Source organism: Pelomonas nitida (assembly GCF_043555975.1).
Taxonomy (GTDB): domain Bacteria; phylum Pseudomonadota; class Gammaproteobacteria; order Burkholderiales; family Burkholderiaceae_C; genus Pelomonas; species Pelomonas nitida.
In genome coordinates this window covers 1-54697 of record NZ_JBIGIA010000013.1, presented here as the reverse complement: position 1 = coordinate 54697, position 54697 = coordinate 1, and the positions used below count along the sequence as shown (strand labels likewise).

Here is a 54697-nt window from a genome sequence, read left to right as displayed (position 1 = left end):
CGGCCAGCTGGAAGAACTTGGACTCCTCTTCCTTCAGGTGGTGGCGCACCTTGAAGCTCAGCGTCTTGGCCGTCGCGATCCAGCCGTCCTGCTCCTTGTTGCGCACCGACAGGTCTTCCAGCAGCTCGTCCACCTGGTGGTGCTCGTGCAGCGCATGGCGCGACGCGTCGAGGCCGCCATCGGCCATCAGCAGCGGCACATAGAGGTGCCGCTCCTCGGCCGCCGCATGGGCCATCAGCTCGACCTTGAGCTGCAGGAACAGCAGCTGGCGGCTCGCCATGTCACCGCGCGACGCCGTGAGCTTGCGGCACAGGTCGCGTTGCAGGTCGTGGCTCTCGCGGATGGCTTCGAAGATCATGCGGCGTCTCCTGGGGCAATGGGGCAACGCCGCCATTGTGGAAAGCCGCTACTGCCGCGTTTGTCGGACGGAACCTCGTCGAGCGCCCGGCCGGCGCGCAGTCAAGCCGCCGTGTAGCGCGCCTTCACGTTGAGCAGCGCACGGCGGTAGGCCGGGTCCACGTCCTCGGCGCGGGCGGCCGTCAGCGCCAGGTCTTCCAGCAGCCCGTTGTGCAGGCCGTAGACCCAGCCGTGCACGACGATCTCCTGCCCGCGCGCCCAGGCGTCCTGCACAACCGTGGTGTGGCAGGCGTTGCGCGCCTGCTCCAGCACGTTGAGCTCGCACAGCGCGTCCACACGCCGCGCCTCGGGCACGGTGGCCAGCCACTCCGCGTGCATGTGGCGCACGTCCTGCACGTGGCGAATCCAGTTCTCCACCAGGCCCACGCGCATGTCGTAAAGCGCCGCACGCACGCCACCGCAGTTGCTGTGGCCCACGACGATGATGTGGCGCACCTTGAGGTGGTCCACCGCGAACTGCATGACCGACAGACAGTTCAGGTCCGAGTGCACGACCACGTTGGCGACGTTGCGGTGCACGAACAGCTCGCCGGGCAGCAGGTCCACCAGCTCGTTGGCCGGCACACGGCTGTCGGCGCAGCCGATCCACAGGTACTGGGGCGTCTGTTGCTTCAGCAGCCGCGAGAAGAAGCCCGGCTCGCGCGCCTCGGTGTCGGCGGCCCAACGCTTGTTCTTGGCGAGCAGGTCTTGCAGGTCTTGGTTGGTCTCGGTCGTCATGACGCGATTTTCGCAGGCCCGTGTTTCACATCGTCTGGCGCCGACTCACATCCGCGTTGCGGCGATAAGCCTTCACCGCAACAGCGCAACCACGCGGCTCGTTGCCGGCGCGCTCGACCATCACAGGGTCTCGGCGAACAGCTCGCGGCCGATCAGCATGCGGCGGATCTCCGACGTGCCCGCGCCGATTTCGTAGAGCTTCGCGTCACGCCACAGCCGCCCCAGCGGGTAGTCGTTGATGTAGCCGTTGCCGCCGAAGATCTGCACGCCTTCGCCGGCCATCCAGGTCGCCTTCTCGGCGGTCCACAGGATCACTGACGCGCAGTCCTTGCGCACCTGGCGCACATGCTGAGGACCCAGCAGGTCGAGGTTCTTGGCCACCGTGTAGGCAAAGCTGCGCGCCGCCTGCAGCACGGTATACATGTCGGCCACCTTGCCCTGGATGAGCTGGAACTCACCGATGCTCTGGCCGAACTGCTTGCGGTCGTGGATGTAGGGGATCACGTTGTCCATGACCGCCTGCATGATGCCCAGCGGCCCGCCCGTCAGCACGGCACGCTCGTAGTCCAGCCCCGACATCAGCACCTTGGCGCCGTTGTTCACGCCGCCCAGCACGTTCTCGGCCGGCACCTCGACGTTGTGGAACACCAGCTCGCCCGTGTGCGAGCCGCGCATGCCCAGCTTGTCGAGCTTCTGCGCGATGCTGAAACCGGGCATGCCTTTTTCGATGAGGAAGGCCGTGACGCCGCGTGCGCCCAGCTCGGGATCGGTCTTGGCGTAGACCACCAGCGTGTCGGCGTCGGGGCCGTTGGTGATCCACATCTTGCTGCCGTTGAGCAGGTAGTAGTCGCCCCCTGCGCCCGACTTCAGCTCGGCGCGCAGCTTCATGCTCAACACGTCGGAGCCGGCGCCCGGTTCGCTCATCGCGAGAGCCCCGACATGCTCGCCGCTGATCAGCTTCGGCAGGTACTTCTGCCGCTGCGCCTCGTTGCCGTTGCGCCGGATCTGGTTCACGCACAGGTTGCTGTGGGCACCGTAGGAGAGGCCCACCGAGGCGCTGGCCCGGCTGATCTCCTCCATCGCCACCATGTGCGCGAGGTAGCCCATGTTGGCGCCGCCGTATTCCTCCGGCACGGTGATGCCGAGCACGCCGAGTTCGCCCATCTTGCGCCACAGGTCCATGGGGAACTGGTCGCTGCGGTCGATCTCGGCCGCGCGCGGGGCGATCTGCTCGTCGGCGAACGCCCGCACCGCGTCACGCAGTGCGTCGATGTCCTCGCCGAGCTGGAAGTTGAGGCCGGGCAGATTCATGCGGAAGTCTCCTGTGCGGCCCGTCCGGCGCCCGGTCGTGCCAGGGCCGTCGAGCGCTTGATTGACGTGAACGTCAACTGTAGCAAGTCACGCAGTCGCCTCGTCAGGCTGCGGCAGCAACCGGCGCACCAGCGGATGGGCGATCTTCTTGTCGGTGCCCACGGCGTAGAACGCCTCCTCCACGCCCGCGCAGTCGCCCAACCGAACCAGGCCGTCGCGCTGCACGAGCTTGTCGCTCATCAGCGTCGCCGCGGGGAAGACGCCCATGCCCGCAGCACCGAAGGTGGCCAGCAGCGCGCTGTCCTCGAACTCGCCGGCCACGCGCGCCCGCACCGCGTGGCGGTCCAGCCATTGGTCCAGCCGGGCGCGCACGGCCGCATGCGCCGTGGGCAGCAGCAGCGGTACGTCGGCGAGGGACGCCGGGAAGTCGCGCATCGCCGCTTCGGCCCAGCGCGGCGCGCCGAACCACGCCATCGGTGAACTGCCCAGCGCGTGGCTGTAGACGCGCAGGTTGGGGTTGGACGGCGCGGGTCGGTCGGCCAACACGACGTCCAACCGGTGCAGCGCCAGGTCGCCAAGCAGGTCGTCGAACTCGTCCTCATGGCACAGCAGGCGCAGGTGCGGCGTGTCGATGATGGGTTGCAGCAAGCGCTGCACGACGAGCTTGGGCAAGCCGTCGGAGATGCCCACCGCGAGGCGCATGGCCGGTGCCGTCGCCGCGTCGCGAACGCGCTCGGGCAGCGTCTCGCCCAGCGAGAACACCTGCTCCGCCACCTCCAGCGCCGCCTGGCCGGCATCGGTCAGCGTCAGCCCGCGCCCGGCCGGCTTCAGCAGCGCGGCGCCCAGCGACTGTTCCAGCTCGCGCACCTGGGTCGACACCGTCTGCACCGACAAGCCCAGGCGCTCGGCGGCGCGCGTGAGCCCGCCCTCCTTGGCCACCGCCCAGAAGTAGTACAGGTGGCGGTAGCTGAAGCTCATGCTCATGGGCAACTCCTCAAGTTATGCAGAAGAAATTGTTCTCGATTTTCTGCTTTTATTTGAATCTTCAGCTATCTACCCTGCAGGCGTTCCATTCCCAAGGAGGTCTGCCATGCAAACCCGCCCCACCGTCATCGCCATGCCTTATGGCGCCTCGCTCGACCGCAGCGCCGCGCAGCGCGTGCTGCGCAACACCTATGCGTTGCTGTCGCTGACGCTGCTGTTCAGCGCCGCCGTCGCCGGTGCTGCCGTCGCCTTCAACCTGCCCGGCCCCGGGCTGATCCTCACGCTGGTCGTCTACTTCGGCCTGCTGTTCGGCATCCACAAGCTGAAGAACCGCGGCGCGGCCGTGGGCCTGGTCTTCGCGCTGACCGGCTTCATGGGCTGGACGCTGGGCCCGCTGCTGACCCGCACGCTGGCGCTGCCCGCCGGCGGGCAGACCGTCATGCTGGCGCTCGGCGCGACCGGCGCCGTGTTCCTGGCGCTGTCGGCCTACGCGACGACGACCAAGCGCGACCTGTCGTGGATGGGCGGCTTCCTGTTCGCCGGCATGATCATCGCGATGCTGGCCGGCCTGGCGGCGATCTTCTTCCAGATCCCGGCGCTGGCGCTGACCGTCTCTGCTGTCGTGGCGCTGCTGTCGGCCGGCCTGATCCTGTTCGAGACCAAGCAGATCGTCGACGGCGGCGAGACCAACTACGTGCTCGCCACGGTCAGCCTGTTCGTGTCCATCTTTAACCTGTTCACGAGCCTGCTGCAGCTGTTCGGCTTCGCCAGCTCGGATGACTGAGTGCCCCTCGTCCGGTCTCGCCCCGCTGAACGCGGGCGAACCCAGCCGGTCCCCCGTGGGGACGGTGATGCTCGCGGCGTCGAGCCGCGAGCACATCACCAAGTGGGCCGGCTTGGGAGCGGCCCGGCGCTCGGCCCGACGTGCGCCGCACGAGCACACATGACCGCGGCGCTGCTGGGGCTCAGCGCTTCAACAGCCAGCGATAGAGCCCGACGCCAAGCCCGGCGAAGGCCGCGAAGCCCAGCACCTGGCCCGTCGTCGCGAAGCTCTCGCCCACCAGCGCCAGCGGCGCGCCGTTGCCGGAGAACACGACGACGGCGGCGAGGATGACGCCCAGCAGGCTCTCGCCGACGATGAGGCCGGAGGCCATCAGCACGCCCAGCTGCTTGGTGGACTCGGCGTTGCGGCGGCGCTCGGCGGCGCGCTCGAACAGCCAGCCCGCCACGGCGCCGACGACGATGGTCAGCGTGCTGTTCAGCGGCAGGTAGATGCCCAGGCCCACGGCCAGCGGCGCGAGGTGCGCCTTGCCCGCCGTCGAACGCTTCAGCAGCTCGTCGATGACGACGCAGGCCGCGCCGATGCCGGCACCGATGCCGATCAGATCCCAGGCCAGGTCGCCCTGGATCACGCCTTTGGCCAATGCCGAGATCAGCGCGGCCTGCGGGGCGGCGAGCGCCTTCTTAGCGTCGGCGCCGGGCGCGCCGGCAAAGCCGTAGGCCTGGTTCAGCAGGTCCAGCACCGGCGGAATGACCGCCGCACCGGCGACGACGCCGATGATGAGCGCCACCTGCTGGCGCCACGGCGTGGCGTCGACGAGCTGGCCAGTCTTCAGGTCCTGCAGGTTGTCGTTGGAGATCGTCGCCACGGCGAGCACCACGGCCGTGACGAACAGCGCGTAAGCCACCAGTGCCTGGCCACTGACGCCCGGCAGCAGCGGCTTCACCACCAGCGCCAGCAGCAGCGCCACGCCGATGACGACGAGGATGCCCACGCCCGACAGCGGGCTGTTGGACGAGCCGATCAGCCCGGCCATGTAGCCGCACACGGCGGCGACGAAGAAGCTCATCAGCGCGACATAGGCGACACCGCCGACCACCAGCAGCCCGAGCTGCTCGCCCAGGCCCGCCGAACCGGCGAACTGAGCCAGCATGAAGCCGATGGGCAGCATGCAGGCCAGCGTGACGAGGCCCACCGTGCCGATGGGAATGTCTCGCTCGGTGCGAGGCAGCGTGTCGGCCTGGCCGGCCTTGCGCACGCGGGCGGATTGCGCCGCCGAGCGCAGGCCCGTGACGACGGGCTTGGCGAGCTTGAGCAGTGTCCAGATCGCCGCGACGGCGATGCAGCCCGCGCCGATGAAGCGCACCTTCTTGCTCCACGCGAACAAGGCCACGGCCTCCGCCGCCCCGTCCACACCTTGCGTCAGCATCGGCACGCCGCCCAGCCAGCCGATGCAGGCACCGACGAGGATGGCGATGCCCACCCACAAGCCCACGAGGTGGCCCACGGCCAGCAGCGCGAAGCTGAAGTTGAGGTCATACCCCGTGGCTGGCCCGGCGCCGTTCCTGTCGCTGCCCGGCAGCCGGAAGTACTGCGCCAGGTTGGCCGCGAACAACTGTGTCGCGACAACGACGCTGAAGGCCGCCGACACGACCGCGCCCATGACGATCGCAATCAGCCCCTGGCGGCTGCCCTCGCCGCTGTCACTGGCGTGCCCCACCTTCAACACCTCGGCGCAGGCCACGCCTTCCGGGTAGGGCAGCGGCGAATTCGTCACCAGCGCGCGGCGCAGCGGGATGGAATACATGACGCCCAGCACACCGCCCAGGGCGCACAGCGAGGCCGACAGCCAGTACGGGAAGCCCGTCCACCAGCCGATCATGACCAGGCCGGGCAACACGAAGATGATGGACGACAGCGTGCCGGCGGACGACGCGATGGTCTGCACGATGTTGGTCTCGCCAATCGAATTTCCCTTGGCCTTGCGCAGCAGCGCCATCGCGATGACAGCGGCCGGGATGGATGTCGCAAACGTCAGGCCGGCCTTCAAGCCGAAGTAGACATTGGCCGCCGTGAAGACCAGCGTGATGAGGATGCCCAGCACGATGCCGCGCCAGGTGAGTTCGGTGCCCAGCGTGGGCGTGGCAGGGGAAGAGGTGTTCATGCGTCGCAAGCGGCCAGAGGTGGCGAGGCGCGCATCATCGCGGCAGACGCGCGGCCGCCTCAATTGACGTTAACGTCAACCAGATGCCTAGAATCCGACAACGATCAAGGAGACAAGCCATGACCGATCTCGCCGCCGACGTCATCGCGCCCACAAGGCGCGCTGGCGACGGGCCTGCCGCCCGAGAAGCCGCCAGCGCGGCGGAGCCGCCCGGCGCCGCCGCATCGCTGGCCGACTACCGCCCGACCCACAAGGTCCGCTTCGTCACCGCCGCCAGCCTGTTCGACGGGCATGACGCCGCCATCAACATCATGCGGCGCATCTTGCAGGGCATGGGGGCCGAGGTCATCCACCTCGGGCACAACCGCTCGGTGGACGAGGTCGTCACCGCAGCGCTGCAGGAAGACGTCCAGGGCATCGCCATCAGCTCCTACCAGGGCGGGCATGTCGAGTACTTCAAGTACATGGTGCAGCTGCTATCGGCGCGTGGCGGCGAGCGCATCCAGGTGTTCGGCGGCGGCGGCGGCGTCATCGTGCCGGCCGAGATCCGCGAACTGGCCGGGCATGGCGTGCGCATCTTCAGCCCCGAGGACGGCCAGCGCATGGGCCTGGCAGGGATGATCGGCGAGATGGTCATGAAGACCGACCAGGACTTCAGCGTCTACGCACCGAAGTCCCTGGACGCCATCACCGGCCATTCAGACGCGGCATGGCGCTCGCTCGCGCAGTTGCTCACGGCACTGGAGAACCGCCAGGTTCCGGCCGAAGGCCAGAGCGGCAAGAAGGGCGATAGCCCTGCGTGGGCACCACGCGCCGACGCGGCCCTCGTTGACGCGCTGCGCAAGCGAGCCCTGACGATGAAGACGCCCGTGCTCGGCATCACCGGCACCGGTGGCGCCGGCAAATCCAGCCTGACGGACGAGCTGATCCGCCGGCTGCGGCTGGACCAGGGCGACAGCCTGCGCATCGCGCTGATCTCCATCGACCCCTCGCGCCGCAAGAGTGGCGGCGCGCTGCTGGGCGACCGCATCCGCATGAACGCCATCGGCCCGTGGTCGCAGGGCCCGCGCGTCTTCATGCGCAGCCTTGCCACGCGCGACTTCGGCTCCGAGATTTCGCCGGCGCTGCCCGACGTCATCGCCGCCGCCAAGGTGGCCGGTTTCGACCTCGTCATCGTCGAGACCTCCGGCATCGGCCAGGGCGACGCGGCCATCGCGCCGCTGGTGGACGTGCCCATGTACGTCATGACGCCGGAGTTCGGCGCCGCGAGCCAGCTCGAGAAGATCGACATGCTGGACTTCGCCGAGTTCGTCGCCATCAACAAGTTCGACCGCAAGGGCGCGCTGGACGCGCTGCGTGACGTGGCCAAGCAGGTGCAGCGCAACCGCGAGGCCTTCGGCCAGTCGCCCGACACCATGCCCGTGTTCGGCACCATGGCCAGCCGCTTCAACGATGACGGCGTCACCGCGCTCTACCAGGCGCTCAAGCCTCGGCTGAGCGAGCTCGGCCTGCGCCTCGGGGAGGGCCGGCTGCCGCAGGTTCACACGCGCCACAGCACGCACCAGACGCCCATCGTGCCCGCCGCGCGCATGCGCTACCTCGCCGACATCGGCGAGACCGTGCGCCGCTACAAGGCCCGCGCGCGCCAGCAGGCCGCACTGGCGCGGGAGATCCAGCAACTGGAAGCCAGCCGCGCCATGCTGGAGGCCGCCGCCCCCGAGCGGCAGCGGGCCCGCGAGGCACTCGGCGCGCTGGCCGACGAGCGCCGCGCGCGGCTCGACGCCGACGCCCGCCAGCTGCTCGCAGGCTGGCCCGACATGGTCAAGGCCTACGCCGGCGACGAGTACGTCGTGAAGATCCGCGACCACGAAATCCGCACGGCCCTCGTCACGCACAGCCTGTCCGGCACCCGGGTCCGCAAGGTCGCCCTGCCCGGCTACGAATGCCACGGCGAGCTGTTGAAGTGGCTGATGCTGGAGAACGTGCCCGGCAGCTTCCCCTACGTGGCGGGCGTGTTTCCGTTCAAGCGCGAGGGCGAGGACCCGACGCGCATGTTCGCGGGCGAAGGCGACGCCTTCCGCACCAACCGCCGCTTCAAGCTCGTCAGCGAAGGCATGCCCGCCAAGCGCCTGTCCACCGCTTTCGACTCGGTCACGCTGTACGGCGCCGACCCCGCGCCGCGGCCCGACATCTACGGCAAGGTGGGCAATAGCGGCGTCAGCATCGCGACGCTGGACGACATGAAGGTGCTGTACGACGGCTTCGACCTGTGCTCGCCCACCACGTCGGTGTCCATGACCATCAACGGCCCGGCGCCCACCATCCTGGCCATGTTCATGAACACGGCCATCGACCAGAAACTCGCCAAGTTCCGCACCGACAACGGCCGCGACCCGACGGCTGATGAGGCCGCCAAGGTCAGGGCCTGGGTGCTGGCCAACGTGCGCGGCACCGTGCAGGCCGACATCCTGAAGGAAGACCAGGGCCAGAACACCTGCATCTTCTCGACCGAGTTCAGCCTCAAGGTCATGGGCGACATCGCCGAGTTCTTCGTGCAGCACAGCGTGCGCAACTTCTACTCGGTGAGCATCTCGGGCTATCACATCGCCGAGGCCGGCGCCAACCCGATCAGCCAACTGGCGCTCACGCTGTCCAACGGCTTCACGTTCGTGGAAGCGTATCTGGCGCGCGGCATGCACATCGACGACTTCGCGCCCAACCTGAGCTTCTTCTTCAGCAACGGCATGGACCCAGAGTACACCGTGCTGGGCCGCGTGGCGCGCCGCATCTGGGCGGTGGCCATGCGCGACCGCTACGGCGCCAACGACCGCTCGCAAAAGCTCAAATACCACGTGCAGACCTCGGGCCGCAGCCTGCATGCACAGGAAATCGCCTTCAACGACATCCGCACCACGCTGCAGGCGCTGATCGCCATCTACGACAACTGCAACTCGCTGCACACCAACGCGTTCGACGAGGCCATCACCACGCCGACGGAAGACAGCGTGCGCCGCGCCATGGCCATCCAGCTCATCATCAACCGCGAGTGGGGGCTGGCGAGGAACGAGAACCCCAACCAGGGTGCTTTCATCATCGACGAGCTGACCGAGCTGGTCGAAGAGGCGGTGCTGGCCGAGTTCGAGCGCATCAGCGAACGCGGCGGCGTGCTGGGCGCCATGGAGACCGGCTACCAGCGCGGCCGCATCCAGGAGGAATCGCTGCACTACGAGACGCTCAAGCACACGGGCGAGCACCCCATCATCGGCGTCAACACCTTCCGCAACCCCAAGGGCGACCCCGTGCCCGAGCACATCGAGCTGGCGCGCTCGACGGATGAAGAGAAGCAGTCGCAGCTCTCGCGTCTGGCCGACTTCCATGCGCGCAACGCGGACCAGGCGCCCGCCATGCTGGCCCGCCTTCAGCAGGCCGTCATCGAGAACCGCAACGTGTTCAACGTGCTGATGGACGCCGTGCGCGTGTGCTCGCTCGGCCAGATCACGAACGCGCTGTTCGAGGTGGGTGGGCAGTACCGGCGCAACATGTGAGCGGCGTCAGCGGCCGCTACTTCCATCCATACCGGCGTTTCCTCTCCTCATGCTTTGATCTGGCATCACCGAATCTCCGGCCCGTGCCATCACCATAGAGGCCCCACCAAATACTGGCTACGCCGAATGCGAGGCAAAAGATGACGCCGACCAGCACGAATGCATTGCGCTGCTCAAAGGCGGCGATGCCACCGAACACGCCGGCCATCAAGAAGAAGGCGGCCCCAACGAAGCAAACCACTCGACGGACCAGAATCCACAGACCGGCCAATACACGCTCGATGGTTGTCGGCGACTTGCCACGACGCGACGCAAAGTAGCAGGCGAACAGCAGGAGGGGAGAGATCCAGGCAGAGGCGACAAAGGCCTCGTGAGCACTGCCTGTCTCTGCCAGCACCATCAGGAAGCTGATCAGAACCAGAGCGAACAAGAAGAATGGCCACATGAGGTGCCTGTTGCTAGACATGGGGTTGTGCGAATGACCAGTCGCTCACGAAGCCCGTCAAAGATGGCGGTGCAATGCAACCGGCGCTGGATCAAGTCGCGGTCATTCTGAACGACGGCCGCTCGGGTTTGTCCGACACCCGCCGGTCGCGTCAGGCAGGCCGATGCACCAGACCGGCCCGAGGGCAGTTGTTGGACAAACGTCGGCGCGCTCAACCGCAGCGTCAGCAGCGTCTTCAAAGCGGCAGGTCACAGGCGGAAATCGGGCAGAAAGTCTAGACTCAGCTCATGCCCACGCTCGATACCCGCATCGATGCCTACCTCGCCAACGCACCGGCGTTCGCACAGCCCATCCTGGCGCGCCTTCGCGAGGACGTGCACGCCGCCTGCCCCGGCGTGGTGGAGACCATCAAGTGGAACCGGCCGCACTTCCTGCTCGACGGCAAGCTGCTGTGCGGCATGTCGGCCTTCAAGGCCCACTGCGCCTTCGGCTTCTGGCAGCGCGAAGGTGGCAACGAGAGCCAGGCCGGCGCGATGGGCGACTTCGGCCGCATCGAGACGCTGGCCGACCTGCCCAGCCGCGCGGAACTTCGCCGGCAGATCCAGGCGGCCAGCGCGCTGCTGCTGGCCGGCGCACCCCGCGCCCAGAAGCCGGGCCGGCAACCTCGCGCCAAGCTAGACATGCCGGACGACTTCGCCGCCGCGCTCGCGCAGGTGAGCGCCGCGCAGCAGCACTACCACGCGTTCCCGCCCGGCAAGCAGCGCGACTACCTGGAATGGGTGCTGGAAGCCAAGCGCGAGGACACCCGCGCCAAGCGCATCGCCCAGGCCGTCGAATGGCTGGCCGAGGGCAAATCGCGCCACTGGAAGTACGAAAGTTGCTGAGCGTCGGCCTGCCCCAACCGGACGCCCCCTGCGCGCGCATGACGGTCGGGGATGTCTTGGCGACGATTGGCTTGACCCGTTGCATCGCGCCGGGAGTTCGCCCCGGCGGGCGACCTACTTTCTGGACCGCTGTTCAGACCGCCAGAAAGTAGGCAAAGAGCTCCCCCCGACCGCACCGCCCGCAGCAAAGCTGCGGGTTCCCTGCGCTGCTCAGAGCTTGAGGGCCCGCGCAAAACTCGCGCCGCTACGCTCTGCTCAAACAGTTGCGCGGAGTCAGAAGTCGAAGCGAGCTGCGCTCGCGCCCTCAAGCTCTTGCGCTGCTCGGCGGTGCTAAAGGGGGCAAGACGAATACCTCGCGGCAGCCGGCTTCCGGGTTTGGCTGTTGGCTGTTCCGGGGTTCCCCTTTGGAGGAGCCGAGAAGCACAGGAGCCCAGGGCGCGAGCGCAGCGAGCCTCAAGCTCTGACTTCGCGCCGCCTGTTTGAACGCAGCGTAGCGAAGTGAGTTCGGCGCGGCCCTGGGCTTCGAGCATCGCAGGGGACCCCTTCGCGCAGCGAAGGGGCTACGGAACAGGGGCGCTTTCTTTGCCTACTTTCTTGCGCGCGCAAGAAAGTAGGTCGGCCGCCGGGACGAAATCCCGGCTGGGACTCACGCGGATAGCAACTGCCAGCAACGCCCTCCATCGCCAGCGCGTAGGCACATGGCGTCAGCGAAATGAACCCCAACGCTACGGTGCCTGGACGCTGGGGTTCTCGACGTGGGCATGCGATGCCAGCTTCCGACCCATTGCGGTCCTCCGTCTCCGCGAATTAAGCGCCCCGAAACGGTCATTCCCATGAGCGCGTGCATCGACCTTCGACTCGTCGGCCCCGGGGCAGGCCGCGCTTAATATGCTCGCCCAGCCATGGGAGCAGCAATGGGTCGGAAGATTGCTTTAGTGACGGTATTCTGTTTGCTCGCAAACTCCAGCTCGGCCGAAAGCCCTAAGCAGCTTGGCGCCGATGCCGCCAACTCTGGGCGTTATTCTGAGGCGTATTGGCTGTGGCTTCCGTTGGCCGAGGGTGGCGACCGTGAAGTTCAGGAGGGAGTCGCCCTCTTACTCGCCGGCAATGGCGACCTGGGCATCAAGTTCTCAGCATCTGAGCGTCACGCGCAAACTCTGAAATGGCTCGTGAAATCGGCGCGGAATGGGCAGCCGACCGCCATGCGATGGCTTGCAGACTCGTTCAAATGGGGATGGTACGGTTTGATAGCCAATCCGGCCGCGGCGCGGTGTTGGCGCAGCGCTGCCGAGAGCGACGAAGCGACGCGTTTGTCAGAGTGCGAAAAGTTGGCTGACATTGATAGCGCCCTGACCAAACAGTAAATGGCTCCAGGGCTCCACTAGAGTGCCCTACACCAGACACTCACGATAGCAGCTCCTGGCAGCACCCAGCCAGCTGTACCTCATTCGAGGTCATCTGATCCCTTTCGCCGTTGCCGTCGCAAGGCGGCGATTGGCAGTACTCCAAAAGGGACGTTCACGATCACAAGAGACACAAGGAACGCGGTCAAGGCGTTGAGCAGCATGCGCAGATGGCCGAGTTGCTCGTATTCGCTGTCAAAGCCCCAACTGGCAAACCCGACGAATGCGCCGAGAACGCAGCCGACAACCAGTGGGCCAGCCAGGGTCTCCCGTTCAGAAGAGGTCAACTTGAACATGAAGCCAGCCTAACTGAAAGCTGCCCTTTGCGACCGACCGCTCATGACCGACAGCCACCGCTCACCACACAGCCCCCTGACGATCCACCTCCGCTGATCGACCCGCGCCACGACAGGGCAAGATAGGAGCCGTGAAGCTCCAACGCCGCCACGCCCTTCTGCTGCTGCCTGCCCTGCACGTGATCCCCGCTCTTGCCACCTCACCACACCGTTACCTCCACGTCGGCACCTACGCGCCTGCCGGCCAGGGGATCTACAGCTTCACCATCGGTGCCGACGGGTCGCTGCGGCCGCTCGGTGTCACGGCCAATGGCGGCAGCCCGAGCTGGCTGCTGGCCGACACCGCCGCGCAGCGCCTGTATGCCGCCGAGGAAGGCGCCCATCAGGTCAGCGTCTACGCCCACGCCGAAGGCCGGCTGACGCTGCTGCAGCGCGAGGCCAGCGGCGGCCGCAGCCCGGCGCACCTGAGCCTGGGCGCCGGCCGCCTGTGGGTGGCTCATTACGCCGATGCCCGCTTCGCGGCGCTCACGGTGCAGGCAGACGGCCGGCTGGCCTCGGCCGACAGCTGGCCCAGCTGCGCGGGTGAGGCCTGCGCCCCCGGCCCGCGCCACGCGGCGATGGCGCCACCGGGCAGCCTGGCCGACAGCGGGCACGACGCACCGCACGCCCACATGCTGCGCACCAGCCCGGACGAGCGCTGGCTGCTCGGCACCGACCTGGGCCGCGACCGCCTGCTCGTCTGGCCGCTGGCCGGCTTCACGCCGGGCCCCGCCGCGCACGAGCTGGCGCTGAGCCCCGGCTCCGGCCCGCGCCATTTCGTCTTCCACCCGGCCGATGCCAGCCTCGTTTACGTGCTGCAGGAGGAATCGTCGACGCTGTCCACCGTTTTGCTGACGGCCGACGGGCCGCAGCTGCTCAACGAGGCGAGCGTGCTGCCGGCGGGTTTCGTGGGCACGAGCTATGCGTCGGACCTGCTGCTGGCGCCGGGCGGGCGGCACCTGTATGCGCTGAACCGGCTGCACGACAGCCTGGCCGTGCTGTCGCTGGCCCAGCCCCGCCGCCCGCGATTGCTTGACCACCACTGGGTGCGCGGCAGCTACCCGCGCAGCGCGGGCCTGGCCGGCACACACCTGTATTTGTGCAACCAGCGCAGCGACCAGCTCACGCACTTCAACCTCAACCGGCCCGAGGCGCCGCGCTACACCGGCCGTCAGACGGCGGTGCCCTCGCCGGCGGGGGCCTGTGCGCTTTAGACTGGCCCGATGAAGCCAGCCGCCCCCCTCGCTCTCTTGGCCCCCTGGGCCCTGCTCGCCGCCACGGCGCTCGCCCGCGCAGAACCCATCGGGTCCGTGGACACCGCCTTCAAGCTCATCGGGCCCGACCACAAGATCGTCGTCGACGTCTACGACGACCCCAAGGTGCCGGGCGTGGCCTGCTATGTGTCGCGGGCCAAGACGGGTGGCATCTCGGGCGCCGTCGGGCTCGCGGAAGACAAGGCCGAGGCGTCCATCGCCTGCCGGCAGGTCGGCCCGATCGCGATCGCGCAGCCGCTGCCCCGGCAGGAGGAAGTCTTCAACGAGCGCATCTCGCTGGTGTTCAAGAAGCTGCGCATCGTGCGCATGGTGGACGTGCAGCGCAACACGCTGGTCTACCTGACCTACTCGGACCGCCTGATCGACGGCTCGCCCAAGAACAGCGTCACCGCCGTGCCGGTCGGCCGCGAGACGCCCATCCCGGTCAAGAAATGAAGCCCCTCGTCCCAGGACGACCTTGGCCGGCCTCCGCTGGGGGCGGCGATGTCTGCCGGCTCGACCGACCGCCACGTCGCCAGCACGGGCCGGCTCCGGCACGGCCCGCCAACCTGGGGCCACACGCATGACCTTCACCGACGCCCTGCTCGCGCTGATGCCCATGCAGGCATTGGCGGCGGCGCTGGTGCTCATCACGCTGGTGGGCTGGCGCGGCGCCAATGCCGGCGGCCGCTGGGCCCAGGTGGGCATGCTGGCGCTGGGCCTGGGGCTGGCGCTGATCAGCCCGACCGTGGCGGAGCGCTTCGAGCTGCCTGCGGGCGTGCACAGCCTGGGCACGGCGCTGGTGGGCCTGGCGCTGTCGGCGATCTGGTGGGCGCTGGGGCTGTGGCTGACGCCGCGCGCGGGGCGCTGGATCATGGCCGGCGTGCCGGTGGCGCTGGGCGTGGGGCATGCGCTGCTGTGGCCCGACCGCGCACAGGCGCAGATGCTGGCCGACCTGGTACTGGCGGCGCAGCTCGGCTGGCTGGGCGTGGCGCTGACGTCGCCCGGCCGCAGCAGCGTGCTGCAGGGGCTAAACAGCCGGCGCTGGCGCCTGCTGGGCCTGGCCGCCGTGATGCCGCTGCTGGTGGCCATGCTCTATCACGCGGCCGCGGCGCTGCTCGATCCGGGCGGGCCCATGCCGCGCGCCGACCTGCTGCTGGCGCTGGCCGGCCAGCTCGCCCTGCTGCTCGCACTGCCCATGCTGCTGCTGGCCTGGCGCGGCCAGACCGAGGCCGAGCTGGCGCGGCTCGCGCAGACCGACGGCCTCACCGGCCTCATCGACCGCAGCGCCTTCACCGCGCGGTCGGTGGAATTCATCGGCATGGCCCGCCGCTTCGACGAGCCGCTGGCCCTCATCGTGCTGGCGCTGGACGACTTCGACACGCTGCAATCGGAGCACGGCATGGACCAGGCCGAGCGCGCACTGGCGCTGTTCGCGAGCTGCGTGCAGGGCCAGATGCGCCTGGGCGACGTGGCCGGCCGGCTGGCGGGCGAACAGGTGGGGGTGCTGATGGCGCGCTGCCTGCCGGCCGGGCCGCTGGCGCTGGACGAGCGGCTGCGCAAGACGCTGGCCGAGCGGGCCCCGGCGGAACTGGGCATCCAGCTGTCGTTCAGCGCGGGCTGGGCGCGGCTGCGCCCCGGCGACCGCGGCCTGCCCGACCTGGAGCGCCGCGCCGGCACCGCGCTCTACGAGGCGCAGCGCGCGGGCAAGGGCCGGCTGATGGCCGAGCCCGGCGTGGCCGACTGACGGCGCCACGCTGTCAGCGCTCTCCGACAGGCCGGAGCGCTCCCGACCGATGCAGATTGCGCGTGACGCCAGCGATGCTCTCCTCGACATCCACTGGAGGCACCATGGCCGATCACAACCTCTCCCCGCTGCCGACGACGGACGGCTCCTCGCAACGATCGCTGCTGTCGGCGCTGACCAGTTGGTGGTCGGCCGCCACCCCGGCCGCGCCGGACCCGATGCTCGGCTACGAATCGGCCCAGCCCTGGATGCTGGCCGACGCGGGGGCGGATCACGCCGGCCACCTGCGCGGTTGACGCGCCAATGACAACGGGCCCCGCGGGGCCCGTTCCTTTTTTGGCCATCGTTTGGCCATCTGCCCCGACACGGGGCAAGGGTCACTGAATGAGGCCGTTCTTCAGCGCGTAATAGGTCAGGTCGCTGTTGGTCTGCAGCTTGAGCTTCTCGAGCACGCGGGTGCGGTAGGTGCTGACGGTCTTCACGCTCAGGAACAGCGCTTCGGCGATGTGGCCGACGGTCTCGCCCTGCGCCAGGCGCAGGAAGACCTGGAACTCGCGCTCCGACAGCGCCTCGTGCAGCGGCTTGTCGGGCGCGGTGGCGCCGCCGGTGCCGCCCACGACGCTGTCGGCCAGCTGCTCGGCCACGGCCGGGCTGATGTAGCGGCGCCCGCGCGACACCAGCCGGATGGCGTTGGCGATCTCCTCGGGGTCGCACTCCTTGTTCAGGTAGCCGCTGGCGCCCTGGCGCAGCAGCGTGGTGGCGTAGTGGGCCTCGGGGAAGCCGCTGAGGATGAGCACGGGCAGTTCGGGGAAGCGCGCCTTGATGGCGGCGAGCGCATCGACGCCGCTCTGGTCGGGCATGGAGATGTCGAGCAGCAGCACATCGACCTCGCCCTTGCGGGCCATGTCCAGCGCCTCGTGGCCACTGCTGCCTTCGCCGGTGACGCGCAGGTCGACGTGGTCGGACAGGAACTGGCGCAGCCCGGTGCGCACGATGGCGTGGTCGTCAACGATGCCGATGCGGATCATGGGAAGTACCTGCGGTTGGAAAGTAGGGCTTCAGCGTAGCAGCGGCGCCAGCGCGCGCGCCTAGGCCGGCGTCCTACAAAGATGACAGCCGTGTCCGACAGGCGCCCCCGCTGCGGGACTATCCCGCCGAGGTCCGGCGGGCGGGATAGTTTGGACACGGCCGAAGGGCCGCCACCGAATCAACTCATGGAGCCCCACATGCTGAACAAATCTGTCCTGACCCTGGCCCTGTCTGCCGCCCTCGTTGCCACGCTGGGCGTCACCAGCGGCTGCGCCGTCACCCGCAAGCAAGAGACCGTCGGCGCCTATGTCGACGACGCCGCGCTGACGACGCGCGTCAAGGCCAAGTTCGCCGCCGACCCGACGGTCAGCGCCATGTCCATCAGCGTCGAGACGCTGAAGGGCACGGTCCAGCTGTCGGGCTTCGCGAAGAGCACCGACGAGAAGCAGATGGCCGAGAAGCTGGCCCGCGAGACCTCCGGCGTCGTGGCCGTGCGCAACGACATCGCCGTCCGTCCGTGATGAGCGAGCGCGTCGCGTCTAGGACTTGTCCTACAACGCGACGCGTTGCTCATGCTGCCGACGTGATACCGAAGCGGTTCATACTTGACCCCAACACGTCTCCCCGTCACACCGCTTCCTCCCGGGCCATGCCAGCACTTAAAGCCTTCATCGTCGAAGACAGCCCGGTGATCCTCGAAAACCTGGTCGCCACCCTCGAGGAGCTGGCGCAGGTGGAGGTGGTGGGGTCGGTCGCCGACGAAGCCGGCGCCGTGCGCTGGATGAGCCGCGGCCCCGACGCCGGCGCCGACCTGTTCATCGTCGACGTCTTTCTTCGCTCCGGCACCGGCCTGGGCGTGCTGCAGGCCGCGCAGAAGCTCGGCGTGCGCGCGCGCCGTGTCGTGCTGACCAACTACGCCACCGACGAGATGCGTCGCCGCTGCGAAAGCCTGGGCGCCGAGCGGGTGTTCGACAAGAGTCGCGAACTCGACGACCTCATCTCCTACTGCGCCGAGCTTGCCGATGGCGACTCCACTGGCTCTACCTCCCCCGTCCTCTGAGCGTCGCACGGTGCTGCGTCATCTCGATCCCTGGCTCGTCGGCGCCTCGCGCAACCGGGGCATCGCCGTGCTGGGCGCGGCGCTGGCCGCTGCGGCCGTCATGGGCGTCAGCGAAGCATCGTTCTGGGGCGCCGAGCAGGCACTGACGCAGTCGCAGGCACGCTACCTCGCCCGCGACGACGGCCTGCGCCTGCGCGAACTGCTGACCACCGCCGAGACCGCCCAGCGCGGTTTTCTGCTGACGGGCCGCGAGGACTATCTCGCGCCCGTGCTGCTCGCGGAGCGCGAACTGCCCCATGTGCTGCAACGCCTGCAGAGCCAGTACGCGAACTCGACCTGGACCACGCTCGTCGCCGACGCCAGCCGGCGCGCCAATGAAAAGCTGTCGGAGCTGCAACTCGTCGTCAAGCTCTACCGCGAGGGCAACACGCCGGCGTGGCAAGGGCTGGTGGAGTCCGACATCGGCCGCGAAAAGATGCAGGCGGTGCGCGACGCCGTCAGCGAACTCGACCGCCATGAGCTCGCCGAGATCGCCCGCGAGCGCGACGCCGTCCACCGCTCGCTGACCTACGGGCGGCTGGGCGTGCACGGCCTCACGCTGCTGAGCCTGTTCGGCCTGGCCATCTTCCTGCGCCGCAACGAGGCGCTGCACAACGCGCGCCGCCAGCATGCCGACGAACTCGCGCAGGAGCGCGACCGGCTCGACCGCGAAGTGGCCCGCCGCACGGCCGAGCTGACCGAGCTGGCCCGCCACCTGCAGACCGTGCGCGAGGACGAGCGCGCCCACCTGGCGCGCGAGCTGCACGACGAGCTCGGCGCGCTGCTGACGGCCGCCAAGCTGGACGTCGCCCGCATCCGGCGCATGACCAAGACGGCGCCCGACATCGACGAACGCCTCAAGCACATGAGCGCGCTGCTGGACCAGGGCATCGCGCTGAAGCGCCGCATCATCGAAGACCTGCGCCCCTCGGCGCTGTCCAACCTCGGCCTCATCCCGGCGCTGGAAATCCTGACGCAGGAGTTCGCGCAGCGCTCCGGCCTGCAGCTGAGCCTGGAGCTGACCGACAGCCCCACCGACGAAGGCGACCGGCTCGCGCTGTATCGCCTGGTGCAGGAGGCGCTGACCAACGTCATGCGCCACGCCAAGGCCAAGCAGGTACGGGTGACGCTGGGCGAAGCGGAGGGCTGGCTGCAGCTGCACATCCGCGACGACGGCCAGGGCTTCGACCCCGACGCCGTCGGCTCCGGCCACCACGGCTTGCTGGGCATGCGCTACCGCATCGAGAGCCTGGGCGGCACGCTGCAGCTGCTGTCGGCGCCTGGCCGCGGCACGCTGGTGCTGGCCCGCCTGCCGCTGCGGCCCGAACCCGAGACGGTGCCCAGCGAGCTGCCGGCGGCGGACAGCGAACCGCCTGCCGCCGCGTCGCTGTCCTGACGTCCTACGCGCTGCCGCCCCCGGCACCGACACCGCGCGCGGCGGCCCCTCGCGACACTGATGCCAACGCAACGCGCCATGCCCGGCGCAAGACCGACATCAGTCGCCAGGAGCATCCCATGCCGTTCCGCAAATTCCTGCACGCCGAAGGCTGGCACGCCCAACGGCCCCACCCCTTCCCCGTGCACGGCCACCGTGGCCCGCAGATCGCCGCGGCGTTGATGGCCGTGGGCGCGCTGAGCGCCTGCCTCGGGCTTGCCGCGCTGCATGACGGCCACGCCTTCGACGCCCCCGCCGGCACCGCGCAACGCCGCCCGACCGAGGCGCTCAAGAGCTGGCAGGATCAGTTCGCCAACGGCCTGCAGGTGTCGCTGCGCGCCGTGGCCGATGGGCGCGACACACCGCCCCGCCCCACGCACACGCTGATGGCCGGCGGCGTGGCGGCCATCAGCGCCGAGGCCGCCTCGCCAGCGCGCCACTGATCGGCACTGATCGCCACTGACGCCAAGCGCGGGCCGCACCGGCCCGCCCCGCCTCACGCGGGCTGGCCGTCCTCGGCGGTCAGCAGGCAGTCCACCGGCTCGGGCCGGTGCAGCAAAAAGCCCTGCACCTCACCCACACCCAGGCGCACCAGCTCCTGCAGCACCTCGGGCGTCTCCACGCATTCCGCCACCGTCGCCAGGCCCAGCGTCTGCGCCACGTCGACAAAGCTGCGCACCGCCACCTGGTCCAGCGGATCGGTCATCAGCGAACGCACGAACTGGCCGTCGATCTTCAGCACGTCCACCGGCAGCGCCTTGAGGTAGCCGTAGGAAGACGCGCCGGCGCCGAAGTCGTCCAGCGCGATGCGCGCACCCAGCGCCCGCATCTGCGTGACGAAGCGGGCCGCATCGGCGAGCCGCGTGATGACGGCCGTCTCCGTGATCTCCAGGCACAGCGCCCGCGCACGTTGGGTGCCCAGCTCCAGCAGCAGCGCCCGCGCTTCCTGGTGGAAGGCGGCGTCCTGCAGCGTCAGCGCCGACAGGTTGACCGACAGCGACGCGATCTCGGGCAGGCCCTCGCGCTGCAACATGGTCACCGCCTGGCGCAACACCCAGCGGTCGATGCGCGGCGCGATGTGAAAGCGCTCGGCGGCCGGCATGAAGGCCGTGGGCGGCACGCGGTTGCCGTCGCGCTCACGCAGGCGCAGCAGCAGCTCGCCCCGCAGCCGGCCGTCGTCTGCGGCGCCCTGTGCCGGCAGCACGCGCTGCAGGTCCAGCTCGAAGCGGCCTTCGTCCAGCGCCTGCTGCAGCCGCGTGGCCCAGCGGTGCTCGCTCTGGTGCGCGCGCAGCGCGGCATCGTCCGGCGCCCACACCTGCACGCGGTTGCGGCCCAGCTCCTTGGCGATCATGCAGCAGGCATCGGCCTCGCGCAGCACGCTGGCGGTGTCGGGCCAGCGGCCGTCCAGCGGCGTGACGCCGACGCTGGCGCCGATGCGGAAGGTCTGGTCGCCCTCGGTGTAGCGGTATTGGTCCAGCGAGTCGCACAGCTTCTGCGCCACGTGCTGCGCCTCTTCCAGCGAGCAGTTCTCCAGGATGGCGGCGAACTCGTCGCCCCCCAGGCGCGCCACGGTGTCGCGCCCGCGCACGCCGGCCTCCAGCCGCCGCGCCACCTCGCGCAGCACCTCGTCGCCGGCTGCGTGGCCGCAATGGTCGTTGACGAGCTTGAAGCGGTCGAGGTCGATCGCCAGCAAGGCATGGTGGCTGCCCTCGCGCTTGGCACGCTCCAGCGTGCGCGCCAGGCGCTGGCCCAGCTCCGAGCGGTTGGCCAGGCCGGTCAGCACATCATGGCTGGCGCGCCAGCGGATCTCGTCGAACTGGCGGCGCTGCTGCGTGACATCACGGAACACCAGCACCGCGCCGACCACCTCGCCATCACGCCCGCGGATGGGCGCGACGCTGTCGTCCACGGCACGCGTCTCGCCGTCGCGCGACACCAGCACGGCGCCGGACGGCAGCTGCGTGGGCTGGCCGCTGGCCAGGCATTGCAGCACCGGGTCGGGTAGCGGCTCGGCCTCGTCCTCGCGCCGCGCCTGGAAAACCTGGCAGGCCGGCTGGCCGTGCGCGGCCTCGGCCGTCCAGCCCGTGAGGCGCTGCGCCACGGGGTTGAGCCACGTGACGCAGCCCTGCGCATCCGTCGTGAGCACCGCATCGGCGATGGACTGCAGCGTGACCTCCAGCAACTCGTGCTGCTCTTCGAGCTTCTGCTGCAGCCGGCGTTCCTCGCTGACATCCCAGCACACGCCCGACAGGCGCAGCGGCCGGCCGCTGCCGTCGCGCAGCAAGCGGCCCGAACCTCGCAACACGTGGACACTGCCGTCGGGCCAGCGCACGCGCCATTCGCCCTCCAGCTGCGGCCGGCGGCTGAGCGCAATACCCAGCGCCTGCAGCGCCGCCCGGCGGTCCTGCGGATGCAGGCGCCGCCGCCAGCCGACCGGCGTGATGCGCTGGCCATGCGGTGCCTCGCCATGCAGCCGCCACATCGCGTCGTCCCAGGTCAGCGCACCGTGGCGCGAGGCCTGCAAATCCAGCTCCCACACGCCGATGCCGCCGCCATGGGTGGCGAGGTCCAGCCGCTCCAGCGCACGTTCCAGCTCGGCGCGCACGCCGGCGGGCTCGGTGACGTCCTGCATGACCACGCCGATGCGGCGCACCTCGCCGTCGTCATCGGGCCCGCCGACGACGCGCAGCACGCGCTCGCCCTGCGTCGTCTCGCAGCGCAGCTCCACGTCCCAGCCGCGCCCCTCGGAATCGGCGCGGTGCAGCGCCGCGTCCAGCATGGCGGCACCGTCGGGCCCGAAGCGGTCGAGCAGCGCGCCCAGCGTGGGCACGCGATCGGCGGGCAGGTCCAGCAGCTCGCAGGCGGAGTCGGACAACACCAGCGAGCCGGTGCCGGCCTGCCACTCCCACGCGCCCACACCCGCGAGGCGGCTGCAACGCTCCAGAAAACGCGCATTCAGGGCCAGGGCCTGCTCGACGGCGGCCGCAGGCTGGGGGTCGCTCATCGCAGGCTCCAGGCTGGGAAGGCGGCAGCTTGAGGTGCGCCCTCGGCCCGTCTTGTAGGACGACACCCCATCTGCGGTTTGTTACAGCGCCGATGACAACCCAGCGGCCGCCATCGCGTTCAATACCGGCAAGCACCAAGCACCAAGGAGTTCCTCATGAACCAGCAACGCCACCGACTCGCCCGCTGGGCGGCCCCCGCCGCACTGGCCCTGGCCGGCCTGGCCGCGCTGCCGGCCCAGGCCGCCGACATCGGCGTGTCCATCGGCTTCAGCCAACCCGGCGTCTACGGCCGCATCGACATTGGCCAATACCCGCAGCCCGTGGTGGTGGCGCCGCAGCCGGTCATCATCGGCCAGCCGGTCTACCGCGAACCCGTCTACCTGTGGGTGCCGCCCGAGCATCGCCGCGACTGGCGCCACAACTGCAACCGCTACCGGGCCTGCGGTGCGCCGGTGTACTTCGTCGAGGACGGCTGGTATCGCAAGAACGTCGTCGTGCGCCGTGAGCCCGACCGCGGCCCGCCGGGATACCGCGACGACCGCCACGATCACCACTGGGACGACCGCGGCCGCGACGACCGTCACGACCACCGCGGCCCGGATCGGGATCGAGGCCGCGACCGGGATCGGGATCGCGACCACGGCCCCGGCCGCCGCGACTGACGGTTGACACCCGCCGGCGCGGCGACGGCTTCAGCGGTCAGGCCGCTGCACGCACGCGCTCGGCGACGAAGTCCTGGTAGCGGCGCAGCGGCCGGCCGAGCAACTGCTCGAGCTTTTGTACGGCCCCGTCGGCGCCGATCTGGCCCAGCTGCTGGATGCGGGCCATCATCAGGCGCAGGTCGTAGGCCAGCCAGCCCGGCGCGTTCTGCGCGAGCTGGGCCTCGAAGGCCTGCACGTCGTCACCGGCATAGGCGATGGGGCGGCCCAGCACCTCGCTCCACACCGCCGCAGCCGCCGGGCCGTTGAGCACCTCCGGGCCGACGATCTCCAGCGTCAGCCGCGGCAGCGGGCTCGGTGCGCGGTCGCGGCGCAGCAGCTCGGCGACCGCGATGTCGGCAATGTCGCGCGCATCCACCATCGCGCAGCCAGGCGCGCCGATGGGCATGGGGAACACGCCGTAGCCCTCGATGACGGGCTGGATGGCGATGTCGTTCTGCATGAAGTAGGCCGGGCGCAGCACCGTGACCGGCAGCGCCAGCGACTCGATCATGCGCTCCACCGTGTGCTTGCCGGCGAAGTGCGGCACGTCGGTGTAGCGGTCGGCGTGGATGACCGACAGGTAGACGATGCGCTCGATGCCGGCCTCGCGGGCCAGGTTCAGCGCCTGCAGCGACTGCGTCAGCTCGTCGGCCGCCAGCGCATTCAGCAGGAACAGCGTGCGCACGCCGTGCAGCGCCTGGCGCATGGAGGCGACGTCGCTCAGGTCGCCGACGACCCCCTTGACGCCTGCGGGCAGGGACTGCGTGCCGGTCCGGCGGACCAGCGCGGTGACGTCTGCGCCCTGGCGGGCCAGACCTTGGACGACGAGGGAACCGATGGTGCCGGTGGCGCCGATGACGAGGATGCTCATGTGAAGACTCCGTGTGTGGAAGTGTTTGGGAAGGAACGGAACGAACGATATGCCGTTGCAATCCATAAACACAGCCGCCAAAATCAAGACAAACTGTCTCAACCACAAGACACATGGATCTGAACGCACTGGCGGACTTCAACCTGGTGGCCACGCACGGCGGCTTTGGCCGGGCCAGCCGCGCGAGCCGGCGCTCCAAGGCGACGCTGTCGCGCCGCGTGGCCGAGCTGGAGGAGCAACTGGGGGTGCGGCTCATCGAGCGCGGCAGCAAGGGGCTGGAGCTGACGGAGGCCGGGCAGCGGCTGCAGGAGCGCACCGAAGGGCCGCTGCAGGAGGTGGGCGACGCCCTCACCGCCGCGCGCGAAGGCAGCGACCAGGTGGCGGGGCGCTTGCGGGTGGCCGCCCCGGTGCTGTTCGCGCAGCTGGCCATGGGCAGGCTGGCGGCCGACTTCCGGCGCCTCTACCCGGCAGTGACGCTGGACGTCGTGGCCGAAGACCGGCTGGCGGACCTGGTGGACGAGCAGTTCGACGTGGCGCTGCGCCCGAACCCGCGGCCCGACTCGGCGCTGGTGGGCCGCTGCTTCGCGACGGACCGGCTGGTGGTGGTGGCGGCGCCCACGGTGGCCCGGCCCGAGCCGGGTGACGGCCCGGTGCGCGTGGACGCGGTGGTCAACGGCTGGCGCGACGGCGAAACCTGGCAGCTCGCCGACGGCGGGCCGACGATCGAGCCCGTGCCGGTGCTGCGGCTGTCGTCGATGCTGATGCTGCGCGACGCGGCGCTGGCCGGTGCCGGTATCGCCCGCGTGCCGCGCTCCATCGTCGGCGCGCAGCTGGCGCGCGGCGAGCTCGTGCAGTGGGGCGCGATCGACGGCCCGGCCGTTGAGCTGTGGGTGCTGCACACCTCGCGCCGCCTGGCCAGCCCCAAGGTCAAGGCCTTCGTCGACTTCATGGCGTCGCGCTACCCGGACGGCACGCTGACGCTGCCAGGGTAGCCCGGATATCTCGCGAGGTACGCGGGAATTGCGTGGATGCCAGGCGCCGGGGGATGCGCCGAGACGGCCGCAGCCAATGCCCGTAGGCATTGGCGAGGCCTTGAGGTGCAGGCCACAAGCCTGGCGCTGCGCAAGCCCGCGTAGGCCCGTGAAGCCAAAGTGGATATCACCTTGAACGGCGAGATCGCCGTGTTCATCGGTGTTGCAGGTCGGCGCGGGCCGGCCTCGCGAAATATCCGGGCTAACGCTTCGGCAGCGGGTAGCTGGCGAGGCTGGCGTAGCCCTTGCGCGACACGGCCTGCACGCCAAAGATGACGTTGTCCTTGCTGACCGGCAGCGTCACGCGGTTCACGCGGCCCACATCGCGGGCCTGCTGCCAGGTGGCGGCGTCGGTGTCACGCCAGACGATGCGGTAGCCGGCCACCTCGGGGTCGTCGCTGGCAGTCCATTCGAGCGTGGAGTCGTTGGTCAGGCCGCTGGCGTCCAGCCGCACGCCCTTCACCGGCGCCGGCGCCCAGGCCAGCGTGGCCAGGCCGGCCAGGTTCACGCGCGCCACATCGGCCACGTACGGAAAGTCCACGAACTCGGGCAGGTCGCCGTAGACGACGCCGTTCTCCGTCCGGGGGTTTTGGTGCTGGTGCGCGAAGTTCTCGAACGGCTCCGTGAAGCGCACGGCGGCATAGCCTCGCTCCAGGAACGGCAGGTGGTCGCCGCCACGCAGGTAGCGGTCGCGGCGCTGGATCAGCTGCACCGTGAAGCCCGGCATTGCCGCCTCGGCGGCTGCCTTCAGGTGGCGGCCGAGCTGGGCCGTGGGCAGGTCTTCGTTGGCACCGGCCTGCAGCAGCGGCAGCAACTCGGCCTGCATGGCGGCGTGGGCCTTCTGGTCGGCCGCCGTCGCCGGCCGGTTGGCCTGCGCTTGGCTCAGCAGGCGCACCAGCGGGTCCAGCCCGTCGGCGAACAGGCGCATGCGCCGCGCGTCCCGCTGGCCCGCATCGCCGCGCGAGCTGCCGACGATGTCGTTGGTGATCATGGCCTCGACGTTGACGCCCTGCGCCCGCGCGTCGCGCGCCCATTGCGCCGCGCCCAGCAGGCCCTGCTCCTCGCCCGGCACGGCCATGAACACCAGTGTCGCGTCGAAGTGGCGCGTCGCCATCACGCAGGCCAGCTCCATGACGGCCGCCGTGCCGGAGGCGTCGTCATTGGCGCCGGGCGCCTCGCCCAGCGCGTCCATGACCTCGCTGTTGCGCGAGTCGTAGTGGCCGCTGACCACCAGCGTGCGCCCCTGGCTCGCGCCACGCCCGGGCAGCGTCGCGACGATGTTGACCAGTTCGGTGGGCTGGTTCACGCGGTTGCCGGCGGGCTCGATGAAGCTCTGCTCCTCCACCTTCAAGCGGCTGCCGGGCGCCTTGGCGCAGGCCTGCAGCTCGGCGGTGATCCAGCGCCGCGCCGCGCCGATGCCGCGCGTGTCGGACGCGATGTCCGACAGCGTGTGCCGCGTGCCGAAGCTGACCAGCCGGCGGATGCGCGCCTCGATGCGCGCGGCACTGACCTCGGCCAGCATGGCCTGCAGCGCATCCGCCGGTGCGGGCGTCTGGGCCTGCGCGGACGCGGCGGCCAGGACGATGGACAGGGTGAGGGCGAGCGCGCGGGGTCGGGTCTGCATGCGGAAGATTCTGCCCTTGCTGCGCGGGCCGGCTTCTTCTACGCTGGCCGGTCCCTGCACGAGGAGAGTCCGATGACCTTGGATTCACGAGTGAGCGCCATCCGCACGGTGGCGCTGGTAGGCCCGGCGGCGGCCGGCAAGACGCTGCTGCTGGACGCGCTGCTGGCCCATGCCGGCGTGCTGGCGCAGGCCGGCAGCATCGAGCGCGGCAACACGGTGTCCGACCACGACCCGCTGGAAAAACGCCTGGGACATTCGCTGCAGTCCAGCCTCGCTCACTTCACGCACGACGGCATTCGCGTGCACGCCATCGACACGCCCGGCGCGCCCGACTTCATCGGCCAGGCGCTGCCGGCGCTGGAAGCCGCCGACACGGCCGTCGTCGTGCTCAACGCGCAACACGGCATCGAGCTGATGGCGCAGCGCCTGCTGACGGCCGCCGGCGAACGCGGCCTGGCGCGGCTCATCGTCGTCAACAAGATCGACGCGCCCGAGCTCGACCTGCCGGCGCTGCTGGCGCAGATCCGCGACGTGTTCGGCAAGGCATGCCTGCCGCTGAACCTGCCCGCGGGCGGCGGCCAGCGCGTGGCCGACTGCTTCTTCGCGGCAACGGGCGACCCGGCGATCCCGCCCGATTTTTCCTCCGTGGCCGATGCGCACCGCGCGCTGGTGGAGCAGGTGGTGGAGGTGGACGCCGGCTTCGTCGACCGCTACCTGACCGAAGGCGACATCGACCCGAAGGAGCTGCATGCGCCGCTGGAGCAGGCGCTGCGCGAGGGCCACCTGATCCCGGTGTGCTTCTGCTCGGCGCGCACCGGAGCCGGCGTGGGCGAGCTGCTGGCCGCCATTCGCACGCTGATGCCCAACCCGGCCGAGGGCAACCCGCCGCCGTTCCTGCAAGGCAAGGGCGGCGAGCCGCAGCCCTACCCCGCTACGCCCGACCCGGCCGCCCATGTGTTGGCGCATGTGTTCAAGGTCGTGGCCGACCCCTATCTGGGCAAGATGGGCGTGCTGCGCGTGCACCAGGGCCGCGTCGCCCGGGGCGGCCAGCTGTTCGTCGGCCATGCGCGCAAGCCCATCCGCGTGGGCCACCTGTTCATGCTGCAGGGCGGGCGGCACGTGGAGGTGGACGAAGCCTTGCCCGGCGAGCTGTGCGCCATCGCCAAGGTCGACGACATCGCTTTCGACGCCGTGCTGCACGACGCGCAGGAGGACGAGCACATCTTCCTGCGGCCGCTGGACTTCCCGACGCCGGTGCACGGCCTCGCGATCAGCCCGGCACGGCGCGGCGACGAGCAGAAGCTGTGGGAAGTGCTGGCCCGGCTGGTCGACGAAGACCCCTGCCTGCGCATCGAGCAGGCGGGAGAGACACACCAGACCCTGGTCTACGGGCTGGGTGAGTTGCACCTGCGACTGCTGCTGGAGCGCGTGCGCGAGCTCTACAAGGGCGAGGTCGCCACCGAGCCGCCCCGCATCGCCTACCGCGAGACCATCGCCGCTGCGGCCGACGGCCACCACCGCCACAAGAAGCAAAGCGGCGGCGCGGGCCAGTTCGGCGAGGTCTACCTGCGGGTGGAGCCGCTGGCACGCGGGGCGGGCTTCGAGTTCGTCGACGCGGTCAAGGGCGGCGTCATCCCGGGCCAGTACATGCCGGCCGTCGAGAAAGGCGTGCGCTCGGCACTGGCCAGCGGCGTCATCGCCGGCTTCCCCGTCGTGGATCTGCGCGTGACCGTTTACGACGGCAAGCACCATTCGGTCGACAGCAAGGAAATCGCTTTCGTCACCGCCGGGCGCCGCGCGCTAATGGCGGCCGTGCGCGAGGCGCAACCGCTGGTGCTGGAGCCCATCGTGCAGGTCGAGGTCACCGCGCCGGAACACAGCATCGGCGACATCACCGGCGACCTGGCCTCACGCCGCGGCCAGGTCAACGGCACGCGCACCGCCGTGCCGGGCAGCCTCATCGTACAGGGGCTGGCGCCGCTGGCCGAACTGGCGAACTACCAGACGCGCCTGAACGCGATGACCGCCGGCCAGGGCCGCTACACGCTGCTGTTGTCGCACTACGAGGCGGTGCCGCCGCACACGCAGGCTGCACTCGTCGGGGCCTACCAGGCCGGCGACGAAGGCGATTGACCCGCCGGGCCCGGCGCCGATGCCAGGCCAGCGGACGCTGGTGAACGCTCATTTATCATTGCGCCCCATGCCTGCCGCCCCCCGCGACGTCGCGCAGATCCGATTGGACAACGCGATGCGGCTGTTCGAAGAGTTCGTCAGCGCCACCGTCAAACACCCCGATGCCGCCACGCTGCGCGGCCTGGAGCGGCGCTTTGCCGAACACCTGCAGATCCAGCCCAGCTACTGGAGCCAGATCAAGGGCCGCTCGCGCCAGATCGGCGAACGCCTCGCCCGCCAGTTCGAGCAGCTCTGCCAGAAGCAGCCGGGCTGGATGGACCTGGCGCACGGCGCCGCTGCGGCCGCCCCTGCGGTCACCACGATGGCGGCGGCCTTCGCGCCCGCCGCCCCTGCAGCCACAGAGCCTTCCCCCAGCACCCCGCAGGACGACGACGAGCGCTTCATCGTCGGCCTCGTGCTGACCTACTACCGGCGCCACCCGCAGCGCGCCCGCACGCGGCTGCTGGACCTGCTGGGCGAGGTGCTGACCCCCGAGCCAGCCCCGCCGCCACCACCCAAGGCCAAGGCGCCCAGTGGGCAGGCCGAGCTGGACGAGTGGCGCAAGCTGCAGTCCGGCATCGCGCCGCTGAAGTCGAAAAAACGCTGATCGTTGTTCGCGCCCGTCATTGGACGGCACGCGCCCCGTGAGTTAGGGATGTTGGATAAAAGCCGCTTGCGCAAGATCAACGTTTGTTTATCATTTGCGCAAGCCGTGCCGCTGAAGTCCTCGAGCGTCGCGGCGACGCCGCACCCCATCAGCCTCTGACCGCCTGGCCCGCCTGCCTCGAGCGCAGGCCCCGGGCAGCCCCCCCCTTTCGCGCAAACGCCAGGCCCCACCGGGTCGAGCCGCTGCATTGCCCGCCGCCCTCGCGCGGCCCCAGCCGGAACCCTGCCATGCCCCAGTTCACCTCCCCGCGCCCGATGCGCCTGACCACCCGCAAGCCGCGCAACCCGGTCGTCTTGCCGGCCCTCAAACGCCAGGCCGGGCGACACCAGGACGCCAAAGACGCCCACGCGCTGCGCCAGCAAGCCCGCCTGGAACTGCGACGACTGCTGCGCGACCGCTTCCCCGACGACAGCCCCTGACACGCCCGCGCCGGCGCCCGCCCTCTGATCCATGTCATGAGGGCCGGCCCGGCGCCCAAGGAGACCCTCATGAGATTGATCGACCTGCGCGGACCCGATCCCGCCGAGACCCACGCCGCCTGGGCCTTGCGCTGGAAGCGCATCAAGCGCGCCGCCCGCGCCCTCCGGCTGGTGTTCTCGCCCGCCTACCGGCGCCGCCGCGCGCACCCCCAGCTGGAGTTCTACGCCGAGGCCGGCGCCCCGGAAGGCGCGCTCTACGCGGACGGCGAGCTGACCGCCACGCTGGAGGGCGTCCCCAAACTGTGAACTGACCGGCAAACGCGGGCCGCCTTCGACAAGCAGGCGGCCCCGCACAGGCCTAGGATCAGCGCATGTCCGACCGCCTGCGCCTGACCGCACCGCTTTCCAGCCTGGAGGCTTGGGTGGACCGGTTCGCGCGCGCCGAGATCCCGGTGCTGACGGAAACGGCCGAGCTGCTGGAGCAGATGCGCGCGACCGAGGATGACGTCGACGCGAACGGCCTGGGCGAGATGATTGCCGCCGACCCGCTGATGACGCTCAAGGTGCTGGCCACGGCCAGCGAGCTGCGGCGCAGCCGCAGCGAAGGCTTGCAGGCCTACCCGGAGACGGTCACGGCAGCGCTCGTGCTGATGGGCATCACGCCGTTCTTCCGCGCCTTCGGCCCGCAGCCCACGCTGGAGCAGGCGCTGGCCGACCACGAGGCCGCGCTGCTGGGGCTGTCGCGCGTCATGCAGCGCGCCGAGCGTGCATCACGTTATGCGCTCGGCTTCGCCGCCCACCGGGCCGACCCCGACGCCGCCGTCATCCACAGCGCGGCGCTGCTGCACGACTTCGCCGAAATGCTGCTGTGGGTGCACGCGCCCGCCCTGGCGCTGCAGATCGCGGCGGACCAGGACGCCGACCGCGCGCTGCGCAGCGCCGCCGCCCAGCGCCAGGTGCTGGGCATCGAATTGGCCGACCTCGAACAGGCCTTGATGAAGCGCTGGCATCTGCCCGAGCTGCTGACGCGCATCACCGATGACCGCCACGCCCACGACCCGCAGGTGCGCTGCGTCTACCTCGCTGTTCGACTGGCACGGCACACGGCCCGGGGCTGGGACGACGCAGGCGTGCCGGGCGATCTGCACGACATCGCCGAGCTGCTCAACCTCAGCCCCGAGCACACGCTCAAGCTGCTGCACGAGTTTGATTGACCCACCTCCTACGGCCTGACGGCCGCCCCCGCAAGGGAGCGCTCCCAGCCGCCCGGCAGAGCCGGATCGGCGGGAGCCGCTGGAAGGGTGACGGCGCTGCGGGTCAGTTCATACCGGGACGGCTGTCGTGTTCTTGAGCCGCTCCAGCACGAAGCTGGTCTTGCAGTCCTGCACGCTGGGGTGCATCAGCAGCGTGTCGCTGATGAAGCGGGCGTAGTGCTGCATGTCCTGCACCAGCACGCGCAGCAGATAGTCCATCTCGCCGGTCAGCGCGGCGCACTCCACCACCTCGGGCCAGGTCTGCACCGCAGCGCGGAACAGATCGCGCGGGTTGCGCAGCGGGCTCTCGGTCTGCTTTTCCAGCCGGACGTTGATGTAGGCCGTGAGGCCCAGGCCAACGCGCTCCGGCGGCACGAGGGCGACATAGCTGGCGATGACGCCGGCCTCCTCCAGCCGCCGCACCCGCCGCAACACGGCCGACGATGACAGCCCGGCGTCGGCAGCCAGCGCGTCGTAGGTGAGGCGCCCGTCGAGTTGCAGCGCGCGCAGGATGCGGCGGTCGATGGCGTCGAGCTCAAGAGCGGTGTCCATACGGGAAATTGTGCAGCCACCCCGGCGCCACCGCGCCGCCTCCCGCATGTTTCTTGCGCAACATCAAAGCGTGGCGCCAGTTTTTGCATGAATTCTGCGGAGCAAGCGCCGCAGAATTTTGAGCTTCATCGCACAGATCAGGCATCAGACATGGCCAAGTTCACCCCCTGGGACAACCCGATGGGCACCGACGGTTTCGAGTTCATCGAGTTCGCCGCGCCCGACCCGGCCGCGTTGGGCCGGCTGTTCGAGACCATGGGCTTCACCGCCGTGGCCCGCCACCGCCACAAGGCCGTGACGCTGTACCGCCAGGGCGGCGTGAACTTCATCATCAACGCGGAGACCGACTCCTTCGCGCAGCGCTTCGCTCGGCTGCACGGCCCATCGATCTGCGCCATCGCGTTCCGCGTGCAGGACGCCGCGCATGCCTACCGGCGCGCGCTGGAGCTGGGCGCCTGGGGCTTCGACAACAAGGCCGGCCCGATGGAGCTGAACATCCCGGCCATCAAGGGCATCGGCGACTCGCTGATCTACTTCGTGGACCGCTGGCAGGGCAAGGGCGGCGCCAAGGCCGGCGCCATCGGCAACATCTCCATCTACGACGTCGACTTCGTGCCGCTGCTGGACGCGCAGGGCCGCCCGGTGGACCCCAACCCCGCCGGCCACGGGCTGACGGAGATCGACCACCTGACGCACAACGTCTTCCGCGGCCGCATGAAGGAGTGGTCGGAGTTCTACGAGCGCTTCTTCAACTTCCGCGAGGTGCGCTATTTCGACATCGAGGGCAAGCTGACCGGCCTGAAGAGCAAGGCCATGACCAGCCCCTGCGGCAAGATCCGCATCCCGATCAACGAGAGCTCCGACGACAAGAGCCAGATCGCCGAGTACCTGGCCCTGTACCACGGCGAGGGCATCCAGCACGTGGCGCTGGGCACGACGGATATCTACCAGTCCGTCGCGGGCATGAAGGGCACGGGCGTGGCCTTCCAGGACACCATCGACACCTATTTCGACCTGATCGACAAGCGCCTGCCCGGCCACGGCGAGAACGTGGCCGAGCTGAAGCGACTGCGCATCCTCATCGACGGCGCCGCGCACCTGGGCGCCGAGAAGGAGCTGTTGCTGCAGATCTTCACGAAGGAAGTCATCGGCCCGATCTTCTTCGAGCTCATCCAGCGCAAGGGCAACGAGGGCTTCGGCGAAGGCAACTTCAAGGCGCTGTTCGAGAGCATCGAGCTCGATCAGATCCGCCGTGGCGTGCTCAAGGACGAGGCCGCGCCGGCCAAGGCCGTCTGACGGCCCGAGGCCTGGAGCGCCTGCTGCAGGCAGGCCCAGGCCTCGTCCGATTGAACCAGGCCCATGTGGCCCACGGCGTCCACGCGGTGGGGCCGCGAGCCGGGCAGGATGGCCGTCTCGGCGGGGTTGACGACCTGGTCGCACGGCGTCCAGAAGGCATCCACATCGTCCAGGCCCGGCAGCGCCGCCAGCCAGTCACTGCCCCGGCGCATCTGCCGCGCATTGGCCCCCAGCCCCAGCGCCGCCATGCGCGTGCCCTGGTGCGGCGACCCCAGCGTGATGACGCGCGGCGCCGCGGCATGGCCCGCGCCATGGCGGCGCCACCAGGCGCGCAGCGCCAGCCCGCCCATGCTGTGCGCGCACAGCACCGGCATGGCACCCGTGTGCGCCAGCAGCCGCCGCACACCGGCCTCGATCTCGTCGGCATAGGCGTCGATGCTGCCGAAGGCGGGCTCCAGCGACGGCGCGACGACCGCCACGCCCTGCGCGCGCAGCCGCTTCAACCAGCCATTCCAGCGGCCGCGATTGCACGCAAAACCATGGACGAGCAGCACGCCCGCCCCGGCGCCGGCCGGCAGATGGTCGGCCACCGCCCATTCCCGCCACGGCTGGCGCCACGAGAACGCCAGCTCGCTGGCCACCACCTCGCCGGCCCACGCACGCAAGAGCTGCCCCCAGCCCGGCGCCGGCCGGTTGACCCAGCGCAACTGCACGAAGCCCAAGGCCAGCACGCCGGCATGCAGGCCCAGCGTCAGCAACCCCCAGCCCCAGCCGAAACGGCTGCCGACGAGCAACGCCACCGCCAGCCGCACCAGCACCCAGATCCTCTGCAATCGCGCATTCATGGCGCCAGTGTAGGAAGGCAGAATCCCAGCGACCCATGGACCCCCGCCGTGCCGAATCCCTGCTGCAGGAACTGCGTGCCGTCGACGCCGAGCGTGCCCGGCGGGCCGGCGATCCCGCGCTCGACGCCCGCGTGCAGGCCGTCAAGGCCTACCAGCAGCGGCGCTTCGCCCGCACCTACGCCGACCTGCTGGCCAACCCGCGCTACGAGGCCGCCACGCGCTTCTTCCTGCAGGAGCTGTACGGCCCCGGCGACTACCGCCAGCGCGACGCGCAATTCGCCCGCGTCATCCCGACGCTGACGCGGCTCTTCCCCGACGACGTCATCGACACGGTCGCGCAGCTGGCGCAGCTGCATGCGCTGTCGGAGCGGCTGGACACGCGCCTGGCCGAGCAGCTGGATTCCCCCGCGCTCGACGGGCCCGCCTATGCGCGCGCCTGGTGCGCCTGCGGCGAGCCGGCCGCGCGGCGCCGGCAGATCGAGCTGACGCTGGCGGTCGGCCACGCGCTGGACCACCTCACGCGCAAGCCGCTGCTGCGCCAGTCGCTGCGGCTGATGCGCGGCCCGGCGCAGGTCGCAGGTCTGGCGGCCCTGCAGGGTTTTCTGGAGAGCGGCTTCGATACCTTCCGCGCCATGCGCGGTGCCGGCGAATTTCTGAGCGTCGTTCAGCAGCGCGAAGACGGCTTGGCAACAGGACTTTTCCGAGGCGACCCCGCCGCCCTAGGGCAACTCCCCTAGCTTGAAGTAACGCCACGTCTCACCATCCTCGGCTTCACGCAGCGCACGCCAAGAAGGCCCGACGATGACCGCCGTCCTTGCCGAAGACGTCCCTCCCGCGACATCCCGCGCCAAGCCCTGGCTGGCCAGCTACCCGGCCGGCGTGCCGTCGCAGATCGACGCGGGGCGCTACCGGTCGGTCGTCGAGCTGCTGGACGAAGCGCTGCGGCTGCACGCCCACCGCGACGCCGCCATCTGCATGGGCCAGCGCATGCGCTTCGACGAGCTGGACCGGCTGTCGCTGCAACTCGGCGCCTGGTTGCAGACCCAGGGCCTGAAGCGGGGCGACCGCGTCGCCCTCATGATGCCCAACCTGCTGCAATACGGCGTCACGCTCGCCGCCGTGCTGCGCGCCGGTTTCGTGGTCGTGAACGTGAACCCGCTGTGCACGACGCGCGAGCTGGAGCACCAGCTCAAGGACTCCGGCGCCCGCGCCATCGTCGTGCTCGAGAATTTCGCGCACACGCTGGCCCAGGTCATCGACACCACCGACGTGCACCACGTCGTGCTGGCCTCCATGGGGGATCTGCTGAACTGGTGGAAGGGCCCGCTCGTCAACTTCGCGGTGCGCCACGTCAAGAAGCTGGTGCCGGAGTTCCGCATCAAGGTCGGCAACGGCCGCACCGTGGTGCACTTCCACGAAGCGCTGCGCCATGGCGAGCGGCTGCGCCTGAAAAAGCCGACGCTGGGCCCCGACGACGTCGCCTTTCTGCAATACACGGGCGGCACCACCGGCCTGTCCAAGGGCGCCACGCTGCTGCACCGCAACATCGTGGCCAACATCCTGCAGGTGGAGGCCTGGTTCCAGCCCACGCTGGCCAAGCTGCCAGCCGACCTGCAGCTCACCAACGTCTGCGCGCTGCCGCTTTATCACATCTTCGCGCTGACAGCCTGCTTCATGCTCGGCGCGCGCATGGGTCATCTCAATATCCTGGTGCCCAACCCGCGCGACATCCCGGGGTTCGTCGACACGCTGCGCGGCCACAAGCTGCACATCTTTCCCGCCGTCAACACGCTGTTCAATGCCCTGCTGGCGGAGCCGGCGTTCGCGCGGCTGGACTTCTCCGAGCTGGTCATCTCCAACGGCGGCGGCATGGCGGTGCAGCAGGCCACCGCGGAGAAGTGGCTGCGCGTCACCGGCTGTCCGGTCGTCGAAGGCTACGGCCTGTCCGAAACGTCGCCGGCCGCGACCATCAATCCGCTGGACCAGCATGTCTTCAGCGGCAGCATCGGCCTGCCGATCCCGGGCACCGAGATCACGATCCGTGACGACGATGGCCAGGACGTGCCGCTGGGCGAGCGCGGCGAGATCTGCATCCGCGGCCCGCAGGTCATGGCCGGCTACTGGCGCCGCCCCGACGAAACCGCCAACGCCATGCACGCCGACGGCTTCTTCAAGAGCGGCGACATCGGCGTCATGGACGAACGCGGCTTCGTGCGCATCGTCGACCGCAAGAAGGACATGATCCTGGTGAGCGGCTTCAACGTCTACCCGACCGAGATCGAGCAGGTCGTCAGCCTGCACCCGGGCGTGCGGGAGTGCGCTGCGATCGGCGTGCCGGACGCCAAGTCCGGCGAGGCCGTCAAGCTCTTCGTCGTCAAGAGCGACCCGGCACTGGCCGAAGAAGACCTCGCCAGCTACTGCGCCCAGCAGATGACGGCCTACAAGCGGCCACGCTTCATCGAATTCTGCGACGACCTGCCCAAGAGCAACGTCGGCAAGATCCTGCGCCGCGAGCTGCGGACCCAGCCTGGCTGAGCATGCCGGGCCGGCTCACCGGCCGCGCGGGCTTGAGCGACGGGGCGTGAAGCCCCTGCGCGAACTCAGAACGGATTGCTCTTGGCGCGGCTCAGCGCCAGCGTGCCGATGCGCTGCTGCGCGTCCGGCCCCAGCGTCGTGTCGCCGGCCCACAACCATTTGCCGGCAGTGGCCGTGACTTCGGGCTTCAGCGTGTCGGTGGTGCAGTCCCGCACCGCGACGTCGGAGCGGCAAGCCGCGTCGGTCACGTTGGCGTAGTTGCCCAGGCTGGGAAAGCGCACGTATTGCTGGATGGCGTCATCCACCAGCACGAGGCCCACCAGCCCGCCATCACTGTTCAGCGCCAGGCGCATCGCGACATTGAAGGCGGTGCTCAGGTCGTTGAGCAGCGTCACCCGGTCGGTGTCAGTCTGCTGCAGACGTTCGTTCTGGCCGAAAGGGGTCAGCCCCACTTCGAAAATGGTCGCAACCACGACGCGGCCGTTCGCGGCGGCGATGCGGTTGACCTGCTGCGCCAGCAGCTTGCCGCGAGCCGATGCTTCGGCCATCAGCGAGTCCCGGCCCACCGCCGGAAACTGCTTGTAGAGCTCGATGATGTCGTTCACACCCACCATCACGGCCACCAGGTCCTTGGGACCGAAGCGGTCGTTGGTCAGGTGGTAGTCGATCTTGTCGCGCACGTCGGCCACCTTGGCACCCGCCGTTGCATACATGAGGCCCTGGGGCAAGGCCACGAAGGCCGTGTTGCACTCCTGGTAGACGAAGCCGAAGCCCGCGGCCAGCGCCTGTGTCCATACGGGGTTGCTGGCGCAGTCCAGCTGCTTGGTATTGGCGTCCAGCGCGTTGACCCCGTACTTCTTGCCGCTCTGCAGGATGACGCCGCTCTCGTCGCCGAACGCAATGATGCGGGTGGGCGCGAAGGGTTCGATCTGCGACGTGCCGCCGCCGCCGCAACCGGCGACCAGAGCCGATGCAGCCAGCGCAGCCAGGGCCAGGCCGCGCTTGAATTTCTGGGAGACAACTCGGTGCATGACGATCAACTCAGGGAAAAACTCAATCGGTGAAGGCGGCGGCGGCCCGGCTGAGCCGGTCCCGCACGCCATCCCAGGCGGGGTCGTGGGGCGGTGCTTCAACCCAGATCTCGCGGGCACCGGCGGCATCGAGGCTGCGCAGCACGGCGAACAGTTCATGGGCCGCCGCCGCAGGGTCGGGTGGCAGGGGTTGCCAGCGCCAGGCCGGCAGCTGGGCGCGTGAATATACAGCCACCCCCTCGAGCGCCCCACCGCCGGCGGCGGAGGCCACAAGTAAAGCCAGCCGCTCGGCCGACAGCAGCCGCACGCGCGCCGTCGGCGCATAGTGGGCCGCCAGCGTGCCGGAGGCCTTGGGCGCCGTGGCATCGGGCTCGGCCAGCGGCTCGCCGAGCACCGCCTCGATGCGATCCCGGCCGATGAGGCCGGGGCGCAGCAGCGTCGGCCGCTGCGCGGGGCCGCGGCTGCAGTCGACGATGCTGGATTCGATGCCGACCTCACAGGCGCCGCCGTCCAGCACCAGCAAGCCGGCACCGAACTCCTCGACGACGTGGTGCGCCAGCGTCGGGCTGACACGGCCGAAGCGGTTGGCGCTGGGCGCCGCCACGCCCTGCACGCCCAGCTCGCGCGCTGCCGCCAGCACCGCGCGGGCGACCGGGTGGGCCGGTGCCCGCAGCGCAATGGTGGCGTGGCCACCGGCTGCTGCCTCGGCCACGCCGGGCCGGCGCGGCACGATGACGGTCAGCGGACCCGGCCAGAACGCGTCCATCAGCCGCCGCGCCACGTCGGGCAGGTGGTCGGCAAAGGGTTCAGCGCCGTCGGCATCCAGCACATGGACGATCAGCGGGTGGTCGCTGGGCCGGCCCTTGGCGGCAAAGATGCCGGCGACAGCCGCGTCCTGGTCAGCCCGGGCGGCCAGGCCGTAGACGGTTTCCGTCGGCAGGCCCAGCAGCTCACCGTCGGCCAGGCGACGCGCGGCGGCCTGGACGGCGGCGGGGTCGGAGCCGGGCAGCAGCATCAGAAGTCGCCCGGCAGGCCCAGCAGCGCGGCCGCCTGAAGCGCCACGGCGTGGGCGGCCTCCGGGGTCTCGGCCGTGATGTTCAGGTGGCCCATCTTGCGGCCGGGGCGTGCCTCGGATTTGCCGTACAGGTGCAGATGCGTGCCGGGCAGCGCCAGCACCTGGCTCCAAGCCGGCGTCGTCGGGCCACCGGCGGGCGGGAACCACAGGTCGCCCAGCAGATTCAGCATGACCGACGCCGAATGCTGGCGCGGCATCGGCAACGGCAGGCCGGCCAAGGCCCGCACCTGCAGCTCGAACTGCGACACGTTCGCGCCGTTCATCGTCCAGTGGCCGGAGTTGTGCGGGCGCGGCGCCATCTCGTTGACGACGAGGCGGCCGTCGTCCAGCCAGAAGAACTCGACGCACAGCACGCCGACGTAGTTCAGCGCCTGGGCGACCTGGCGCGCGGCCGCGACGGCCTGCGCCGCCACGTCGGCCGGCACGTCCGGCGCCGGCACCTCGGTGACGGCCAGGATGCCGTCCCGGTGCAGGTTCTGCTGCACGGGGTAGTTGACGAGCTGACCGTCCGCGCCGCGCGCGACGAGCACGCTGAGCTCGGCCTTCAACGGCAGCAGCTGCTCCAGCACGCAGGGCACGCGCTTCAGATCGCTCCAGGCCGTGGCCAGCTCGGCAACCGTGCGCACCCGCACCTGGCCCTTGCCGTCGTAGCCCATGCGGCTGGTCTTCAGGATGCCCGGCAGCAGCGCCGGGTTCACGGCAGCCAGCTCGACATCGCTGGTGATGACGGCATGCGGCGCACAGGGCACGCCGGCGGCCTCGAAATGGGCCTTCTCGACGGCCCGGTCCTGGCACACGGCCACCGAGGCTGCGGCGGGCGCGACGACGCGCATGCCGGCCAGCGTCTGCAACGCGACGGCCGGCACGTTCTCGAACTCGGTCGTGATGGCGTCGCAGTCACGCGCCAGGCGCGCCAGGCCCAGCGAGTCGAGATAGCCGGCCTGGATGTGCTGTTCGGCCACGGCGCCGGCCGGGCTGATGGCGTCCGGGTCCAGCACGATGCAGCGGTAACCCAGCGCCTGCGCGGCGTGCACGAACATGCGGCCCAGCTGGCCACCGCCGAGCACCCCGAGGGTCGCGGTGCCGGGGAGCAGCGCCGCAGGGAGCGCGGCGCCCATCTCGCCGGGCGTTGCCCCGCCGGTGGGGAGCTGAGCGCCTTCGGGCGACCAGGCCGCGCTCAACGCAGGTCCTCGGTCATCGCCTGCGCGACGGCCGTCTGCCGGGCGCGGAAATCGTTCAGCTTCTGCAGCAGCGCCGCGTCGCCCGTGGCCAGCATGGCCACCGCGAACAGCGCCGCGTTGGCGGCGCCGGCATTGCCGATGGCGAAGGTCGCCACCGGGATGCCCTTGGGCATCTGCACGATGGAGTGCAGCGAATCGACGCCCTGCAGGTGGCGGCTGGCCACCGGCACGCCCAGCACCGGCACCGTCGTCTTGGCGGCCAGCATGCCGGGCAGATGGGCGGCGCCGCCGGCGCCGGCGATGATGGCCACGAGGCCCCGGCCGGACGCCGCTTCGGCATAGGCGAACATCTCGTCGGGCATGCGGTGGGCCGACACCACGCGTGCCTCGAAGGCGACACCGAACTCGGTCAGAATCTCGGCCGCCTGCTTCATCGTTTCCCAGTCGCTGCTGGAGCCCATGACGATGCCGACGACGGCATCAGGGTTCGTGGGGGCTGGGGTAGGCAAGGCGCGCTCCGAGGCTCAGGAAGCCTTGAATTGTAGGAGCCGAGGCCCAACTGCTTTCCGCCATGATCGACATCACCCTCCAGAACTTCGAAGCCGAACTCATCGTCGCGTCCCAGACCCAGCCGGTGCTGCTGGACATCTGGGCGCCGTGGTGCGGCCCCTGCCGCACCTTGGGGCCCATGCTGGAGAAGCTGGAGACGGCTTACGCCGGCCGCTTCACGCTGGCCAAGCTCAACAGCGACGAGGTGCCCGAGATCGCCGGCCAGCTCAGCCAGATGTTCGGCGTGCGCAGCATCCCGTTCTGCGTGATGTTCGTCGGCGGACAGCCGGTGGACGGCTTCGTCGGCGCCATCCCCGAGGCGCAGATCCGCGAATTCCTGGACAAGCACGTGCCGGCCGGCGAGGCCCTGGAAGCCGAGGCCGACGTGGCCGCCGCCGAAGACCTGATGGCCGAGGGCGACCTGGAGGCCGCGCTGGGCAAGCTGGCCCACGCCGTGCAGACCGACCCGGCCAACGACACCGCGCGCTTCGACTACGTGAAGGCGCTGCTGGAACTGGGCCTCGTGGCCGAAGCCCGCGAGGCCTTCGCGCCGGTGGCCGCCAAGGCCGCCGACACGCTGGTGCCCGCACCGCGCCTGGCCGCGCTGGCCACCTGGCTGAGCGCGTTCGAGGCCGCCGAAGGGGCCGACCCGGCCGCGCTGCAGGCCGCGATCACCACCAACAAGCGCGACTTCGACGCCCGCTTCACGCTGGCCCAGCTGCACCTGGCCGGCCAGCGCTTCACGCAGGCGATGGACGAGCTGCTGGAAATCATCATGCGCGACAAGGCCTGGAACGGCGAAGCCGCGCGCAAGACCTACGTCGCCATCCTGGAGCTGCTGGCCAAGCCCGCGCCCAAGCCCGTGGCCGAGGCCAAGAGCGGCACGCTGGAGATCGCCGGCAAGGCTGCCGTCGTGCAGAGCGATCCGCTGATCGACCAGTACCGCCGCAAGCTGTCGATGGCGCTGTTCTGAGCGCCGCCGGCGGCGCGCGTCAGACGCTGATGCCGCGCTCGATGTCGCTGAGCTTGTAGCGGGCCAGGGCCAGGTTGCCCTTGGCCTTGTCGAGCACGAGGTACAGGAACAGGCCCGGGTGGGTCGGGATCAGGCGGATCAGGTGGTACTGGTCCACCAGCGTGATCAGGATGTCTTCCAGGCCGCGGCGCAGGCCCAGCGTTTCCATGGTCTTGAGCTTGGCCCGCACCACCTCCGTGTTGCCGGCGGCCGCCAGGTCCAGGTTCATGCCCCCACCCGCCTGGGCCAGGCACATGCCGCTGTTGAAATCCACCAGCGCAGCGGCGAGCGCGCCGTTGATGGTCATGGCCGCCTGCATGGACTGTTCGAGGTTCGAGGACATGGCTTCTTCTCCTGGGATGGGTGCCAGGCCCGCGGGCGCGGGCACCTTGGTGATCTGCTCCAGCATGACCATCCACATCGGGACGGGCTCGCTGGACGGAAGCGTGTGGAATTCGACGTGCGGCGGCAGCGTCGCGCGGCGGGACTTGAACCACAACTGCTCGACGATGGCGCTGGGCGTGAGCAGCAGCGTGACCGGGCCAGCGAAGTCGCGCGCCATGGCGAGCACACCCTCCAGGCGATTCAACGCGCCCGGGCCGATGAGCACGATGAGGGCGCCAGCGTCGGCCGCCGGCGCCATGAGCGCAGCGCTGCCGGGGCGCTGCCAGTCGACGCGATGCGCTCGCGGATGCGTGCTCAGCGGCAGATCGGGCCAGTGGCCGGCGTCATCCAGTGTGGGCTTGCCCAGTTGCGCGAGGGCGTGGTCCCCCAGGCGTGCCGTCAGGTCCAGCACATGGGCACAGGGGTAGGGGCGAACATCGGGCATGGCGGCGCCTTCGTGCGACCGCCGGAGCGGCGGACCTCGCGACTCTAGTCACCCACAGGCCTCCCACACAAGCGGCAAGTGGCACGGGCCACGCCATCCATGCGCCTGCCCGCCGGCCGAAGCGCGATGACGCGCCGTGCGCTGCTCAGCGGATGCCGCTGTCGCCGCTGCGCAAATCGCGCAGCCTCACGCATTCGGGATCGTTGCGGTACTGCGGTTTGGCGCACTGGCGGTCGATGCACCAGGTCCGCGCCAGCAGCACGCGCTGGCCGCAGGCTTCGGCGGGCGTGCGCGGTTCGCCGTGCGCGGCGACCGACGCCACCGCCGGCTGCACGGGCGCGGCAACGGAGGCGGCATGTGGAGGCGCCATGTTGACGGGGCCGCGCGGCGCGGCGCGTGGCGTTTCGACCGCTCGTTCGATGACGAGGGGGCGGGCCGCCGCCGCATCGCGTCGCATGACCGCCGCATTGCGCAGGGCGGGTGCCCCCTTGAGCAGCAAGGCGGAGGCCTCTGCAGAGGCCGCGGAGGCCGCAGAAGCGGCGGGTTCGGCCATCGCCGGCGCGCTGGCCGGCTCCGACGCCGCGCCCTCGAGAACAAAAGCGGTCGCGCTCGCAGGCTCGGAAGTCGCCGGCGCCACCGGCACCGCGGGCGGCGGGACCACCGCCGACGCCGCGACATCGGCAGCCGGCGTGGTGTTCCGCGTCAGGCTGCTGCGCAGCTGCAGCGCAATCAGGCCCAGCAGCAGCAGCGCCAGAAAGCCAGCCGCCCTCAACAGCCACAGGCCCGAGCGGCGCCGCGGCGAGCGCCTTGCCGGCCGCACCGATGCAGGCGCTGGCGCCGACGCGGCTGCCGACCCGGCAACCACAGGCGGGACCGCAGCACCGTTCGGCGGCTCCTCCAGCAGCGCAACCTGCACGGTGTCGGCGAAGGAGATGTCGACCGCCGGTGCGGGAGGCGGCGGTGGCGGCGGGCGCCGGGACGCTGCTGCAGCGGCCTGCGGCGGCGGCACGGCGGCCTGGCCGTCCAGCACCTCGCGCCAGGCCGCCGCGCTCTGCGGCCGTTGGTGCGGCGCCACACGCAGGGCCCAGTCCAGCGCCGCCAGGAACACCGGCGAATAGCCCGGCGTGAACAGCGGCCGCAACTCGTCGCTCATCGCCCGCGCGGTGCAGGGCTGCGGCGGGTGGCCGGTCAGCAGTTCGTAGGTGACGGCCGCCAGCGCATAGAAATCCGTCCACGGCCCCTGCCGCAGGCCGGTGGCCTCGGCATATTGCTCGATGGGCGCGAAGCTGGGCTTGAGGATGGCGGTGAAGACCTGGTTGCGGTCGCCAATGGCCTGACGGGCCGCGCCGAAATCCAGCAGGATGGGCGGCGCCCCGTCGGCCGGCAGGAAGATGTTGTCCGGCGCCACGTCGCGATGCCACACGTTCTGGGCGTGCAGCGCCTCCAGGCCGCCCAGGATGGCGTCGAAGATGCGCCGCACCCAGGCTTCGGGCGGCGGCGTGGTCTGGGCGCTGCGCGCATCGCGCAGGCTCTGGCCCACCAGGCGCGGCATCGCCATGTAGGCGGTACCGTTGGCTTCCCAGAAGCGGTAGACCTTCAGCAGCGACGGATGGTCGAAACGGGCCAGCAGGCGCGCCTCGTTGACGAAGCTGCGCCGGCCGACGTCGAAGGTCTCGCGCACGGACTCGGAACGCACGGAGACCTGCGATTGCCCGTCGCGCTGCGCGAACTGGCTGGGCATGTACTCCTTGATCGCGATCTCGCGTTCCAGCGCATGGTCGACGGCCAGATAGACGATGCCGAAGCCCCCGACGCCCAACGTGCCAAGGATCTCCAGCTCGCCAAAGCGCGTGCCCTTGGGCAGGGCCATCATGGCGTGTTCAACGTCGTCAACGGGGGCGGCGGTCATGGCGCGCGAGCGTAACGCAGCCCTGACGGTGTCACAGCCCCAAAACTACGCCTTGAAACCCCTTCAACGTGGCGGATGCACCAACCCGGCCTCCGTGAGGCGCTCCGCCCAGTCGAGCCGCTGCGCGGCGTCCTGGGCCCGGGCGGCGACGGCAGCCTCCACCTGGCGGGCGGCCAGGCCGTCCTCGTGCAGCATCGCGTAGACCTGGGCGAGGCGGGCATGAAGGGCGGCGCGCTCGTCGATGTCGCAGCCGGGCTGGTCCTCGGCCAGCACCTCCAGCGCGGCCTGGTCGGCGAGCGCGCGGGACCGCAAAGTCTCGCCTGTATTGGCCCAACACCAGGCCAGATCGGCCATCAGGCTGCCTCCGAGCCGCGCCAGGCCAGCCGCCATGGCGGCCGGCAACTGCGCTTCGAGCAGGCCGGCAGCCTCGCCGAAATCGCCCTGAACGGTCAGCAACTGCGCGCGCAACAGCGGCGTCAGGTCGGCGCGCGCGGAGCCGCCAACCGCATCATCGAAGCGCCCGACGGACTCCACGCCCAGCAAAACAGCCGGGGCTTCGCCCGGTTCACCGGCCAGCGCGGCGTGGCGAATCCGCAGCGCGCGCATAAGTGTCTGGTTGTAATGAAGGGCCGCCAGACCGGCATCGTCGCCCTCGGCGATGGCATGTTGACGGGCCCACGCGTACCAGGGCGTCGCGGCGGCCTCCCCGGAAGCCAGGCTCCAGGCCGAGGCCAGCGCCGTGGCGACCCGGTAGCCGGCCGCATGGTCGTCCGGCTGCAGCGCCGCCAGCGAGGCGCGCGCGTGGCCGATGAGGCGCTCGATATCGCGGCCGACGAAGTCGACCTGCGCCAACCACGCATCCGCCAACGCCTGCAGCGACGTGAGCCGGCTGCCGGCCGCCATGACGCGCGCGCGCCGCACCCGGTCGCGCGCATCGCCGCCGAAAGCGCCGAAATAAGCCATCAGGCCCTCGGCCAGGTGCAGCCAGGCGCCCAGCTCCACACGCGGGTGCACCAGCGCCCGCGCATGCAGCCGGGCCAGCTCGTCCCGCGCCTCGGCCTCGCGCCCATGGCGCATCCACAGGATGGCGCGCTGAACCTGCAACACCGCCGCCCGCGCGGGCATCGAGGCGACGGCGGCGATCTCCGCGTCCAGCCGCTGGGCCAGCCGACTCCTGAGCTTGACCGGCCCGGCAGCGCTCATTGGGGCACCCTTCGGCCTGCGGCCTGTCCCGCCAGGCGGGAGCGAGCTTGCTTGGGGCGGCCCAGCGCGGCGCTCATGCCGTCAGCCGTTGCAGCGCTTCTTCGTACTTCTGCACCGTGCGGGCGATGACCTCGGCCGGCAGCGCCGGCGCGGGCGCCGTCTTGCCCCAGGGCTTGCCATCCACGGTGGCCTGCTCGAGCCAGTCGCGCACGAACTGCTTGTCGTAGCTCGGCGGGTTGCTGCCCGGCGCATAGCTCTCGACCGGCCAGTAGCGCGAGGAGTCAGGCGTCAGCACCTCGTCCATCAGCGTCAGCGTGCCGTCGGCGTCCAGGCCGAACTCGAACTTGGTGTCGGCAATGATGATGCCCTTGGTCAGCGCGAAGTCGGCCGCGCGCTGATAGAGCTGGATGGAGATGTCGCGCACGCGGGCGGCGAGGTCGGCGCCAATGATGGCGGCGGCCTGCTCGAACGAGATGTTCTCGTCGTGGTCGCCCATCTCGGCCTTGGTGGCGGGCGTGAAGATGGGGGCGGGCAGCTTGTCGGCATTGCGCAGCCCGGCCGGCAGCGCGACGCCGCAGACGCTCTGGCTTTGCCGGTACTCGGCCCAGCCGCTGCCGGCCAGGTAGCCGCGCACCACGGCCTCGATGGGCAGCGGCTTCAGGCGCTTGACCAGCATAGTGCGGTCCTTCAGCGGCGCGGCCTCGGCGGGCGTGACGACGGAGAGCGGGTCTTCGCCGGTCAGGTGGTTGGGGACAATGCCCTGCAGCTTGTCGAACCAGAACAGCGCCATCTTCGTCAGCAGCGCGCCCTTGCCGGGGATGGGCTCGCCCATGATGACGTCGAAGGCCGAGAGCCGGTCGCTCGCCACCATGAGGATGCGGTCGTCGCCGACGGCGTAGTTCTCACGCACCTTGCCACGGCCGAGCAGCGGCAGGGAAGTGAGGCTGGATTCGTAGAGGGCTTGGGACATGGCGGCGCAGCTCAGGGACAGGGCCGCGATTTTAGGTGCCGCCCGGGCCGCGCTACGGCGCCGTCATGGCAGGTCGACCCGATCGAAGCCGACGTAGCGCTCGATGAAGCGCTGCCGCCCCTCGCGGCCGAAGGCCTCGACGTCCCAGTCGCCCGGCAGCAGGCGCTGCGCGAAGCTGTCGCGAAAGCGGTAGACCTGTGCGGGCAGCTGGCCGCCGCCCGACAGCGCGACGAGCACCTCGACGCGCTCGTACTCCTCGCCCTCGAAGGCGTCCAGCCGCGCCCAGGCGGCGGCATCGACATCGCGGTACAGCCGCCCGGCCACCTGGCCCTGGGCCAGCGGCCGCAGCCCCGGGTAGTCCTGCCCGCGCACCGGGTGGCGGGCATGCCCGGCCAGCAATGCCGGCTCACTGGCGAACGCCTGCCCGCACACGCGGGCCATGATGTCCGCCCACATCAGCGAGCCGTAGGTGAAGCAGTGGACGGTATGGGGCTCGATCACGGCAGTCCCTTGATGAAGTTGCGCTTGGCGCGGTATTGCTGACGCAGGCCGTCGAGCCAGGTCTTGCGGCGCGGTTCGGGTAGACGCTCGGCGATCTGGTGCACGAGTGCCAGCACGTCGGCATACGGGCTGGTGGCCGAGGGCATGGACGCGTCGAAGCAGCGGCTCAGCAAGGGCACCGCCTCTTCGTAACGCTCAGGCGGCAACACCACCGCCAGACGCTGCAGCAGCGGCAGGGCTGCCCGGCGCGGCGGTGCAGCGAGTTGCAGCGCGTCCTCAAGGCGCTGCTCCTGCAGCAGCCATGCCAGTCGCTCACTCACGTCAGGGCCTTCCGGGCGGGACTCGCGGCCGAACGAGTAAAGCGGCTTCCAGTTGGCCAGGACTTGGTTCTCGCGCTCCATCAGCACCTGCCACATGCGCTCGCGCAGGGGTTCGGCCGGCTGCCTGGCCGTGCGGGCCGCGGCCAGCACGGCCAGCGCGTTCTCGGCGCTGGGCTGGCGCGCAAAGCGTGCCTCGCGCACGGCCAGCGCCTCGGCATCCCAGCCGTCGCGCTCATAAAGTTCCAGCAACTTGGCCTCGACGCGCCAGTCCTGCGGAAACAGCCGGTAGGCGCGCTGGGCAACGTCCACAGCCTCCCGCACGCGCTGCAGCCGGTCCAGTTCCTCGACGAGGGCGAGGTGATCCTCCCCGGTCTGCAGGCACGTCCGCAGCGCGCGCAGCACCTCCTCCATGTCGCCCATGGCGCGCAGGTGTTCCAGGTAGCGGTGGCGCGCCTGCCACAGGCCGCCGTCGCTGGCTGACCAGCTGCTGCGCTCAGGCTGGGGTCGGGCAGCCGCTGACTCGTAGCGCTCGCGCAGCCGGCTGCCGTAGCGGCGCGCGGCCAGCTCCCCCATGGCCGCCACCGCCTCGGCATGGGGAATGAGGTCCACCAGCGCCTGGTCGCGCATCGCGGCATACCGGTCGCCGAAGGCCGCCGGCTGCGGGCCCGCCAGCGCCAGCGCCTGAAGCCACAGCCGCCCCACCTCGGCGCAAACATCGCCCAGCTGGCCACCCGAGTCATCGGCATCTGCCAGCTGCTTCTGCAAGCGCAGATAAGCCTGCTCCGCCAGGTGCAGCGCCTGCGCTGGCGGCTGCGCCTGCAAGGCTCCCTGGAGGACCGGCAACACCTGTGCGGCACTGCGGGCATAGGCGTTGCTGTCACGCCAGTCGAGAAAGTCCTTGGCCGGCAGCAACTGCGTGATGAGCTTGCCCAGGGCCTTGGCATCCCCCGACGCCTGCGAGGTCGCCTGCCAGGCCAGCAGCGTCCGCCGGATGTGGGCCTCCTCGTCGGCCAGTTGCATCAGGCGCTCGACGAGCGCGGCGCTGGGTTGAGCGAGGAGGAACTCCCGCAAAGCTGTCGTCTTGGCCGCGACGGTGGCTGCGCGCTTGACCGTGGCGGCATGTTGACGGGCCGCCGCAGCGCCCACCTCCACCGCCTCGCCGCTCAGTTCGGCACGCAGCCGCAGGGCGAGCGCTACCTGGTGCTTGCAGAAAAAGCCGTCCTCCGCATGGGGACAGGTGCAACTCGACTCCAGAGCCACGCGGCGGCGGCCCGAGAGCATCACGCCCACCTCATAGGGCTCTGTGCCGACGATGGTGGCCAGCATGGCCACCTGGCCCTCGGCCGTGTACTGCAACTCGGGCCGCTGGATGGCGCCGCTGCCCAGGATTTGCCGGCCGCGCTCCATGATGACCGGATAGGTCAGGTCGGCAAGTCGATCATCAGCCAGCGCGGCCAGCCAGGCCTGGCGTTGGGCTGCGGTGGCCTCGGTGGCACCGGAGGGTGAGCGGGACACGTCACGCGCGGGGGCAGAAGCCATCGGCAAGAGAGGTCAGGTGTGAAAGGCGGCCCGATTAAAGCAAAAGGGCTGCCCATCCCGGGCAGCCCTTTTGTTGTGTGAGCCGACGCTCGGCGCTCAGTTGACGCGCTGCGCCAGCTCGCCACGCGCATAGGCGCCGGCGATGTCGACCAGCGTGCGCGCCTTGATCTTGGCGGCCTGGCCCTCGCAGCCGAACTCCATGTAGCGCTGCTTGGCGACGAGCTTGGCGGCTTCGCGGGCGGGCTTGAGCCACTCGCGGGCGTCGAACTTGTCGGGGTTCTCGGCCAGGAACTTGCGCACCGCGCCGGTCATGGCCAGGCGGATGTCGGTGTCGATGTTGATCTTGCGCACGCCGTGCTTGATGGCTTCCTGGATCTCCTCGACCGGCACGCCGAAGGTCTCCTTCATCTTGCCGCCGTACTGGTTGATGACGGCCAGCAACTCCTGCGGCACGCTGGACGAGCCGTGCATGACGAGGTGGGTGTTGGGGATGCGCGCGTGGATTTCCTTCACGCGGCTGATGGCCAGGATGTCGCCCGTGGGCTTGCGGCTGAACTTGTAGGCGCCGTGGCTGGTACCGATGGCGATGGCCAGCGCGTCGAGCTGCGTGGCCTTCACGAACTGCGCGGCCTCCTCGGGGTCGGTCAGCATCTGGCTGTGATCCAGCTTGCCGACGGCGCCGATGCCGTCTTCCTCACCGGCATCACCGGTTTCGAGGTTGCCCAGGCAGCCCAGTTCGCCTTCGACGGTAACGCCGACCTTGTGCGCCATCTCGACGACCTTGCGCGTCACCTCGGTGTTGTACTCGAAGGACGACGGCGTCTTGCCGTCTTCCATCAGCGAACCGTCCATCATGACCGAGCCGAAGCCCAGGTCGATGGCGCCGGCGCAGACCTTGGGCGACGTGCCGTGGTCCTGGTGCATGACCAGCGGGATGTGCGGGTAGGCCTCGGTGGCGGCCAGGATCAGGTGCTTGATGAAGGGCTCACCAGCGTACTTGCGGGCACCGGCCGAGGCCTGCAGGATGACCGGTGCGCCGACCTCGTCGGCCGCTGCCATGATGGCCTGCACCTGCTCCAGGTTGTTGACGTTGAATGCTGGGATGCCGTAGCCGTTTTCGGCGGCGTGGTCCAGCAGCTGGCGCATGGAGACGAGAGGCATGGGAATTCCCCGGAGGAGTTGAGAAATCTGGGCCGACGGTGGCGCCAACCTAGTTGGTAACCCCGCCGTAACTAGTAGGGGATTCTATGGAGGCCCGGGCATGCCCCACCCCCATGGTTGAGAGTAGTCAGCACAATGCGCAAATGACAAGACTGGTGCTCGATCACCTCACGAACTGGATCACCGCAGCGGCGGGCGAACATTCGCTGGACCTGGCCGCCCACATCGAGGAGCGCACCGGCGCGAGCCACCGCGCCGCACTCTCGGCGCTCAAGCGGCTGGTGGATGCCGGCTGGCTGGTGCGTTCGGGCACGGCGCGCCGGCCGACGTTCTCGCCCGGCAGCCTGCGGCAGGTGGCGCGCTCCTACACCCTCTACGGCCTGCAGGAAGACCTGCCTTGGCAGCGCGACTTCGCGCCGCACTTCGCGCTGCCCAAGCACGTGGAGCGCATGGTGCAGCACGGCTTCACGGAGCTGGTCAACAACGCGGCCGACCATTCCGGCGGCAGCAGCGTCACCGTGTCGCTGCGCCAGACGCCCTCGCATGTGCAGTTGCTCGTCAGCGACGACGGCTGCGGCGTGTTCGACAAGATCTGCACCGCCTTCAACCTCGAAGACACGCAGCACGCGATGCTGGAGCTCAGCAAGGGGCGGCTCACCAGCGCGCCCGACGCCCACACCGGCCGCGGCCTGTTCTTCAGCAGCCAGCTGGCCGACGTGTTCGACATCCACGCCAACAACACCGCCTACCAGCGCCGCGCGTGGGAGAGCAGCGGCTGGAAGAAGGGCCGCGCGCTGCCGCGCCAGGGCAGCAGCATCTACATGGCCATCGCGCTGAACACCACGCGCACGCTGGACGGTGTCATGGAGGCCTGGAGCATCGCCGGCGACGGCATCGAGTTCGACCAGACCCGCGTGCAGCTGCGCCTGCTGACGACCGAAGGCCAGGCACTGGACTCCCGCGCCGCAGCCCGCCGCGTCGGTTCCCGGCTGACGACCTTCAAGCGCGCCGAGATCGATTTCGACGGCGTGACCGACGTGGGCCATGGCTTCACCGACGAGCTGTTCCGCGTGTTCGCCAAGGCCAACCCGCAGATCGAGCTGGTGGCGGTGAACACCACGCCGCGGATCGCGGCGTTGATCAAGAGCGCACGCGCCGGCTAGGGTTTGCGCAGCGCCGGCACCGGCGGCACCACCAGGCGCGGGCCGACGTAGCCGGCTACCGCCCCGAAGCGCCCGCCATCGGCGCGCGCCCAGTCCTCGGCCCAGACCTGCATCTCCGCCGGTTCGCGGCCGACGAAGTTCCACCACAGCAGCGGCGGCTCGCTCCACGGCTCGCCGCCCAGCAGCAGCAGCCGCGTGGCCGCCGTGCAGCGCAGTTCGACCGACTCGCAGCCGGGGCCGATGTAGAGCAGCGTGCCCGGCGTCACCGTCTCGACCGCGTCGTGGCCGGCCGGCGCCACCTCGACCTCGCCTTCCAACAGCATCAGCCCGTGCTCGAAGCCCGGCCGCAGCGCGATGACGGCATCGGCCGGGCCGTCGGCGGCCAGGTCCACACCCAGCAGCGGCGTGAAGCTGGGCACCGGCGAGCGCTGGCCATCCAGCTCGCCCACCAGCAGCGTGCCGTCGAAGCCGCCCACGGCGCAGCGCGGCAGCTCGGGGAAATGCTGAAAGCTGGGCGCACGCTCGCGCTCGGCGTCGGGCAGCGCGATCCACAGCTGCGCGAGGTGGATGCGGTCGGTCAGCGACTCCTCGCTGTGCGAGATGCCGTGGCCCGCCGTCATCAGGTTGACCTGGCCGGCGCGCAAGACCTGCTCGGAGCCCAGGCTGTCGCGGTGCAGGATCTCGCCCTCGATCATCCAGCTGAAGGTGGACAGCCCCGTGTGCGGATGCGGGCCGACGTTCATGCGCTGCTCGGGCGCGAGCGTGGCCGGGCCGGCGTGGTCGGCGAAGCACCAAGCGCCGATGACGCGGCGGCCCTTGTTCGGCAGCGCGCGCTGGATGGGGATGCCGCCCACGTCGCCAACGTGGCTGGTGATGCGTTCGATGTGCAGGCTCACTTGGCCCTCGCCTTCACGAACCCGGCGAAGCCGGCGACGAACTGCTGCAGCAGCTCGCGCGCCTTGTCGTCGACGAGCTGGCCGTCGGCGTCGAACACCGTGCCGGCCTTGGAGACCATGAGGCGGCCCGCCATCCAGAAGTCGTTGCCGAAGCTGCGCAGCACGGACAGCAGCGCGTCCTGCGACTGCACGGTGCCGAAGCCGCCGGGCGTGGCGCCGACGAGCGCCGTGGGCTTGCCGCCGAACAGCTTGGCACCCTCACCGCTGGGGCGGGACAGCCAGTCCAGCCCGTTCTTCAGCACGCCGGGGATGCTGTTGTTGTATTCGGGCGTGGCAATCAGCAGCGCGTCGGCGGCGCGGATGGCTTCGCGCAGTTCGGTCACGGCCGCCGGGATGCCCTCGGCCTCCAGGTCACCGTCGTACAGCGGAATGCCGTGCAGCGTGCGCAGCTCGATCGTGACGCCGGCCGGCGCCAGCTTGATGGCGGCGCGCAGCAACGCGGTGTTGTAGGAGGCGCGGCGCAGCGCGCCGCTGAGGGCAATGATCTTCATGGCGAGGGCTTGCGGGGGGAGGAGGGCCCATGATGCCAGCGCGTCAGCAGCAGCGCGTTGCTAACCACCGAAACACTGGACAAAGCCATTGCCGCGCCGGCGAACACCGGGCTCAGCAGGCCCAGCGCCGCCAGCGGAATGCCCAGGACGTTGTAGGCCATGGCCCAAAACAGGTTCTGGCGGATCTTGGCCACCGTGCGGCGCGACACCTCGATCGCGTCGGCCACCAGCCGCGGGTCGCCACGCATCAGCGTGATGCCGGCCGCCGCCATCGCCACCTCGGTGCCGGTGGACATGGCCAGGCCCACGTCCGCCGCGGCCAGTGCGGGCGCGTCGTTGAGGCCGTCGCCGACCATGCCGACGCGGCCGCCAGCCTTCAAGCCGGTGACGATGCCGGCCTTGTCTTCCGGCAGCACGTCGGCATGGATCTCGGCGATGCCCAGGCGCCGCGCGACGGCCTCGGCGGCGGCGCGGTGGTCACCGCTGATGAGCACGGTGCGCAGGCCCAGCGCCTGCAGGCGCGCCACAGCCTCCGCCGCCGCCGGCTTGATCTCGTCACCAAAGGCCAGCCAGCCCAGCACCTCGGGCCGCTCGCCCAGCCGCGCCAGCCACGACAGGCTGTGCCCTTGCGCCCGCTGCGCTTCGGCCTGGGCATCCTCGGGCAGTTGCAAGCCCAGCCCTGTCAGCCAGGGCGCGCTGCCCAGCGCCAGCGGCTGGCCGTCGACCTCGCCCTGCACGCCCCGCCCCGGCACGGCCTGCAGCGCCGATGCCGGCGCCACCGGCCCCGCCGCGTCGCGAACGGCGCGGGCCAGCGGATGCTCGCTGCCGGCCTGCAGCGCGGCGGCCAGCGGCAGTGGCGCCGTGTGCGCCACCAGGCGCGGTCGGCCCTCGGTCAGCGTGCCGGTCTTGTCGAAGGCGATGGCGTCGAGCTGACGTGCCAGCTCCAGCGCCTCGGCATCCTTGATGAGGATGCCCTGCCGCGCCGCCGCGCCCATGCCGGCCATCAGCGCGGCCGGCGTCGCCAGGCCCAGCGCGCAGGGGCAGGCGATGACGAGCACGGCCACCGCATGCAGCAGCGCCGCGCCCCAGTCGCCGCGCGCCAGGCCCCAGCCCATGAAGGTGATGAACGCAAGGGCCACGACCACCGGCACGAACACGGCCGAGACGCGGTCCACCAGCTTCTGGATGGGCGGCTTGGCGCCCTGGGCCTGCTCGACGAAGCGGGCAATGCGCGCCAGCCGCGTCTCGGCGCCGAGCGCCGTGCAGCGCACGGTCAGCAGGCCCTCGCCGTTGACGGCACCGCCGGTGACGGCATCGCCCGCCGCCTTGGGCACGGGCAGGCTTTCACCGGTGATGAGCGCCTCGTCGACGGCGCTGTGGCCTTCGCTGACGACACCGTCCACCGGCAGCCGCTCGCCGGGCCGCACGCGCACGAGGTCGCCCACGCGCAGGGCGGCGACCGGCAGCTCCGTCTCCACGCCGTCGCGCAACACGCGGGCCGTCTCGGGCTGCAGGCGGCCGAGTGCGCGGATGGCCTCGCCCGTGCCACGCTTGGCGCGCGCCTCCAGCCATTTGCCCAGCAACACCAGCGTGATGACGACGGCGGCCGACTCGAAGTACAGCGCATGCTCGCGGCCCTGCAGCAGCTCGAACAACGACAGCCCGAAGGCCGCGCTGGTGCCCAGGGCAACCAGCAGGTCCATGTTGCCGCTGCCGTCGCGCAGCGCCCGCCAGCCGGCCACGTAGAACCGCGCACCGAGCACGGCCTGCACCGGCATGGCCAGCGCGAACTGCCACCAGCCGGGCAGCATTGCCTGGTGCCCCAGCAGCATGGGCGCCACCAGCGGCAGGCTCAGCAGCACGCCGATCAGCACCGGCCAGCCGGTCTGCGACCACGGCGTGCGCAGCGGCTCGTCCAGCGTCGCGGGGTAGCCGGCCTTGGCCAGCACGGCCAGCAACGGCGCGGTGGCGGCGCCGTCCTGCAGCGCGACGCTGGCGGTCTCGGTCGCCAGGTTGACGGCCGCCGACACGACGCCAGGCTGCTTCAGCAATGCCTTTTCGACGCGGCGCACGCAGCTGGCGCAGGTCATGCCCGAAATCTTCAACCGCAGGGAGTTCATGGGGAAGATTGTCGGGGCTAGTCCAGCGACTCAGTGAAATCGGTGGTGCGCAGGGGGCTGGCCGGGCTGGCGGCAAGGCGCAGCGCGCAGCCAAGGCTGCCCGCCTTGGCAAGCGCTGCAACGACGCGGCCGACCCGGCCCGCCCCCTGCCCGAAGGGTGAGTCCCG

At 70.3% G+C, this 54697-nt stretch carries 51 protein-coding genes (1 of these 51 cut by a window edge); 24 read left to right on the top strand and 27 right to left on the bottom strand.

Annotated features, from left to right (window positions below):
• The 4 genes from ACG00X_RS16855 to ACG00X_RS16840 all read right to left on the bottom strand — a co-directional run.
• A protein-coding gene (locus ACG00X_RS16855; protein ID WP_394489546.1) for a hemerythrin domain-containing protein crosses the window boundary here: on the bottom strand, positions 1–358 show its 5' portion. Its footprint begins 227 nt before the window's first position; the window shows 358 of its 585 coding nt (coding positions 1–358); it begins with the start codon at positions 356–358; its stop codon lies off the left edge, out of view.
• 101 nt (positions 359–459) lie between these two features.
• The gene (can, locus tag ACG00X_RS16850; RefSeq protein WP_394489544.1) at positions 460–1134 is read right to left on the bottom strand and encodes a carbonate dehydratase; all 675 of its coding nucleotides are present in this window, start codon (positions 1132–1134) and stop codon (positions 460–462) included.
• 120 nt (positions 1135–1254) lie between these two features.
• A complete protein-coding gene (locus tag ACG00X_RS16845; RefSeq protein WP_394489542.1) occupies positions 1255–2445 on the bottom strand; it encodes an isovaleryl-CoA dehydrogenase in 1191 nt (396 codons plus the stop codon).
• Positions 2446–2532: 87 nt separating this feature from the next.
• Positions 2533–3429 (bottom strand): LysR family transcriptional regulator, encoded by an 897-nt coding sequence (locus ACG00X_RS16840; RefSeq protein WP_394489540.1) that lies wholly within the window; start codon positions 3427–3429, stop codon positions 2533–2535.
• 106 nt (positions 3430–3535) lie between these two features.
• Here ACG00X_RS16840 and ACG00X_RS16835 point away from each other — a divergent pair, with 106 nt between their 5' ends.
• Entirely contained in the window at positions 3536–4213 is a 678-nt protein-coding gene (locus tag ACG00X_RS16835) for a Bax inhibitor-1/YccA family protein (RefSeq protein ID WP_394489538.1), read from the top strand.
• Positions 4214–4394: 181 nt separating this feature from the next.
• Here ACG00X_RS16835 and ACG00X_RS16830 read toward each other — a convergent pair whose 3' ends face one another.
• On the bottom strand, positions 4395–6374 hold the full coding sequence (locus ACG00X_RS16830) for an OPT family oligopeptide transporter (protein ID WP_474103008.1): 1980 nt from the start codon (positions 6372–6374) through the stop codon (positions 4395–4397).
• Positions 6375–6493: 119 nt separating this feature from the next.
• On the opposite strand from ACG00X_RS16830, the gene icmF reads away from it, so the two are divergent.
• Entirely contained in the window at positions 6494–9919 is a 3426-nt protein-coding gene (gene icmF, locus ACG00X_RS16825; RefSeq protein ID WP_394489534.1) for a fused isobutyryl-CoA mutase/GTPase IcmF, read from the top strand.
• A 16-nt stretch (positions 9920–9935) separates the two neighbouring features.
• Here icmF and ACG00X_RS16820 read toward each other — a convergent pair whose 3' ends face one another.
• A complete protein-coding gene (locus ACG00X_RS16820; protein ID WP_394489532.1) occupies positions 9936–10364 on the bottom strand; it encodes a hypothetical protein in 429 nt (142 codons plus the stop codon).
• A 287-nt stretch (positions 10365–10651) separates the two neighbouring features.
• Between ACG00X_RS16820 and ACG00X_RS16815 the strand changes: the two genes are divergently transcribed.
• Positions 10652–11248 carry a YdeI/OmpD-associated family protein gene (locus ACG00X_RS16815; protein ID WP_394489530.1) on the top strand — a complete coding sequence of 199 codons (597 nt, stop codon included), beginning with the start codon at positions 10652–10654 and terminating at the stop codon, positions 11246–11248.
• A gap of 914 nt (positions 11249–12162) precedes the next feature.
• Positions 12163–12612, top strand: coding sequence for a hypothetical protein (locus ACG00X_RS16810; protein WP_394489528.1), 450 nt, complete (start codon positions 12163–12165; stop codon positions 12610–12612).
• Between the two features lie 80 nt (positions 12613–12692).
• On the opposite strand, the gene ACG00X_RS16805 is transcribed toward ACG00X_RS16810, so the two are convergent.
• Positions 12693–12947 carry a hypothetical protein gene (locus ACG00X_RS16805; RefSeq protein ID WP_394489526.1) on the bottom strand — a complete coding sequence of 85 codons (255 nt, stop codon included), beginning with the start codon at positions 12945–12947 and terminating at the stop codon, positions 12693–12695.
• A 131-nt stretch (positions 12948–13078) separates the two neighbouring features.
• Here ACG00X_RS16805 and ACG00X_RS16800 point away from each other — a divergent pair, with 131 nt between their 5' ends.
• From ACG00X_RS16800 to ACG00X_RS16785, 4 genes are all read left to right on the top strand, one after another.
• Positions 13079–14200: a lactonase family protein gene (locus ACG00X_RS16800; protein ID WP_394489524.1), complete on the top strand. Its 1122-nt coding sequence runs from the start codon at positions 13079–13081 to the stop codon at positions 14198–14200.
• Positions 14201–14209: 9 nt separating this feature from the next.
• Entirely contained in the window at positions 14210–14695 is a 486-nt protein-coding gene (locus tag ACG00X_RS16795) for a CreA family protein (RefSeq protein ID WP_394489522.1), read from the top strand.
• Positions 14696–14822: 127 nt separating this feature from the next.
• A complete protein-coding gene (locus ACG00X_RS16790) occupies positions 14823–15986 on the top strand; it encodes a GGDEF domain-containing protein (protein WP_394489520.1) in 1164 nt (387 codons plus the stop codon).
• Positions 15987–16090: 104 nt separating this feature from the next.
• The gene (locus ACG00X_RS16785) at positions 16091–16282 is read left to right on the top strand and encodes a hypothetical protein (protein WP_394489518.1); all 192 of its coding nucleotides are present in this window, start codon (positions 16091–16093) and stop codon (positions 16280–16282) included.
• Between the two features lie 81 nt (positions 16283–16363).
• Here ACG00X_RS16785 and ACG00X_RS16780 read toward each other — a convergent pair whose 3' ends face one another.
• A complete protein-coding gene (locus ACG00X_RS16780; RefSeq protein ID WP_394489516.1) occupies positions 16364–17014 on the bottom strand; it encodes a response regulator in 651 nt (216 codons plus the stop codon).
• 198 nt (positions 17015–17212) lie between these two features.
• Here ACG00X_RS16780 and ACG00X_RS16775 point away from each other — a divergent pair, with 198 nt between their 5' ends.
• The 4 genes from ACG00X_RS16775 (at position 17213) to ACG00X_RS16760 (ending at position 19992) form a co-directional block, all read left to right on the top strand.
• Positions 17213–17536: a BON domain-containing protein gene (locus ACG00X_RS16775; RefSeq protein ID WP_394489514.1), complete on the top strand. Its 324-nt coding sequence runs from the start codon at positions 17213–17215 to the stop codon at positions 17534–17536.
• A gap of 128 nt (positions 17537–17664) precedes the next feature.
• Positions 17665–18075 (top strand): response regulator, encoded by a 411-nt coding sequence (locus ACG00X_RS16770; RefSeq protein ID WP_394489512.1) that lies wholly within the window; start codon positions 17665–17667, stop codon positions 18073–18075.
• A gap of 10 nt (positions 18076–18085) precedes the next feature.
• Positions 18086–19510 carry a CHASE3 domain-containing protein gene (locus ACG00X_RS16765; RefSeq protein WP_394489510.1) on the top strand — a complete coding sequence of 475 codons (1425 nt, stop codon included), beginning with the start codon at positions 18086–18088 and terminating at the stop codon, positions 19508–19510.
• Positions 19511–19629: 119 nt separating this feature from the next.
• On the top strand, positions 19630–19992 hold the full coding sequence (locus tag ACG00X_RS16760) for a hypothetical protein (RefSeq protein WP_394489508.1): 363 nt from the start codon (positions 19630–19632) through the stop codon (positions 19990–19992).
• A gap of 53 nt (positions 19993–20045) precedes the next feature.
• On the opposite strand, the gene ACG00X_RS16755 is transcribed toward ACG00X_RS16760, so the two are convergent.
• On the bottom strand, positions 20046–22553 hold the full coding sequence (locus ACG00X_RS16755; RefSeq protein ID WP_394489506.1) for an EAL domain-containing protein: 2508 nt from the start codon (positions 22551–22553) through the stop codon (positions 20046–20048).
• A 156-nt stretch (positions 22554–22709) separates the two neighbouring features.
• Here ACG00X_RS16755 and ACG00X_RS16750 point away from each other — a divergent pair, with 156 nt between their 5' ends.
• Entirely contained in the window at positions 22710–23216 is a 507-nt protein-coding gene (locus ACG00X_RS16750; protein ID WP_394489504.1) for a hypothetical protein, read from the top strand.
• Between the two features lie 37 nt (positions 23217–23253).
• Here ACG00X_RS16750 and ACG00X_RS16745 read toward each other — a convergent pair whose 3' ends face one another.
• Positions 23254–24126, bottom strand: coding sequence for an SDR family oxidoreductase (locus ACG00X_RS16745; RefSeq protein ID WP_394489502.1), 873 nt, complete (start codon positions 24124–24126; stop codon positions 23254–23256).
• A 113-nt stretch (positions 24127–24239) separates the two neighbouring features.
• Between ACG00X_RS16745 and ACG00X_RS16740 the strand changes: the two genes are divergently transcribed.
• Positions 24240–25118, top strand: coding sequence for a LysR family transcriptional regulator (locus tag ACG00X_RS16740; RefSeq protein ID WP_394489500.1), 879 nt, complete (start codon positions 24240–24242; stop codon positions 25116–25118).
• 241 nt (positions 25119–25359) lie between these two features.
• Here the strand turns inward: ACG00X_RS16740 and ACG00X_RS16735 are convergent, their stop codons facing one another.
• Positions 25360–26781 carry a M28 family metallopeptidase gene (locus ACG00X_RS16735; protein ID WP_394489498.1) on the bottom strand — a complete coding sequence of 474 codons (1422 nt, stop codon included), beginning with the start codon at positions 26779–26781 and terminating at the stop codon, positions 25360–25362.
• Between the two features lie 72 nt (positions 26782–26853).
• Between ACG00X_RS16735 and fusA the strand changes: the two genes are divergently transcribed.
• The 5 genes from fusA to ACG00X_RS16710 all read left to right on the top strand — a co-directional run bounded on the left by fusA (position 26854) and on the right by ACG00X_RS16710 (position 31253).
• Positions 26854–28914 (top strand): elongation factor G, encoded by a 2061-nt coding sequence (gene fusA, locus ACG00X_RS16730; protein WP_394489496.1) that lies wholly within the window; start codon positions 26854–26856, stop codon positions 28912–28914.
• A 67-nt stretch (positions 28915–28981) separates the two neighbouring features.
• Complete coding sequence (locus ACG00X_RS16725; protein ID WP_394489493.1) at positions 28982–29560, top strand: hypothetical protein; 579 nt, start codon at positions 28982–28984, stop codon at positions 29558–29560.
• Positions 29561–29847: 287 nt separating this feature from the next.
• A complete protein-coding gene (locus tag ACG00X_RS16720; RefSeq protein WP_394489491.1) occupies positions 29848–30039 on the top strand; it encodes a hypothetical protein in 192 nt (63 codons plus the stop codon).
• Positions 30040–30108: 69 nt separating this feature from the next.
• Complete coding sequence (locus ACG00X_RS16715) at positions 30109–30345, top strand: hypothetical protein (protein ID WP_394489489.1); 237 nt, start codon at positions 30109–30111, stop codon at positions 30343–30345.
• Positions 30346–30410: 65 nt separating this feature from the next.
• Positions 30411–31253, top strand: a complete 843-nt coding sequence (locus ACG00X_RS16710; protein WP_394489487.1) for an HDOD domain-containing protein — start codon at positions 30411–30413, stop codon at positions 31251–31253.
• A gap of 108 nt (positions 31254–31361) precedes the next feature.
• Here ACG00X_RS16710 and ACG00X_RS16705 read toward each other — a convergent pair whose 3' ends face one another.
• Complete coding sequence (locus ACG00X_RS16705; RefSeq protein ID WP_394489485.1) at positions 31362–31844, bottom strand: Lrp/AsnC family transcriptional regulator; 483 nt, start codon at positions 31842–31844, stop codon at positions 31362–31364.
• Positions 31845–31994: 150 nt separating this feature from the next.
• Between ACG00X_RS16705 and hppD the strand changes: the two genes are divergently transcribed.
• Positions 31995–33140 (top strand): 4-hydroxyphenylpyruvate dioxygenase, encoded by a 1146-nt coding sequence (gene hppD / locus ACG00X_RS16700; RefSeq protein WP_394489483.1) that lies wholly within the window; start codon positions 31995–31997, stop codon positions 33138–33140.
• Here hppD and ACG00X_RS16695 read toward each other — a convergent pair.
• A complete protein-coding gene (locus tag ACG00X_RS16695; protein ID WP_394489481.1) occupies positions 33086–33985 on the bottom strand; it encodes an esterase/lipase family protein in 900 nt (299 codons plus the stop codon). The genes hppD and ACG00X_RS16695 overlap by 55 nt on opposite strands.
• 35 nt (positions 33986–34020) lie before the next feature.
• Between ACG00X_RS16695 and ACG00X_RS16690 the strand changes: the two genes are divergently transcribed.
• On the top strand, positions 34021–34722 hold the full coding sequence (locus ACG00X_RS16690) for a DUF8198 family protein (RefSeq protein ID WP_394489479.1): 702 nt from the start codon (positions 34021–34023) through the stop codon (positions 34720–34722).
• Positions 34723–34786: 64 nt separating this feature from the next.
• On the top strand, positions 34787–36520 hold the full coding sequence (locus ACG00X_RS16685; protein ID WP_394489477.1) for a long-chain-fatty-acid--CoA ligase: 1734 nt from the start codon (positions 34787–34789) through the stop codon (positions 36518–36520).
• Between the two features lie 65 nt (positions 36521–36585).
• Here ACG00X_RS16685 and ACG00X_RS16680 read toward each other — a convergent pair whose 3' ends face one another.
• Genes ACG00X_RS16680 through purE form a run of 4 tightly spaced genes read right to left on the bottom strand, consistent with a single transcriptional unit; the run spans position 36586 to position 40268 of the window.
• Positions 36586–37551 carry an SGNH/GDSL hydrolase family protein gene (locus tag ACG00X_RS16680; RefSeq protein WP_394489475.1) on the bottom strand — a complete coding sequence of 322 codons (966 nt, stop codon included), beginning with the start codon at positions 37549–37551 and terminating at the stop codon, positions 36586–36588.
• A 22-nt stretch (positions 37552–37573) separates the two neighbouring features.
• The gene (locus ACG00X_RS16675) at positions 37574–38566 is read right to left on the bottom strand and encodes an L-threonylcarbamoyladenylate synthase (protein WP_394489473.1); all 993 of its coding nucleotides are present in this window, start codon (positions 38564–38566) and stop codon (positions 37574–37576) included.
• Complete coding sequence (locus tag ACG00X_RS16670) at positions 38566–39744, bottom strand: 5-(carboxyamino)imidazole ribonucleotide synthase (protein WP_394489720.1); 1179 nt, start codon at positions 39742–39744, stop codon at positions 38566–38568. Before ACG00X_RS16670 ends, ACG00X_RS16675 begins: the two co-directional genes overlap by 1 nt.
• A gap of 59 nt (positions 39745–39803) precedes the next feature.
• Entirely contained in the window at positions 39804–40268 is a 465-nt protein-coding gene (purE, locus tag ACG00X_RS16665) for a 5-(carboxyamino)imidazole ribonucleotide mutase (RefSeq protein WP_394489718.1), read from the bottom strand.
• Between the two features lie 110 nt (positions 40269–40378).
• Between purE and ACG00X_RS16660 the strand changes: the two genes are divergently transcribed.
• Positions 40379–41329 (top strand): tetratricopeptide repeat protein, encoded by a 951-nt coding sequence (locus ACG00X_RS16660; RefSeq protein WP_394489471.1) that lies wholly within the window; start codon positions 40379–40381, stop codon positions 41327–41329.
• Between the two features lie 19 nt (positions 41330–41348).
• On the opposite strand, the gene ACG00X_RS16655 is transcribed toward ACG00X_RS16660, so the two are convergent.
• From ACG00X_RS16655 to fba, 7 genes are all read right to left on the bottom strand, one after another.
• The gene (locus tag ACG00X_RS16655; RefSeq protein ID WP_394489716.1) at positions 41349–41711 is read right to left on the bottom strand and encodes a hypothetical protein; all 363 of its coding nucleotides are present in this window, start codon (positions 41709–41711) and stop codon (positions 41349–41351) included.
• 631 nt (positions 41712–42342) lie between these two features.
• Positions 42343–44106: a serine/threonine protein kinase gene (locus ACG00X_RS16650; RefSeq protein WP_394489469.1), complete on the bottom strand. Its 1764-nt coding sequence runs from the start codon at positions 44104–44106 to the stop codon at positions 42343–42345.
• Positions 44107–44169: 63 nt separating this feature from the next.
• Positions 44170–45309, bottom strand: a complete 1140-nt coding sequence (locus ACG00X_RS16645; protein ID WP_394489467.1) for a hypothetical protein — start codon at positions 45307–45309, stop codon at positions 44170–44172.
• Between the two features lie 73 nt (positions 45310–45382).
• Positions 45383–46279, bottom strand: a complete 897-nt coding sequence (locus tag ACG00X_RS16640) for a phosphoribosylaminoimidazolesuccinocarboxamide synthase (RefSeq protein ID WP_394489465.1) — start codon at positions 46277–46279, stop codon at positions 45383–45385.
• A gap of 63 nt (positions 46280–46342) precedes the next feature.
• Positions 46343–46780, bottom strand: coding sequence for a gamma-glutamylcyclotransferase family protein (locus tag ACG00X_RS16635; protein ID WP_394489463.1), 438 nt, complete (start codon positions 46778–46780; stop codon positions 46343–46345).
• Entirely contained in the window at positions 46777–48639 is a 1863-nt protein-coding gene (locus ACG00X_RS16630) for an SWIM zinc finger family protein (protein WP_394489461.1), read from the bottom strand. Before ACG00X_RS16630 ends, ACG00X_RS16635 begins: the two co-directional genes overlap by 4 nt.
• Before the next feature lie 96 nt (positions 48640–48735).
• The gene (gene fba / locus ACG00X_RS16625; RefSeq protein ID WP_394489459.1) at positions 48736–49800 is read right to left on the bottom strand and encodes a class II fructose-bisphosphate aldolase; all 1065 of its coding nucleotides are present in this window, start codon (positions 49798–49800) and stop codon (positions 48736–48738) included.
• Between the two features lie 143 nt (positions 49801–49943).
• Here fba and ACG00X_RS16620 point away from each other — a divergent pair, with 143 nt between their 5' ends.
• Positions 49944–50963, top strand: coding sequence for an STAS-like domain-containing protein (locus ACG00X_RS16620; protein ID WP_394489456.1), 1020 nt, complete (start codon positions 49944–49946; stop codon positions 50961–50963).
• Here the strand turns inward: ACG00X_RS16620 and ACG00X_RS16615 are convergent.
• From ACG00X_RS16615 to ACG00X_RS16605, 3 genes are read right to left on the bottom strand one after another with little or no spacing between them, the layout of a single operon-like run.
• Positions 50960–51859, bottom strand: coding sequence for a pirin family protein (locus tag ACG00X_RS16615; protein WP_394489454.1), 900 nt, complete (start codon positions 51857–51859; stop codon positions 50960–50962). The genes ACG00X_RS16620 and ACG00X_RS16615 overlap by 4 nt on opposite strands.
• Positions 51856–52410 (bottom strand): NADPH-dependent FMN reductase, encoded by a 555-nt coding sequence (locus ACG00X_RS16610; protein ID WP_394489452.1) that lies wholly within the window; start codon positions 52408–52410, stop codon positions 51856–51858. The genes ACG00X_RS16615 and ACG00X_RS16610 overlap by 4 nt, the downstream gene beginning before the upstream one ends.
• The gene (locus ACG00X_RS16605; protein WP_394489450.1) at positions 52407–54530 is read right to left on the bottom strand and encodes a heavy metal translocating P-type ATPase; all 2124 of its coding nucleotides are present in this window, start codon (positions 54528–54530) and stop codon (positions 52407–52409) included. Before ACG00X_RS16605 ends, ACG00X_RS16610 begins: the two co-directional genes overlap by 4 nt.
• Between the last annotated feature and the right edge of the window lie 167 nt (positions 54531–54697).

What these genes read in the sequence shown, in the direction of transcription:
- ACG00X_RS16780 (WP_394489516.1), bottom strand. Translation starts at nt 17,014, where the DNA reads ATGATCCGCATCGGCATCGTTGACGACCACGCCATCGTGCGCACCGGG.
- ACG00X_RS16620 (WP_394489456.1), top strand. Translation starts at nt 49,944, where the DNA reads ATGACAAGACTGGTGCTCGATCACCTCACGAACTGGATCACCGCAGCG.
- ACG00X_RS16655 (WP_394489716.1), bottom strand. Translation starts at nt 41,711, where the DNA reads ATGTCCTCGAACCTCGAACAGTCCATGCAGGCGGCCATGACCATCAAC.
- ACG00X_RS16685 (WP_394489477.1), top strand. Translation starts at nt 34,787, where the DNA reads ATGACCGCCGTCCTTGCCGAAGACGTCCCTCCCGCGACATCCCGCGCC.
- ACG00X_RS16675 (WP_394489473.1), bottom strand. Translation starts at nt 38,566, where the DNA reads ATGCTGCTGCCCGGCTCCGACCCCGCCGCCGTCCAGGCCGCCGCGCGT.
- ACG00X_RS16760 (WP_394489508.1), top strand. Translation starts at nt 19,630, where the DNA reads ATGCCGTTCCGCAAATTCCTGCACGCCGAAGGCTGGCACGCCCAACGG.
- ACG00X_RS16630 (WP_394489461.1), bottom strand. Translation starts at nt 48,639, where the DNA reads ATGGCTTCTGCCCCCGCGCGTGACGTGTCCCGCTCACCCTCCGGTGCC.
- fba (WP_394489459.1), bottom strand. Translation starts at nt 49,800, where the DNA reads ATGCCTCTCGTCTCCATGCGCCAGCTGCTGGACCACGCCGCCGAAAAC.
- ACG00X_RS16605 (WP_394489450.1), bottom strand. Translation starts at nt 54,530, where the DNA reads ATGAACTCCCTGCGGTTGAAGATTTCGGGCATGACCTGCGCCAGCTGC.
- ACG00X_RS16790 (WP_394489520.1), top strand. Translation starts at nt 14,823, where the DNA reads ATGACCTTCACCGACGCCCTGCTCGCGCTGATGCCCATGCAGGCATTG.
- ACG00X_RS16805 (WP_394489526.1), bottom strand. Translation starts at nt 12,947, where the DNA reads ATGTTCAAGTTGACCTCTTCTGAACGGGAGACCCTGGCTGGCCCACTG.
- ACG00X_RS16835 (WP_394489538.1), top strand. Translation starts at nt 3,536, where the DNA reads ATGCAAACCCGCCCCACCGTCATCGCCATGCCTTATGGCGCCTCGCTC.
- ACG00X_RS16680 (WP_394489475.1), bottom strand. Translation starts at nt 37,551, where the DNA reads ATGCACCGAGTTGTCTCCCAGAAATTCAAGCGCGGCCTGGCCCTGGCT.
- ACG00X_RS16740 (WP_394489500.1), top strand. Translation starts at nt 24,240, where the DNA reads ATGGATCTGAACGCACTGGCGGACTTCAACCTGGTGGCCACGCACGGC.
- ACG00X_RS16640 (WP_394489465.1), bottom strand. Translation starts at nt 46,279, where the DNA reads ATGTCCCAAGCCCTCTACGAATCCAGCCTCACTTCCCTGCCGCTGCTC.
- ACG00X_RS16670 (WP_394489720.1), bottom strand. Translation starts at nt 39,744, where the DNA reads ATGGGCGCCGCGCTCCCTGCGGCGCTGCTCCCCGGCACCGCGACCCTC.
- ACG00X_RS16610 (WP_394489452.1), bottom strand. Translation starts at nt 52,410, where the DNA reads ATGAAGATCATTGCCCTCAGCGGCGCGCTGCGCCGCGCCTCCTACAAC.
- ACG00X_RS16705 (WP_394489485.1), bottom strand. Translation starts at nt 31,844, where the DNA reads ATGGACACCGCTCTTGAGCTCGACGCCATCGACCGCCGCATCCTGCGC.
- fusA (WP_394489496.1), top strand. Translation starts at nt 26,854, where the DNA reads ATGACCTTGGATTCACGAGTGAGCGCCATCCGCACGGTGGCGCTGGTA.
- icmF (WP_394489534.1), top strand. Translation starts at nt 6,494, where the DNA reads ATGACCGATCTCGCCGCCGACGTCATCGCGCCCACAAGGCGCGCTGGC.
- ACG00X_RS16720 (WP_394489491.1), top strand. Translation starts at nt 29,848, where the DNA reads ATGCCCCAGTTCACCTCCCCGCGCCCGATGCGCCTGACCACCCGCAAG.
- ACG00X_RS16820 (WP_394489532.1), bottom strand. Translation starts at nt 10,364, where the DNA reads ATGTGGCCATTCTTCTTGTTCGCTCTGGTTCTGATCAGCTTCCTGATG.
- hppD (WP_394489483.1), top strand. Translation starts at nt 31,995, where the DNA reads ATGGCCAAGTTCACCCCCTGGGACAACCCGATGGGCACCGACGGTTTC.
- can (WP_394489544.1), bottom strand. Translation starts at nt 1,134, where the DNA reads ATGACGACCGAGACCAACCAAGACCTGCAAGACCTGCTCGCCAAGAAC.
- ACG00X_RS16795 (WP_394489522.1), top strand. Translation starts at nt 14,210, where the DNA reads ATGAAGCCAGCCGCCCCCCTCGCTCTCTTGGCCCCCTGGGCCCTGCTC.
- ACG00X_RS16745 (WP_394489502.1), bottom strand. Translation starts at nt 24,126, where the DNA reads ATGAGCATCCTCGTCATCGGCGCCACCGGCACCATCGGTTCCCTCGTC.
- ACG00X_RS16830 (WP_474103008.1), bottom strand. Translation starts at nt 6,374, where the DNA reads ATGAACACCTCTTCCCCTGCCACGCCCACGCTGGGCACCGAACTCACC.
- ACG00X_RS16810 (WP_394489528.1), top strand. Translation starts at nt 12,163, where the DNA reads ATGGGTCGGAAGATTGCTTTAGTGACGGTATTCTGTTTGCTCGCAAAC.
- ACG00X_RS16840 (WP_394489540.1), bottom strand. Translation starts at nt 3,429, where the DNA reads ATGAGCATGAGCTTCAGCTACCGCCACCTGTACTACTTCTGGGCGGTG.
- ACG00X_RS16695 (WP_394489481.1), bottom strand. Translation starts at nt 33,985, where the DNA reads ATGAATGCGCGATTGCAGAGGATCTGGGTGCTGGTGCGGCTGGCGGTG.
- ACG00X_RS16710 (WP_394489487.1), top strand. Translation starts at nt 30,411, where the DNA reads ATGTCCGACCGCCTGCGCCTGACCGCACCGCTTTCCAGCCTGGAGGCT.
- ACG00X_RS16755 (WP_394489506.1), bottom strand. Translation starts at nt 22,553, where the DNA reads ATGAGCGACCCCCAGCCTGCGGCCGCCGTCGAGCAGGCCCTGGCCCTG.
- purE (WP_394489718.1), bottom strand. Translation starts at nt 40,268, where the DNA reads ATGGGCTCCAGCAGCGACTGGGAAACGATGAAGCAGGCGGCCGAGATT.
- ACG00X_RS16735 (WP_394489498.1), bottom strand. Translation starts at nt 26,781, where the DNA reads ATGCAGACCCGACCCCGCGCGCTCGCCCTCACCCTGTCCATCGTCCTG.
- ACG00X_RS16770 (WP_394489512.1), top strand. Translation starts at nt 17,665, where the DNA reads ATGCCAGCACTTAAAGCCTTCATCGTCGAAGACAGCCCGGTGATCCTC.
- ACG00X_RS16725 (WP_394489493.1), top strand. Translation starts at nt 28,982, where the DNA reads ATGCCTGCCGCCCCCCGCGACGTCGCGCAGATCCGATTGGACAACGCG.
- ACG00X_RS16815 (WP_394489530.1), top strand. Translation starts at nt 10,652, where the DNA reads ATGCCCACGCTCGATACCCGCATCGATGCCTACCTCGCCAACGCACCG.
- ACG00X_RS16785 (WP_394489518.1), top strand. Translation starts at nt 16,091, where the DNA reads ATGGCCGATCACAACCTCTCCCCGCTGCCGACGACGGACGGCTCCTCG.
- ACG00X_RS16650 (WP_394489469.1), bottom strand. Translation starts at nt 44,106, where the DNA reads ATGACCGCCGCCCCCGTTGACGACGTTGAACACGCCATGATGGCCCTG.
- ACG00X_RS16660 (WP_394489471.1), top strand. Translation starts at nt 40,379, where the DNA reads ATGATCGACATCACCCTCCAGAACTTCGAAGCCGAACTCATCGTCGCG.
- ACG00X_RS16845 (WP_394489542.1), bottom strand. Translation starts at nt 2,445, where the DNA reads ATGAATCTGCCCGGCCTCAACTTCCAGCTCGGCGAGGACATCGACGCA.
- ACG00X_RS16690 (WP_394489479.1), top strand. Translation starts at nt 34,021, where the DNA reads ATGGACCCCCGCCGTGCCGAATCCCTGCTGCAGGAACTGCGTGCCGTC.
- ACG00X_RS16775 (WP_394489514.1), top strand. Translation starts at nt 17,213, where the DNA reads ATGCTGAACAAATCTGTCCTGACCCTGGCCCTGTCTGCCGCCCTCGTT.
- ACG00X_RS16750 (WP_394489504.1), top strand. Translation starts at nt 22,710, where the DNA reads ATGAACCAGCAACGCCACCGACTCGCCCGCTGGGCGGCCCCCGCCGCA.
- ACG00X_RS16715 (WP_394489489.1), top strand. Translation starts at nt 30,109, where the DNA reads ATGAGATTGATCGACCTGCGCGGACCCGATCCCGCCGAGACCCACGCC.
- ACG00X_RS16645 (WP_394489467.1), bottom strand. Translation starts at nt 45,309, where the DNA reads ATGAGCGCTGCCGGGCCGGTCAAGCTCAGGAGTCGGCTGGCCCAGCGG.